The organism is Diaphorobacter oryzae DSM 22780 (genome assembly GCF_059568935.1).
In genome coordinates this window covers 1-56,514 of the sequence record NZ_JCANUL010000002.1, presented here as the reverse complement: position 1 = coordinate 56,514, position 56,514 = coordinate 1, and the positions used below count along the sequence as shown (strand labels likewise).

Genomic DNA, 56,514 nt, shown 5'->3' with positions numbered 1-56,514 from the left:
ACGCGCTGCGCCAGGCCATCAGCTTCGGCATGAACAAGAACATGACCATCCTGATCGCCTGGGCCTCGGGCCTGGAGCAATTCGAGTCGCTGGGTGCCGACCTGTGCGACGGCGTGTACTTCGGCGCCCAGTACTGGCACACGGTGGACACGCCGCTCAACCATGACCTCGTCAAGCGGTCCCAGGCCGCATTCAAGTCCAACCCCAACTACAGCCTGGCCGGTTCGTACATCTGCACCAAGCTGCTGATCGACGCCATCATCAAGGCCGGCACGGTGGACCAGAAGGCCGTCGTCGCAGCGCTGGAGGGCATGAAGTACCAGGGCCTCACGGGCGAGGAAGAGGTGCGCAAGGCCGACCACCAGGTGCTCAAGAACTACTACCTGCTCAAGGGCAAGGCCAAGTCCAAGATGAAGAACAAGGACGACTACGTGGACGTGGTGAGTTCCGGCAAGTCCTTCCTCGCGCCCGAAAAAACCGGCTGCAAGCTGGCCTGACGCCCCCATCCACTGCTGCGCTTCCCGCCCGCCGCCCCGGACCGCCGGAGCGGCGCGGTGTACTGCGCCCCGCGCAGGGCGTGGCCTCTCTCTCCTTCGGACCCTGTATGAGCATCTACCTGCTACAGACCATCAACGGGATCGGCATCGGCATGCTGTATTTCCTGTTGGCCGTGGGCCTGTCCATCGTGTTCGGCCTCTTGCGCTTCGTGAACTTCGCGCACGGTGCCTTCTATCTGCTCGGCGCCTACTTCTGCTACCAGCTGACGCGCTGGGGCCTGAGCTTCTGGCTGTCGCTCGTGGTGGCGCCGCTGGCCGTGGGGGCCATCGGCTGGCTCACCGAAAAGCTCATGCTGCGCCATGTGTATGCCAAGCCGCATGAGTTCCACATCCTCGTCACAGTGGGCCTGGCGCTGGCGGTGCAGGAGCTGGTGATCCTGCAATGGGGCCCGCTGGGCGACAGCGTGGCCGTGCCGGATCTGCTGCAGGGTGTGGTGATGTGGGGCGACTTCGTCTATCCCAAGTACCGGCTGTTCGTGATCGGCTTCACGGCCGTGCTGGCGGTGCTGCTGTGGTGGGTGCTGGAGGGCACGCGCCTGGGCAGCGCGGTGCGTGCGGGCAGCGAGTCGACCGAAATGGTGTCGCTGCTGGGCCTGAACGTGTTCCGCATCTTCAGCCTGGTGTTCGCGCTGGGCGCGGCCACGGCGGCGCTGGCGGGCGTGCTGGCTGCCCCCATCCGGGGCGCCGAGCCCTTCATGGGCATTGAGGCCTTGGGCGTGGCTTTCGTGATCGTGGTCGTTGGCGGCATGGGCAGCTTCGGCGGCGCGCTCGCCGGCGGGCTGCTGATCGGCATCGTTCAGAGCGTGATGAGCACGCTGTGGCCGGAAGGCGCGCGTCTCATGATCTACGTAGCCATGGCCGCCGTGCTGTTGCTGCGCCCCCATGGCCTGCTGGGCCGCAAAGGATGAACACCATGACCAGGCATTCCCATCTTTTTCTCGCGCTGGCCATCGTGGCGGCCATGCCGCTGTGCATGCAGTCGGGCTCGTTGGCCAGCGAAGTGCTGATCTTCGCGCTCGCCGCCATGGGCTGCAACCTGCTGCTGGGCTACACGGGCCTGCTGTCCTTCGGGCAAGGCATCTTCTTCGGCCTAGGCAGCTACACCATCGCCCTGCTGCTCACGCGCTGGCCGCTGCCCATGCCACTGGCTTTGCTCGCCGCCGTGGCCATGGGCGCCGCGGGCGCAGCCATCGTCGGCTGGGTGGCGATTCGCCAGCGCGGCACCTACTTCGTGATGCTGACGCTGGCGTTCGCGCAGATGTTCTACTTTCTGGCCTACACCGCCACCGGGATCACGGGCGGCGACAACGGCCTGCTCGACATTCCGCGCCCGTCACTCACGGCCTGGGGACAAACGCTGTGGCCGCTGGCCTCTCCCTGGCAGTACTACGGCTTCGTGGCCGTGCTGTTCCTGCTGGCGTTCTGGCTGCTGCGTCGCGTGTGCGACTCGGTGTTCGGCCGCACGCTGCTGGCCGTGCGTGACAACGAGGAACGCGCTGCCGCCGTGGGCTACGACCTGCGCCTGCTCAAGCTGCAGGCCTTCGTGATCTCGGGCGCCGTGACCGGCCTGGCCGGTGCCCTGCACGCCATGATGACCGGCATCGCCCCGCTGTCGAATGCCGAGTACCACACCAGCGAAATGATCCTGGTGATGACCGTGATCGGCGGCACCGGCAACCTGCTGGCCTCGGTACTGGGCGCGGCCTTCTACGTGCTGCTGGGCGACTGGCTGTCCACGCTGTGGCCGCGCTGGCTGCTGCTGCTGGGCGTGGTGCTCATGGTCGTCAGCCTGGGCATGCAACGCGGACTGTGGGGCCTGGGCGAGAGCCTGTGGGGCCTGCTGCGGCGCAAACCCACGGATACCCCCGATGCCACCGGCGTACCCGCCGGTGCCCACACCAACGCCAAGGGAGGCCACGCATGAGCGCCGCCACAGCATCCCCCATCCTGCTCGAAGCCCGGGGCGTCGAGAAGCGCTACGACAAGTTCGTTGCCCTGGGCGGCGTGGACCTGAAGGTGCGCGCCAACACCGTGCACTCGGTGATCGGCCCCAACGGCGCGGGCAAGACCACGCTGTTCCACATGCTCACGGGCACCAAGCAGGTGAGCGGTGGGCGCATCGTGTTCGACGGTCACGACGTGACACGCGAACCCGACCACCGCCGCGTGCGCCGCGGCATGGCGCGCTCGTTCCAGGTCACCAGCCTGTTCCCCACCCTGCCCGTGCGCGAGAACCTACGCCTGGCCGCGCAGGGCGTGTCCCCCCTGGTGGCACTGAACTGCTGGCAGGCCCCCGTGGGCCGACGTTCCTGCGCCGACACGGTGGCCGGCGTGCTCGCACGCCTGGGGCTAGAGCGCCATGCCGACACGCCGGTGGGCAACCTGTCACATGGCCAGCAGCGGCGCCTGGAGGTGGGCATGGCGCTGGCCGCCAGGCCCAAGGCCATCTTCCTCGACGAGCCGACCTCGGGCATGGGCATCGATGACCTCGACGAAATGAAGCGGCTGATCCAGGGGCTGAAGGACGAGCACACCGTCGTGCTCATCGAACACAACATGGGCATCGTCATGGACATCTCCGACACCATCACCGTGATGCAGCAGGGCCGCGTGCTGGCCGAGGGCCTGCCCCACGAGATCCGCGGCGACGAGCGCGTGCGCACCGCCTATCTGGGCAACATGATCACCGGAGGCAAGGCATGAACACGCTGCTGTCCGTGGAAAGCATCCACGCCCATTACGGCAAGAGCCATGTGCTGCAGGGCGTCTCGCTACAGATCGGCGACGGCGAGCTGGTCACCCTGCTGGGCCGCAATGGCGCGGGCAAGACCACCACGCTCAAGACCATTGCTGGCGTGATGGCGCCAACGCAGGGGCAGATCCGCTTCGGCGGCAAATCCGTGCACCAGCTCGCCACGCACCATGTGGCGCAGCGCGGTGTCTGTCTGGTGCCCGAGCACCGCGGCATCTTCAAGCTGCTCACGGTGGAGGAGAACCTGATGCTGGGCCAGCGCAAGAAGTCGCCCTGGCAACTGCCCGACATCTACCGCATCTTTCCGCGCCTCAAGGAGCGCCGCACCAACGGTGGCGGCCAGCTTTCGGGCGGAGAGCAACAGATGCTGGCCATTGGCCGGGCGCTCATGAACGCACCGCGCCTGCTCATGCTCGACGAGCCCGTGGAAGGGCTGGCGCCCGTGATCGTCGAGGAGATCGTGGCACAGCTCAAGACCATCAAGGCCGCCGGTGTGGCCATTTTGCTCGTGGAGCAGAACCTGGAGGTCTGCACCCAGCTCGCAGACCGGCACTACATCATCGAACAGGGTTCGATCGTGCACACGGCCACCAACGACGACTTCCTGGCGGACGACGCCGTGAAGGACCGCTACCTCGGCGTAGGCATGGCCTGACGCTCTTTCCTTGCCCAGCCCGCCCCCTTGGCGCCGGCCTGTGCGCCTGAGCGTGACGCGGCCTTGAACCGGAGAATTTCCATGGACCTCACCACCTCCCCCCTTTCCGCTGGCACCGCGGCGCTGCGCATCGACGGCGCACGTCTGTGGCAATCATTGATGGACCTCGCCCACATCGGCGGAACACCCAAGGGCGGCGTGTGCCGTATCGCCCTCACCGACCTGGACCACCAGGGCCGCGACCTCTTCACGCAGTGGGCACGCGAAGCCGGCTGCACCATCCGCGTGGACGCGATCGGCAACATCTTCGCGCGCCGCGCGGGAGCCGATGACAACCTGCCATCCGTGATGACGGGCAGCCACATCGACACCCAGCCCACGGGTGGCAAGTTCGACGGCAACTACGGCGTGATGGCAGGCCTGGAGGTGGTGCGCACGCTCAACGCCGCCGGCGTGCGCACGCGCGCGCCCATCGAGGTGGCCGTATGGACGAACGAGGAGGGTTCGCGCTTCGTGCCGGTGATGATGGGCTCGGGCGTTTTCGCGGGCGCTTTCACGCTGGAGCATGCGCTGGCCCAGCGCGACGCACAGGGCGTGAGTGTGGCCGAGGCCCTGCGCACCATCGGCTACGCGGGCGAAGCCGGTCCGGCCCCTGCCGTAGGCGCCTATTTCGAGGCCCATATCGAACAGGGGCCGGTGCTAGAGAACCACCAGCGCGTGATCGGCGTGGTGCAGGCTGCACTGGGTCAGCGCTGGTACGACGTCACCGTGCAGGGTATGGAGGCCCACGCCGGCCCCACGCCCATGGAGCTGCGGCGCGACGCGCTGCTGGCCGCCAGCCAGCTCGTGACCGAAGTCAACCGCATCGCCATGGACCGCCTGCCGCATGCGCGCGGCACCGTGGGCTCGCTGGAGGTGCACCCCAACTCGCGCAACGTGATTCCGGGCCGCGTGAAACTCAGCGTGGATCTGCGCGCACCCGACGACACCCAGCTGCTGGACATGGATGCGGCGCTGCGCACCGCCTGTGCACGCATTGCCGCCGAGCGCGGCCTTTCCATCAACGTGGAGCAGGTGGTGTACTTCCCGCCGCAGCCGTTCACGCCGCACCTGGTGGAGGCCGTGCGCGCCAACGCCGCCGACCTGGGCTATGGCAGCATGGACGTGGTGAGCGGCGCGGGCCACGACGCCGTCTATGTGGCGCGCGTGGCGCCGGCCGCCATGATCTTCGTGCCCTGCGCCGACGGCATCAGCCACAACGAGATCGAGGACGCAGAGCCGGAGCACCTGGAGGCCGGCTGCAACGTGCTGCTGCGCGCCATGCTGGCCAGCGCCGGGGTGGTGGCATGAAGATCCTGATCGCGCGACTGAACCACGAGACCAATACCTTCTCGCCCGTACCCACGCCCATCGAGGCGTTCTCGCCCACCTACGGCGAAGACGCCTTGCGCGCCAACAAGGGCATGCGCACGGCCATGGCCGCCTTCATCGAACTGGCCGAAGGCCTGGGCGCCACCTTGGTCACGCCCGTGTCGGCCACGGCAAACCCAAGCGGCCCCGTGCACGCAAAGGCCTACGACGAGCTCACGCGCCGCATCGTGGAAGCCGTCCCGGGTTGCGACGCCATCCTGCTCGACCTGCACGGCGCCATGGTGGCCGAGCACACCGACGACGGCGAGGGCGACCTGCTCGCGCGCGTGCGCGCCGCCGCGCCCGGCGTGCCCCTGGGCGTAGCGCTGGACCTGCACGGCAACATCACCGAGAAGATGGTGGGCCATGCCGACGTGATGGTGGGCTTCAAGACCTATCCGCACATCGACATGTACGAGACCGGTGAGCATGTGGGTCGCCTGCTGCTGCAGATGCTGCGCGGCGAGGCGCACTACCGCGTGCGCTGGCACCGCCTGCCGCTCATGAGCCACACACTGCGCAGCACCACGCTCCAGGGCCCCATGCGCGATGCCGTGGAGGCCGCGCGCGGCCTGGAGCGCGGCGGACTGCCCGCCGTGTCGGTGTTCGGCGGCTTCTCGCTGGCCGACATCGAGGCGCCCTGCGTGAGCGTGGTCGCCACCTGCCGCGAGGAAGACTCCGCCGCCCAGGCCGCCGTGGACGGACTGGCTCGGCAGATCTGGGAGCGGCGCGAAGAGTACGTGTACCGCAGCGAGCCGCTGGAAGAATCACTGCGCCGCGCCCAGGCCCTGGCCAACAACGCCACGCGCCCCGTGCTGCTGCTCGACCATGGCGACAACTGCATGTCGGGCGGCACCTGCGACACCATGGACGTGCTGCAGGCCGCGCTGGCGCAGGGGCTCTCGGGCATCGCCATGGGTCCGCTGTGCGACCCCGAGGCCGTGGCGCTGCTCAGCACCGCCGGCGAAGGCGCCGAAGTGGAAATGGAACTGGGCAACAAGGTATCGCTCGAACGCATCGGACTGCACAAGCGCCCCCTGCGCGTGCGCGGCCGGGTCCGCGCCGTGAGCGATGGTGCCTACACCGTCACGGGCCCGATCTACACGGGTCAGCGCTGCCACATGGGGCGGGCGGTGTGCCTCGACATCGGGCCCGCGCAGATCGTGGTGACAGAACAGACGCATGAACCCTGGGATCTGGGCGTATTCCATTGCGTGGGGATGGACCCCACCCGCTTTCGTTTCCTGCTGCTCAAGTCGCGCATGTACTGCCGGCCGGTGTTTGTGCCGCTGTCCCAGGGGCTCGTGGAATGCGACAGCCCCGGGGTGACCACCTCGGACTACGCGCGGTTCCCTTTCACGCGCGTGAGCCGTCCGGTCTACCCGCTGGACAGTCTTTGACATATCTCGCACCAGCCAGGGCCATTGGGCACGCAACGGTCACAACTGTTCCACTCGGGGGCTGGCCGCCAGCCGCACGGCCTACAATCGGCACCCCCTTACACCCTGCTGACGGTGCGCAGAAGCAAGCGATTCGCCCGTCGGCCCTGCCTTCGCTGGAGACGCTTGATGCCTGAGAACACGGCCCCGAATTCCACCGACAAACGCGCCCTGCTGCGCCGCGCCGCGCTTGAGTACCACGAGTTTCCCCAGCCCGGCAAGATCACCATCGCGGCGACCAAGCAGATGGTCAACCAGCACGATCTGGCCCTGGCCTATTCGCCCGGCGTGGCCGCACCCTGCGAGGAAATCGTCAAAGACCCGGCCGCCGCCTTCCGCTACACCGCGCGCGGCAATCTGGTCGGCGTGGTGACCAACGGCACGGCCGTCCTGGGCCTGGGCGACATCGGTGCGCTGGCCGGCAAGCCGGTGATGGAAGGCAAGGGAGTGCTGTTCAAGAAGTTCTCGGGCATCGACGTGTTCGATATCGAGATCGACGAGAAGGACCCGGACAAGCTCATCGAGATCATCGCCTCGCTCGAGCCGACGTTCGGCGGCATCAACCTGGAGGACATCAAGGCCCCCGACTGTTTCTACGTCGAGCGCAAGCTGCGCGAGCGCATGAGCATTCCGGTGTTCCATGACGACCAGCACGGCACGGCCATCGTCGTCGGCGCTGCCATCCTCAACGGGCTGAAGGTGGCCGGCAAGGACATCAAGCAGGTGAAGTTCGTGGTCTCGGGCGCCGGCGCGGCGGCGCTGGCCTGCCTGGGCCTGCTGGTCAAGCTGGGACTGCCGCGCGAGAACGTCTGGGTGACCGACATTGCCGGCATGGTCTACAAGGGCCGTACCGAACTCATGGACGAGGACAAGGCGCAGTTCGCTCAGGACACGCCGCAGCGCACGCTCTCCGAAGCCATCGAGGATGCCGACGTCTTTCTGGGCCTGTCGGCCGGCGGCGTGCTCAAGAAGGACATGGTGCGCAAGATGGCGCCCCGTCCGCTGATCTTCGCCCTGGCCAATCCCAACCCGGAGATCACGCCCGAGGACGTGAAGGCCGTGCGCGACGATGCCATCATCGCTACGGGTCGCACCGACTACCCTAACCAGGTCAACAACGTCCTGTGCTTCCCCTACATCTTCCGCGGCGCACTGGACTGCGGCGCGACGACCATCACCACGGAGATGGAAATCGCCGCCGTCCACGCCATTGCCGAGCTGGCGCAGGCCGAGCAAAGCGAGGTGGTGGCCGCCGCCTATGTGGGTGAGCCGCTGGCCTTCGGCCCCGAATACCTGATCCCCAAGCCGTTCGATCCGCGGCTCATGATGAAGATTGCGCCGGCCGTGGCCCAGGCCGCGGCCGACAGCGGCGTGGCCCTGCGCCCCGTGGCCGACATGGACGCCTACCGCGACCATCTGCAGACCTTCGTCTACGCCTCCGGCACCACCATGAAGCCCATCTTCACGGCGGCCAAGATGGCGACGAAAAAGCGCGTGGCCTACTCCGAGGGCGAAGAGGAGCGCGTGCTGCGCGCGGCGCAGATCGTGGTGGACGAGAAGATTGCCCGCCCCACGCTCATCGGCCGCCCGGCCATCATCGCCCAGCGCATCGAGAAGTTCGGCCTGCGCCTGAAGGAGGGCCAGGACTACGACGTGGTCAACGTGGAGCAGGACCACCGCTACCGCGACTTCTGGCAGACCTACCACCGCATGACGGAGCGCAAGGGCGTCACGGTGCCCATTGCCAAGATCGAGATGCGCCGCCGTCTCACACTGATCGGCACCATGCTGCTGCACAAGGGCGAGGTGGATGGACTGATCTGCGGTACCTGGGGCCATACGGCCCACCACCTGCAGTACATCGACCAGGTGATCGGCAAGCGCGCCGGCGTGAACACCTATGCCTGCATGAACGGCCTGCTGCTGCCCGACCGACAGGTTTTCGTGGTGGACACGCATGTCAACTACGACCCCACCGCCGAACAGCTCGCGGAGATCACCATCATGGCGGCCGGCGAGATGATGCGCTTCGGCATCAAGCCCAAGGCGGCGCTGCTGTCGCACTCCAACTTCGGCTCCAGCAACCAGCCCAGCGCCGTGAAGATGCGCGAGACGCTGGACCTGCTGCGCATCCAGGCCCCTTGGCTGGAGGTGGACGGGGAAATGCACGGCGACGTGGCGCTGGACGGCAAGGCGCGCAGCGCCCTCATGCCCCACAGCACCCTGGCTGGTGATGCCAATCTGCTGGTCATGCCCAACATCGATGCCGCCAACATCTCCTACAACCTGCTGAAGACGGCGGCGGGCGGCAACATCGCCATCGGCCCGGTGCTGCTGGGCGCCGGGGAGCCTGTGCACATCCTCACCGCCAGCGCCACCGTGCGCCGCATCGTCAACATGACCGCACTCACCGTGGCCGACGCCAACGCGGCTCGGTAAGAAGAATCTGTCATAAAAAGCAGACACTATCTATCAAACAGTGTGAACCCACACCGCGTCTGCCCATTTTTTGGGCAGACGCTTGCCTTTTGGGGGGCTTTTTGTCACACTATCGGCTCGAAATTTCGGGTTAACCCGTAGTTTCTGAAAGGTGTAGTGGATGTTGAAGGCTGTCGCCATCCGGGCGTACAAGGCAATTGTGGCGTGCGCTCTGGGTGCTGCGGTCGTGCTTGCACCGGCTTCGGCGTCCGCGCGGCAGGCACCCGACACCCCCGTCTCTTCCTCCATCGCGCTGGCCGAGCTTCCTCCCCAGGGGCGTTCGACCTACGCGCTGATTCGTGAGGGCGGGCCGTTTCCCTACGACAAGGATGGTTCGGTATTCGGCAATCGCGAGCGGCTGCTCCCCCAGAAAAAGCGTGGTTATTACCGTGAATACACCGTGCGGACACCAGGGTTGCGCCATCGTGGCGCGCGGCGCATCGTCTGCGGTGGCGCCCCGCGCACGCCGGATGCCTGCTACTACACCAGCGACCACTACGCGAGTTTTCGAGAAATCAGGGAATGAACTTCGGGCGCCCCTGCGGCCGCAGAGGCCATGATGGGCGCGGCTGAATCGCGTCATCGTTTTTTTGATCCGCAAGCCTCCTCCGGGCCTGCGGGCACTTCTTTTCGTAGACCTCTACAAGAAAGAGCAACGGAGATGGAAACACCACTTCGTAAAGACCAGGAAACTCTCTTGCGCGGTGTGCGTAGCAATATCGTGCAGTCGATTCGCGCCTTCAGGGTGCACGACCTGCAAGACACGGCACGCGCCCTGGGCTACCACTTCCTGTACGCCAACCTGGCGCACGCGCAGTCCAAGCAGGACATCCTGGATCTGATCGCCTCGCAGTTCACCTTCCCGGCGCATTTCGGCAAGAATTTCGACGCGCTGTACGACTGCATGACCGACCCGCTGCACAAGTCGGGCCCCCAGCCTGGCTTCATCGTGGTGCTGGAGCAGATTCCCATCACTGCCAAGTTCGACAAGGAAGCGCGCGAGCAGCTGCTGGACATCTTCCGCGACGCCGCCGACTACTGGAGCGACCGCAAGATCTCGTTCCGCTGCTTCTATTCTTTTCTGTAGCCCGTTCCGCAACCGCTGGCCAGGCGGAACGGGCCGATGAGGCGCAGTGCGGCGCCCCGTCGCAGGCCATAGAGATCGCGATCGATGCCGCGGGCGAATCCATGCCGACGGACAAGCTCGTGGACGTATCGCCCCTGGCGCTGCGCATGAGCAGCCCGTTCAATGCGGGCTACTGGCTCGCCGCCGCCTGACCTGTCCCTTTCCGTCCTCTGGCGGTTGAGCGGGCGCAGCGCCTGCGCCCCTTCTCACACCGGCGCCAGTTCCCGCGCCAGCGCCACGTAGTCAGCCACCGGCACCTCTTCGGCACGGCGCTGGGTGTCGAAGCCGCCGGCATAGCCGCGCCCCTCCAGCCAACGCCCCAGGGCATGGCGCAGCAGCTTGCGGCGCTGGCTGAAGGCCACCTGCACCAATTCCGACAGCAGCGCCACATCCACGGCCGCCGGCGCGGCATGGGGCAGCATGCGCACCACGGCGCTATCCACGCGCGGCGGCGGGTCGAAGCTCTCGGGCGGCACGAACAGCACGTCCTCCATGGCGTAGCGCCACTGCAGCATCACCGACAGCCGGCCATAGGCACCCGTGGCGGGCTCCGCCACCATGCGGTCGATGACCTCCTTTTGCAGCATGAAGTGCTGGTCCTCGATGACCTGCACATGCTCCAACAGATGGAACAGGATGGGCGTGGAGATGTTGTAGGGCAGGTTGCCCGCTACTCTTATTTTAGGAGCATTCAGCGCTTGCGCCACCTGCGCAAAATCCACTTTCAGCACATCGGACTCGATGACATCAAGCTGCCCGTGCTGGCGCAGGCGCGCCGCCAGGTCGCGGTCCAGCTCGATCACCGTGAGCCGGCCCAGGCGCTCGACCAGCGGCTGGGTCAGCGCGGCCAGGCCGGGCCCGATCTCCACCATGGGCTGACCGGCCTTGGGGGCAATGGCGCGCACGATCGCGTCGATGATGCCCGGATCGCTCAGGAAATGCTGGCCGAAACGCTTGCGTGGAATGTGTTTCATGGTTTTGCCACCGGGCCGCCCCAAGGCAAAATGCGGCCCCCTCGGGGGGCAGGGAGCCACATGCAGTGGGCGACCGTGGGGGCCAAATTCATCATTGGGGAGCGTCGCGGTATTCCACATAGGCCCGGGCGCGCGCCTCCTGGATCCAGGTGGCGAAGGCTTCGTCGAGCTTCTTCTCGCGCACGGCGTCGCGCACCATGTCACGCTGCTCGCGCTGCGTGAGCTTGGCCTCGCGGCGCTCCAGCAGCTGGATCAGGTGCACGCCAAAGCGCGACACCACGGGGCGGCTGACCTCGCCGGGGCGCAGCGCAGCGAGCGCCTCCTCGAATTCGGGCACATAGCGCCCAGGCGAGGCCCAGCCCAGGTCGCCGCCCTCCTTGGCGCTGCCATCCTGCGAATATTCGCGCGCCAGCGCGGCGAAATCGGCGCCACGCACGATACGGTCGCGCAGGTCCTCCAGCCGCTCCGCGGCCTGGCGCTCCGTCAGTCCCGCGTTCGTACGCAGCAGGATGTGCCGCGCATGGCTTTGCACGGCCGTCGCGGCCACGCCGCCATAGGTCTTGTCCACCACCTTCAGGATGTGGAAACCTGCCGGAGAGCGCAGCGGGCCGACCACGCTGCCCACGCCGGCCTGCTGCGTGGCGTTCACGAACAGTTCGGGATACCGGTCGGCCGGGCGCAGGCCCAGCAGCCCGCCGTTCGCGCCCTCGGGCGCGTCCGAATATTCGCGCGCCAGCGCACCGAACTCGCCGCCGGCCTGCAGCTTGGCCAGCACCTCCTGCGCACGCACGCCGCGCTGCGTGGCCGCTTCAGGGCTGGCGTTCTCAGGCACCTTCACCAGGATATGGCCCAGGTTGAGCTCCAGCTTGCCGGCCCCGGCGCCCTTTTGCTGGTCGCGCAGATACTGGTCCACCTCCAGGTCGCTCACGCGCACGCGCGATTCCACGTCGCGCTCGCGCACGCGCAGCGCCAGCAACTGGCTGCGCAGCTCCTCGCGGAAGCGCTCCCGGCTGATGCCGTCGGCGGCCAGCCGCCGGTGCATCTCGTCCACGCTCACATTGTTTTGCCGCGCCACCGATTGCTCGGCCTGGTTGACGGCGTAGTCGTCCACCTTGATGCCGGTCTCGCGGGCCAGCTGCACCTGGATCTTCTCCAGGATCAGGCGCTCGAGCACGTCCTTGGCCAGCAGGTCGTGCGGCGGCACGGCGCCGCCCTGGCTGGCCAGCTGCTGCTGCACGCGCTCGGTGCGCTGGCGCACCTCGTTGTTGGTGATGGGCTCGGAGTTCACCACGGCCACGATGTAGTCCGCCTGGCGCGATACCGGGCCCGAGGTGCCGCCCTCCGGCGGGAGCAGCGTGGCCGCCGAGGGCAGGCGCGGCATGCCCGCGCCCGCGGAAGGGCGCAACCCCTGCGCCAGGGCGCCCGTGGGCGCCAGTGGGGCGAGGGCGGTCAGACAGGCCAGGCCCAGGGTCAAAGCACGTTGTTTCATGGCATTGTGGAAATTCATGATGCAAGGCTGCCGCACGGCCGGACCGGTGCGGCGGGATGCGGTCAATCGTAGTTGGTGAAGCGGCTCGGAGTGGTCACGTTTTCGCGCAGGAACTGGTAGCGCGGCACATTCTGCTTCAGGCTGGTGAGCGGGTTGGAGCCCAGCGACAGCCGCGAGAAACCGATGAACTCGATCTGAAACATGAGCCGGGTGTTGGACGTGTTCACGCTGCGCTGCAGGCGCTCGAGCACCACGCGGCCGATCCAGCAGCAGCTCTCGTACTCCAGGCCCACCACGGTGTCCACGAGCTTGCGGTCATGCAGGCTGTAGTTCAGGCGGCCCACGCTGTACCAGCGCCCGCCCGAGGCGGGCTTGTCGCCACGGTCGCCCCACAGGTCGTTGAGCGGCCACTGCCAGCCCATGTCGACCTGCTCGCTGGGCTCGTTGATCAGGCCCGTCACCTTCTGCATGCGGTAGGCCGCGCTCACCGTGCGGTAGTTGCCGGGCGAGTAGCGGGCCCCCACCGTGGTGCGCAGCGAGCGCCCGGTCTTGGGGTTGTACTGCACGGTGGTGTCGAAGCCCCACTGCGGCGTCCAGTTGATGCCCGCGCCCAGCAGCATGTCCGACAGCCGCTCGCTGACCGGCGCGCCGCCGGGCATGGTCACTTGCTGGTCGGAAAAGCGCAGGCGCTGCGCCACGCCGAAGCGCGCGGCCTCGGCGCCCGATGCGGGATCGAGCAGGCGCGTGGTCACACCCAGCGTGAGCAGGTTGTTGTCGGCCAGGCGGTCGTTGCCGCCGAAGGCGTTCTCGGAATAGATCGAGGCGAAGTTGAAGTCGTTCGCCGCCGTGTCGTACACGGGCAGCAGGCGCTGGTCGCGGAACGGCGTGTAGGTGTAGAAGGCGCGCGGCTCCAGCGTCTGCAGGAAGCCGCGGCCGAAGTAATTCGTGTCGCGCTCGAACACCAGCCCGCTGTCCAGGCTGAAGGTCGGCAGCGTGCGGTTGGCTGTGCGCTGGCCGTTGGCCAGCGGGGCGTCGAATTCGTAATGCGTGCTGTGCAGCTGCAGCCGCGGCGTGACGAACCCTGCCGGCGCCAGAAAGGGCCGGCTGATCTGCGCCATGGCATAGCTGCGCTTGGCATTGGGCTGGCCGGTGAACGCGCGGTCGGCCTGGAAGCTGGTGTAGTCCGCCTCGGCGCTGGCGTCGAAGCCGCCGCCCAGTTGCATGGGCTGGTAATGCCAGCGCAGCTGCGGCAGGCGGTCATATGGCGGGATGATGGGCGAGTTCACGTCCTGCAGCGTCTGCCACTTGAGGGTGCGCAGCGTCAGCGCATGCTCGCCGCGCGCCCAGTTCAGCGACGCATCGCCCGGCAGCAGGCGCTGCGTGAGCTGGTCGTTGACGCCGCCGCGGCTGCTGCCGCGCTGCGAGAAGTCGCGCCAGTAGTCGTCGTCGCTCACGCGCTTGATGTCGATCCCCAGGCCCAAGCCGCCCACGGGCGTGTCGAACGCGGCGCGGTGCTTGATGCCGTAGGCCCAGCGATCACGGTCGCGCAGGCGGTCGCTGGGCATGTAGTCGCCGCTCAGCTCGCCGCTGTAGCGCGGCTCCAGGTAGCGGAACTCGCCGCGCAGGGCCACGCCGCGCCGGGACATGAGCATGGGCGTGATGGTGGCGTCGCGGTTGGGCGCGATGTTCCAGTAGTACGGCTGCGCATATTCCAGGCCGCTCACGCTGTCCAGCCCGAGCGTGGGCGGTAGCAGGCCGGACTTGCGCCGGTCCGACAGCGGAAAGGTGATGTGCGGGATCGGCAGCACGGGCACGCCCTTGAACTCCAGCACGCCGTCCTCGGCCGTGCCCACGTCCTCCACCTGGTCCAGGTGGATGCGCTTGGCGCGCAGGATCCAGTCGGGCTGCCACGTGGTTTCGTCGGTGCGTTCGCAGGTGGTGTAGGTGGCGTCGTGCACCAGCGAACGGTCGCGGTCCAGGAAATCCACGCGCGTGGCCTCGCCATGGGCCGAGGTTTCCAGGAAACGGTAGCGCGCGTCGCTGAAAAAACCGATGAAGGCATCCACCTGCAGGTCGAGCTGCGTGCCTTCGTACTGATTGCCCGCACGGTTGATGCGCACATGGCCGCTCGCCTTGGCGCGGTCGTCGGGCATGTCGTATTCCATGCGGTCGGCGTGGATCACCGTGTCGCCGCGGCGCAGCTCGGCATTGCCCTCGATGGTGGCCCGGATGTCCGGCTGGCCCGTGACCCGGTCGCCGCGCACGAACACCGGCAGCTGCTCGCGCAGCCCGTAGGGCAGCACCTCCTGCAGGCGCGGGCTGGGGCGCAACGCGGGGGCGGCCTCGGCCGGACCGCCCGCGGCCTCGCCCGCCTGGGCCAGCACCGCCAGCGGCACGCCGCACAGCATCAGGGCCGCCAGCCGCGCAAGCGTGCGGCGCGGCGGCAGCGGCGCGGTGGCAGCGGATGGCGTCTTGGCGGGCAGGGCGTAAGGCAAGAAGGGGCGGTCCATGGATTGAGACGGTCGGCGGCGCCCGGCGGCGGCGCGGCCCCCCCGGTCCGGGCAGGCCGGGTTTGTAGAATCCGATTATCCATGAGCCACCCCTCTTCCCCTTTCCCGGCCGCGGCCCCCGGCGACGCGAACGCCGTGCACTGGAGCGACCCGGCCCGCCAGGCCGCCTTCGAGGCCTGGCTGGGCCCCGTGGCGGCCGCGCACGGCCTGCTGCCGGCCAGCCTGTGCCCCGCCTCGGCCGATGCCAGCTTTCGCCGCTACCTGCGCCTGCAGGCCCAGGACGGCGGCAGCCGCATTGTCATGGACGCCCCGCCCGACAAGGAGGACTGCCGCCCCTTCGTGCAGGTGCAGCAGCTGCTGGACGCGGCGGGCATGCGCGTGCCGCAGATCCAAGCCTGGGACGAGGCCCACGGCTTCATGCTGCTGAGCGACCTGGGCCAACAGACGGCCATCGAGCGGCTGGACCCGGCCAACCCCCAGGCCGCGCACGCCTGGTACCTGCAGGCCGTGGACCTGCTCATCGACTGGCAGCGCGCCTCGCGCCCCGGCGTGCTGCCGGCCTATGACGAGCCGCTGCTGCGCCGCGAGCTGCAGCTGTTTCCCGACTGGTACATCGCGCGCCACCGCCAGGCCACGCTGACGGACGCCCAGCAGACCACGCTGGCCAAGGCCTTCGACGCCATCGTGGCCCAGAACCTGGCCGCGCCCAGCGTGTACGTGCACCGCGACTTCATGATGCGCAACCTGATGGTGGGTGCCGACGGCCGCCTGGGCGTGCTGGACTTCCAGGACGCCGTGTACGGCCCCGTGACCTACGACATCGCCAGCCTGATGCGCGACGCCTTCATCAGCTGGGACGAGGATTTCGTCATCGACATTACCGTGCGTTACTGGGAGAAGGCCCGCCGCGCGGGCATTCTGGGCGCGGCCAGCGACAGCGGCTGGGGCGCGGACTTCGGCGACTTCTACCGCGCCGTGGACTTCATGGCCCTGCAGCGCCACCTGAAGGTGGCCGGCATCTTCGCCCGCCTGACGCTGCGCGACGGCAAGCCCAAGTACTTGGCAGACGCACCGCGCTTCATCGGCTACATCCGCCAGACGGCCGGCCGCTACCGCGAGCTGTCGCCCCTGCTGCGGCTGGTGGACGAGCTCGAAGGCACGCAGGCCGCCATGGGCTACGCCTTCGGCCGCGTTTAGCTTTTACTAATCAAATTGGCCTCCAGCGCTTATCCATCAAGCGCTGGCAGCTCCTATTTTTGAATCACATGCCCCGCTTTCACTGCCCCCTGCCCCTGGCCCCCGGCGCCCGGCTCGCGCTGCCGCCCACGGCCGCGCGCCATGTGCAGGTGCTGCGCCTGCAGCCGGGCGACGCGATCACTGTGTTCAACGGCGAGGGCGGCGAATGGACCGCCACCGTCACGCGCATGGGCCGCTCCGACGTGGACGTGGAGATCGGCGCACACACCGCCGTCGAGCGCGAGGCCGCCCGCGCCGTGCACCTGGTGGTGGGCATGCCCGCCAACGAGCGCATGGACTGGCTGGTGGAAAAGGCCACCGAACTGGGCGCCGCCAGCATCCAGCCCATCGCCGCGGCGCGCAGCGTGCTCAAGCTGGCGGGCGAGCGCGCCGCCAAGCGCCAGCAGCACTGGCAGGCGATCGCCGTGGCCGCCTGCGAGCAGTGCGGCCGCAACCGCGTGCCGCAGGTCGCCGCCCCCCTGCCGCTGGCCGACTGGCTGCGCCGCCAGCCCGCCGCCGCACAGGCCGAGGGCGCGGCGCGCATGCTGCTGTCGCTGCGGGACGGCAGCCGCCCGCTGCGCGAGGCCGCCGCCCAGGCCGGTGCCGTCTGGGTGCTGCACGGCCCCGAGGGCGGCCTGACCGCGCAGGAGGAAGACGCCGCCCTGGCCCAGGGCTTTGCGCCGGCCAGCCTGGGGGCGCGCGTGCTGCGGGCCGAGACCGCCTCGGTCGCCGCGCTGGCCGTGCTGGGGCTGGTCTGATGCGCGCGCTGCTCCCCGACGACCTGGCGCCGCAGGGCGCCGACGAGGCGCTGGACGGCGGCGTGGGCGCGATCGCGGACTTCTTCCGCGACGCCGATGCCGCGCAGGACGCGCCGCTGCTGTGGCGCCTGTCGCGCCAGCAGCCGCTCACCCAGGCGCTCAGCGGCCTGTTCCACGGCCCGGCGGCGCTGGTGCAGCTGCGCGTGTGGGTGTTTCTGCAGCTGGCCGCCCAGGGCGACGCGCAGCTGCCGCGCGAGCGCATCGACGAGCTCTTCCACGCCCTGCGCCCCGAGGCGCTGGAGACCGTGCTCAAGCGCTTTCGCGACGTGGGCCTGCTGGTCTGGGACGAGAGCCTGCGCAGCTACAGCCTGCCGCCGCTGGCCCAGCACATGGCCGGCCTGCTGGCGCCGCTGACCAGCGAGCTGCCCGAGGACGACGGCGACGGCGGCGAGCTGGCCGCCCTGCTCGGCCAGGTGGTGGGCGCCAACCAGCTCGGCAGCGTGGACGCGGGCCAGGTGCAGATGCTGCACGCGCAGCTGGCGCGCCTGCACGGCGAGTTTTCCGACGCCATCGCCAGCGGCTCGGAGTTCCGCCTGCGCGAGGCGCGCAAGCGCTACGACCGCGCGGCCCAGCTCATCGACCGGGCCTCGGACGCCATCACCGCCATCATCGGCAACAGCCACGGCCACATCCTGCTGGAGCGCGCCGCGCGCGGCCTGGGCCAGGCCCAGTCGCGCCTGCTGGCCATGGCCAGCCAGTTCAACCGAGCGCTGCAGCAGGTGGACCGCCAGCGCGTGACGCTGGGCACCACCGGCATCACCAGCACCGACGTGAAGCGCTGGCTGCAGTCCGCGCCGCTGCTGCACCGGCTGCTGGACGGCGCCGTGGCCCACCCCACGGCCTTTGCCACGCTGGCGCCGCACGAGCTGCTGGACGTGGTGGAGGCCGAGTTCGAGCGCGACCGCCCCCAGCCCGAGCAGGCCGAGGCGCTGCCCGCGGCCCAGAGCGCGCCGGTCGGCACGCTCACCGCCGTGGCCCTGCCGCGCGAGCTGGGCGACCTGAACCGCCTGTTGGCGGACTGGGCCGGCGCGGGCGACCCCGGCGCCCGCACCGTGGCCGAGGCCCTGCTGGGCCCGCGCCCCGGCGCCACGCGCTACGCCCAGCTGGCCTACAAGGCCCAGCTCATGCCCCTGCTGGGCGACCCGCAGGCCGCCGTGCTGCCGGGCCTGACGGGCGAGCTGGCGCGCCAGCCCTGGCGCATCGCCTGGCAGCCCGAGGCCGAGGCGCTGGACCACCACCAGGTGGAGCTGCTCAGCCACGGCCGCCTGGTGCCCGCCGAACAAGACAGCCCCCAGGGCCCCAAGGATTGAAGATACATGGATGACGCCGCCCTGCTGATCGCCGAACTGCTCACGCGCCGCTGGCTGCCGCGCAACCACCCGCGCGTGAAGCGCGCGCTGGTCGATGCCGAACTCTTTGCCCAGGTGGAGCAGCGCCTGGCCCAGTCCGGCCTGCGCTGGATGGACAGCATCTACGCCGACCATGTCAGCGTGGCCCTGCTGCCCGCCGCGCAAAACGGCGTGATGGGCGAGTCCGGCAGCAATGCCAACAACAACCTGGAGCTGCCGCGCGACGCGCAGGCCCTGCTGATCGTGCTGTGGGCGCTCATCGTTTTACCGAAGCGCGAGCGCCAGACCAGCCGCGTGGAGGAGGCCGACGCGGGGCAGAACGACTTCTTTCCCGGCGCCAAGCCCCTGCCCCGGGCCAGCCTGGTCAGCCCCGTGCTGTCATACAAGACGCTGCTGGAGGACTACGGCCCGCAGCTGGGCAAGAAGCTGCGGCTGGACGCCAACCTGAAGCTGCTGGAGCGCCACGGCTTCATCCTGCGCCGCCAGGACGAGATCGCCGAGGGCCCGCTGCTGGACGTGCTGCTGGACTACGACGTGCTGGCCCCGCGCATCCTCGACGGCGCGCTGGCCGACGTGCTGGTGCGCGAGCGCGCGGCCCCGCAGGAATATGAGTCAAATCAGCCTCCAGCGCCCGCCACACAAGCGCAAACAGCTATGAATACGGAAGCACCCCTGGTGCAAGAGGACTGACGCCTTGTTCCACCTGCAGACCCTCGAACTCGTCCACTGGGACTACTGCCAGCGTGTCTCGCTGCCGCTGGACGGATCCATCATCACCATCGCCGGGCCCAACGGCTCGGGCAAGACCACGCTGCTGGACGCCATGCGCACCCTGCTGGGCCTGCGCTGCTCGGCCCCGCGCGACTACCGCACCTACGCGCGCCACGCCGGCGCGCAGACCGCCTGGCTGCGCGCCGTGGTGGACAACCGGCCGCAGGGCCGGCAAAGCTCCAGCCGGCCGTTCGCGCGCCGCCTGCTGTACAGCGACCAGGTCACGCTGGTCTGCCGCATCGACAAGAACGGCGGCGACTGGCAGCGCCGCTACTGTCTGCTGGAGGGCGACATGTCCATCGAGCAGCTGCAGGGCGCGCCCGAGAAGGACCTGGGCTTCATGGGCGTGGAGGCCTGGGGCCGCGTGCTGTCGGCCGCCGGCCTGTCGCCCGCGATCGCGCGCGTGCTCTCGCTGGAGCAGGGCCAGACCGACCGGCTGTGCGAGTTCAGCCCGCGCGAGCTGCTGCGCCTGGTGTTCGACGTGTTCGGCGACCAGCAGGTGCTGGACGCCTACGACCAGGCGCGCGAGCACCAGCAGCAGCTGGCCCGCGAGATGCAGCAGGCCGAGCGCGAGCTGGACCACAGCCGCGCCCAGCTGGCCGAGCTGCACAACCGCGTGACCAGCTACAAGACCTGGCAGCTGCGCCTGGCCGAGCGCGAGCGCCTGGCCACCGAGGTGCTGCCCGTGCTGTCCTGGTGGGGCGAGCGCGAGCAGCTGGCCAAGCAGTCGCGCGAGCTGCGCCGCCACAAGACCCAGCACCGCTCCGCCCTGGCCGAACAGGCCGTGCAGAACAAGCGCCTGCTGCACCTGCTGCATGAGAGCGCGCAGTCCCAGCAGCGGGCCGAGCAGCTGCGCGTGGAGCGCGACGAGGCCCGCACCCGGCTCGACGAGGCCACGCGCCACGAGGCGCCGCTGGAAAAGGTGGCCCAGCGCGAGCAGGAGCTGCTGGCCCTGGTGGACAAGGGCAGCAACGCCGAGGAGCTGCAGGCCCATCTGTCGGCGCTGCAGGCCCAGGAATCGGCCCTGCAGGACGAGCGCGGCCAGCTTGCCCAGCGCCGCAAGCTGGCCGCCGCCCAGCTCGCCGCGCTGGAGGGCCAGAACCTGCCGCCGCTGCCGCCCGAGGTGCTGCGCTTTCGCAAACAGCTGGCCAACGCCGGCATCGGCCACCGCTTCGTGGCCGAGGTCGTGGAGGTGGGGGACGAGCGCTGGCGCGCCGCCATCGAGGGCGTGCTGCGCGGCCACCGCTGGGTGGTGCTGCTGGACAAGGAGAAAGACCTCGCCGAGGCCTGGGAGCTGGGCGAGCGCGAGCGCTACCGCCACTACATCGTCGAGCCGGGTTCGGCGGCCCTCAAGGGCGAGCCGGGCACGCTGCTGGAGCATGTGCAGTTCACCGCCCCCGTGCCGCGCTGGCTGGTGCAGCAGCTGCAAGGCCTGCGCTGCGTGGCCGACCCGCGCGAGGGCAAGAAGCTGGGCGGCACCTGGATCACGCCCCAGGCCTACATGCACGACGGGCGCGGCGCCCGCTCCATGTGGGTGGAGGCCCACGACCACCAGTTCGGCGCCAGCGCCGTGCAGGCCCGCCGCAGCGCCGCCGAACGCGAGCTGGCGCGCATCGACGGCCTGCTGGCACCGGTGCTGGACTCTCTCATGGCCCTCAAGCGCCAGATCACCGACACGCGCCGCGCCCTCGAGGGCCACAGCGCCGCCGAGGAGCTGGCCCGCCGCAGCGACGAGTTCGCCCAGGCGCGCGAAGCCCTGCCCGCCGCCAAGCAGGCCCGCGTGGCCGCCGCCCAGCTGTGGCAGCGCCTGGAGCAGGAGGCCACCCGCGCCCACGACCGCCACCGCGCCTTTTCCGAGGAACACAAGCGGCTGGAGGCCCAGCTGCAGCGCGCCCGCGGCGACAGCGAACGCGCCGCGCAGGAGTGGAGCGCGCGCCGCCGCCAGCAGCTCGGGGCGGTGGCGCGCAGCCAGTCGCAGCGCGGGCAGTTCCCCGCGCGCTGGATCGCACCCGCCGCCGTGGCCGCGCTGGTGGATGAATACATGAACGACACCCAGGCCCGGCTGCGCCTGCACGCCGTGGAGCAGGACCTGGAGCACGGCACCTGGGAGCAGGACGCCACGGTGGAGGAGCGCCACCGCCGCATGGACGTGACCGTGCGCGAACAGGCCATGAGCCTGGACGACCACCAGGTCAAGAACGTCCAGGCCGCCACGGCCGTGCTGAACGCGCGCGAGAGCTACATCGAGGTGCTGCGCAGCACCGTGCGCCGCTACCGCAAGAACATCCAGGAGCTGGGGGCGCTGGCCGGCGTGGAGGTGGCGGCCGACCTGCCGCTGCTGGAAAACGACGACACCGTGCTCGCCCAGGCCGGCCTGAAGGTGCACTTCGCCTTCGACGGCAAGGGCAGCATCGGCATGAACGACGGCGAGGCCTCGGGCGGGCAACAGGTGATCAAGTCGCTGATCCTGCTGGTGGGCCTGCTCAAGGACGAGGAAAGCGGCTCGGGCGGCTTCGTGTTCATCGACGAGCCCTTTGCCCACCTGGACGTGCGCAACATCCAGCTGGTGGGCCATTTCCTGCGCAGCACGCGCGCGCAGTACGTGCTCACCACGCCGATCACGCACAACCTGGAGGTGTTCGAGCCCGCCGAGATCACGCTGGTCACCAGCAAGAAGCCGGCGGGCAGCCGCTGGGCGCCGCCCATCGCGGTGGCCAAGCGGCGCGGCGTGCCGGAGCTGAAGCCGATCACGACCTGAGCGCCCTGTTCAGCGGGCCCGCACGCATACCATTGCCGCCATGACCACCCAATACGAAGCCCTGCGCAGCGCCGCCCTGTACCCCGCCGCCTTTCGCGTGCCTGCGCCGCAGCCGCTGGGCGAGCCGCAGATGACGCCGCGCAAGCCCGGCTTCTTCATCGCCCGCAGCCTGGCCGAAACGCCGGCTGCGCCAGAAGCCCCCGCGGACCCGCCACCCGTGCCCGACGCCGAGTCCGCCCCTCCCGCTCCGGTGCGCCTGCTGGTGCCCGCGCAATGGGGGCTGGTGCCGCACTGGGCCAAGTCGGCGGCCAACGGACAGCTGCGGGCCACCAAGCTGGTCAACGCCAAGTCCGACCTGGTGTCCACCAGCACCGCGTTCCGCGATGCCTGGCTGGCCAATCAGCGCTGCATCGTGCCGATGATGGCCTTCATTGCCGAAGACTGGCGCAGCGGCAAGGCCCGGCCCACCCGGATCGCGCGGGTGGACGGCCAGCCCATGGGCGTGGCCGGGCTGTGGGCGCGCTGGCGCGATACCGACGGCACGGAGCTGCTGAGCTATGCGCTCATCACCGTCAACGCCAATGCGCATGCGCTGATGAACCGCTACCAGGCCCCCGGCAGCGAAAAGAGCATGCCGGCCATCCTGAACGAGGGCGCCTACGACGCCTGGCTGGATGCCAAGGCGGCCAAGGCCAAGGAGTTCCTGCGCGCCTATCCGGCGCAAAAGCTGCTGGCCAACCCGGTGGAGAAGAAGGGCAGCAGGAGCCCAAGCCCGCCGGAGCCTTGAGGGCCAGGAGCCCCCCGTTCCGCCCCTCCGGCCGCCGCTTACGCGCCGGCCCGCACTCCCAGCCACTGCTCCAGCTCGGCCCACACGGGCCCGGCCTCGGCCTCGTTGAAGATCTCGTGGTACAGGCCGTCAAAGCCCCGGGCCCGCACCACCGCCGCCGGCGCCGCCGCGGCAAAGGCGCGGCTGCCCGCGGGGTCGACGATGCGGTCGCCCTCGCCCCACAACAGCAGGGTGGGCACCGTCCATTGCGCCGCGCGTGCCAGCGTGGCGGGGCCCGCGTCGGCGATGAAGCGCGCCAGCCGCGCGCTGATGCGGTCGTGGCAACGCCGGTCGGCCCGGTAGGCGGCGACCACGGCCGCGTCATGCGATAGGTGCTCGGGGTTCAGCCCGTTGCCCACGCGCAGGTGGGGCACCAGCCTGGGCAGCGTGGCCAGCAGCAGTTTTTGCACCGGGTTCATGCAGGTGGCCAGCGCGGGCGAGGACAGCACCAGCGCCTCCACCGGCCGCACGCCGCGCGCCACGAAGTGGGCCGCCACCAGGCCGCCCATGCTGTGGCCCAGCAGCACCAGCGGCTCGCCCGGCCGCATGCGCGCGCGCGTGGCGTCCACCAGATCGGCCAGGTCGACGAGCAGGCGCAGGTCGCTGGTCAGCCCGCCGCGCGGCCCGGCGGAATCGCCATGGCCATAGTGGTCGTAGCCGCGCACGGCGAAGCCCCAGCCGTTCAGGCGCCGCGCCAGCGCCTCGTAGCGGCCCGCATGTTCGCCCAGGCCGTGCACCAGCAGCACGGTGCCGCGCCGCGCGCCCGGCGGCAGCGGCCAGTCCTGCACGGCGAGGTTCTCGCCGTCGCTGGCGGTGAAGGGGCTCAGCGTGGATTCGGGCAGGTCCAGCATGGCGCGGCGGCGTTCAGGCGGCGGGCAGGCTGGCGATCACCTGGGCCACGGCCGCGGTGAGCTTCTTGGCATAGGGCACGTGCAGGAATTCGTTGGGCCCGTGGGCGTTGCTCTTGGGGCCGAGCACGCCGCAGACCATCATCTGCGCCTTGGGAAAGCCCTGGCTCAGCATGTTCATGAGCGGAATGGTGCCGCCCTGGCCGATGTAGCCGCAGGGCGAACCGAAATGTGCCTGGCTGGCGGCGTTCAGGGCGGTCTCGAACCAGGGGTCGATGGCCGGCGCGTTCCAGCCGCTGGCCACGCCGTCGGGCGCGAAGGTGACCTTGGCCTGGTAGGGCGCACCGTCCTCCAGCAGGGCCTTCATCTCCTGCACGCAGGCGGCGGCGTCCACCAGCGGTGGCAGGCGCAGGCTGAGCTTGAAGGCGGTGTAGGGGCGCAGCACGTTGCCCGCGTCCTTCAGCGCCGGGAAGCCCTCGGCGCCGGTGACGCTGAGCGTGGGCTCCCAGGTGCGGCGCACCAGCGCCTGCACCGGGTCGGTGGTGGTGGGCAGGGCGAACACGGTGCTGCCACCGCAGTCGTAGTGCGCCCAGGGAAAGCGCCGGTAGACCTCTTCACCCAGGATGGCGGCCGTGGCGCGCGCCTGGGCCAGGCGGTCGGCGGGCACCTCGCAGTGGAAGCTGGCGGGCAGCAGGCGGCCGGTGGCCGAGTCCTCCAGCCGGTCGAGCACCTGGCGCATGATGCGAAACGACGAGGGCACCAGGCCCGAGGAATCGCCCGAGTGCACGCCCTCGGTCAGGATCTCCACCTTGAGCGTGCCGCTGGCCATGCCGCGCAGGCTGGTGGTGAGCCACAGCTGGTCGTAGTTGCCAGCGCCCGAATCCAGACAGATCACCAGAGCCACGTCGCCCAGGCGACCGCGCAGCGCGTCGATGTAGGGCAGCAGATCGGCGGAGCCGCTTTCCTCGCAGGTTTCGATCAGGCCCACGATGCGCGGGTGCGGCACCTTCTGGCGCTGGAGTTCCTGCACGGCGGCGATGCTGGCGTACACCGCGTAGCCGTCGTCGGCGCCGCCGCGGCCGTAGAGCTTGCCGTCCTCGTACTTCGGCGTCCAGGGGCCGAGGTCGCTGCGCCAGCCCTCGAACTCGGGCTGCTTGTCCAGGTGGCCGTACATCAGCACCGTCTGTGCCGACTGCGCCTGCGTGGCCGCCACCTCGAAGAACAGCACCGGCGTTCGGCCGGGCAGGCGCACGATCTCCAGCCGCAGGCCCGCGACCTTCTGCGCCTCGACCCACTGCGCGGCATTGCGCAGCACGGTCTCCAGGTGGCCCTGCTGCTGCCAGTCGGGCGCGAAGCCCGGCGACTTGGCGGGAATGCGGATGTATTCGGTGAGCTGCTGCAGGATGTCTTCATCCCACGCACGGCCCACGCGCTCCAGTGCGAGCGCGGAGTCGAGAGCGGTGGCGGGCAGGCGGGCGGTCATGGCAGATCCTTTGGCGGGGGCGCAAAAGGGCACAGGATACGCCAGCCCTCATGGCGTCTGCGCCGACCAGGTCTCCGGGTTGTCCCGCAGCAGCGCGGCGCATTCGACGCGGTCGCGCCCCGCCGCCTTGGCGGCGTAAAGCGCCTGGTCGGCCGTGTGGATCAGCATGTCCCAGCCGTCGGCGGGCTCCAGCCGGCCGCCGCAGACGCCGATGCTGACCGTCACCGTGATGGCCCGGCCCTCGTACATGCAAGGCGTCTGCGCCACGGCCTGGCGCATCGACTCGGCCAGCTCCAGGGCGCCGCCCAGCAGGGTGTCCGGCAGCAGCGCCAGGAATTCCTCGCCGCCATAGCGGCCCACCATGTCCTGCGCGCGCAGGCGCGCACGCAGCAGGCCCGCCACGTGGCACAGCACCTGGTCGCCGGCCAGATGGCCGTGGCCGTCATTGACGGCCTTGAAATGGTCGATGTCCAGCATCATCAGCGCATAGGACTCGCGCGTGCGCACGGTGCGCGCCACGTCGCGGTCCAGCGCAGCGATGAGCGAGCGGCGATTGGCCAGGCCGGTGAGCGCATCGTGCGCCGCGACATGGCGGTTGTCCGCGTCGGCGCGGTCCTTGGTCATGAGAATGAAGCCCAGCGACGCCAGGACCACCACCACGAACGCGGCCATGAAGGTGACGGACTGCCCGGCGCTGGCCTGCAGCAGCCCCTGCGCCGGGATGCCGTGCACGGCCACCAGCCCCCCGCGCACCGTCAGCAGCAGCACCTGTGCCACCAGTCCCACCGTGAGCAGGGCCGCGCCGCGCAGCGGCGCGGGCGGGTGCGGCCGCCACAAGGACCACAGCGCCATGCCCAGCTGCAACGGCAGCACCACCCCGGCCGCGATGACGCGCGCGCGGTAGTCGTCGATGAAGACGGCGAACAGCAGCGCCGTGGCGAGCACCGGCAGCGCCATGCGGCGCCATGGCAGCGCCCGCCCCTGAAACTGGTGAACAGCCGCCAGAATGAGTGCGAAGGCCCCCGCCAGCAGCGTGTTGGCCAGCACCACGCTGGCCCAGTCGGACACCTGGCCGCGCAGTCCGTACAGCAGGTAGGTGACGGCATGCAGCACCAGCCCCAGCGCCCACAGGCCTATGCCCTCGCGGCGCTCGGGCCGCACGGCGGCGAACGCCCCCGCCATGGTGACGGATGCCGCCGCTGTCATCAGCAGCATGGTGGGTACGTCAAGGAGCGGCATAGGGTGCAGGAATGCGTGGGGACTGCCTACGGGCCCCGTGCCCGTGGCGGCCAGCATAACCGCGCCGCGCCGCCGCGCGGCACGCGCCGCTCAGGCAGGCTCCAGCGCCACCGGCTCGGCACGCGGGCTCCTTGCGACGACCGCGGGCTCCTGGGGCGCGACGGCCATCAGGGGCACGGCCATTGCCGGGCCCAGCTTGAACACCTGCACCTCGCCGGCCAGGCGCGAGGCCTGCTCGCGCAGGCTGTGCGCGGCGGCGGCCGACTGCTCCACCAGCGCGGCGTTTTGCTGCGTCATCTGGTCAAGCTGACCCACGGCCTGGTTGACCTGGCCAATGCCGCCGGCCTGTTCGTCGGCAGCGGCCGTGATCTCGCCAATGATGTCGCCCACGCGCTGCACGCTGCCCACGATCTCGCCCATGGTGCTGCCCGCGTCCTGCACCAGGCGCGCACCGGACTCCACCTTTTCCACCGAGGCGTGAATGAGCTGCTTGATCTCGCGCGCGGCCTCGGCCGAGCGGCCCGCCAGGCTGCGCACCTCGCCCGCCACCACGGCGAAGCCCCGGCCCTGCTCGCCGGCGCGCGCGGCCTCGACGGCGGCGTTCAGCGCCAGGATGTTGGTCTGGAAGGCGATGCCGTCAATGACGCCGATGATGTCGGCGATCTTGCGCGAGCTCTGGTTGATGTCGCCCATGGTGCTCACCACCTGGCCCACCACCTGGCCGCCGCGCGCGGCCACCTCGGCGGCGGTGCTGGCCAGCTGGTTGGCCTGGCGCGCGGCATCGGCCGACTGGCGCACGGTGGAGGTGAGCTGGTCCATGCTCTGCGCCGTCTGCGCCAGGCTGCTGGCCGTGGCCTCGGTGCGGGCCGACAGGTCCTGGTTGCCGCTGGCGATCTCGACGCTGGCGGTGGTGATGTTGTCCACCGCCGTGCGCACCTGCTGCAGCATCTGGGTGTAGCGCTGGCGCATGCCCTCCACCTCCTGCACCAGCGCGCCGATCTCGTCGCGCCGCGTGGTGCGGAAGGCCTCGGTCAAATCGCCCTGCGCCACCAGCGTGATGGCCTGGGTCAGGTCCTGCAGCGGGCGGCTCACGCCGCGGCGCAGCATGATGAACAGGCCGATGGCCAGCAGCACCACGGCCACGGCCATCAGGCCCCACACCGCCAGCGTGACGCGGCGCTGGCTGGCCATGGCCTCGCCGTCGGGCACCTCGGCCACCACCCACCAGCCGCCGCTGGTCTTGCGCACCAGCGCCCAGGGGTCGGCGGCGCCCGCGCCCAGCACGGGTGCGGCCTGGCGCACGAAACCGTCCGGAGCAGCGGCCAGCGCCTCAAAGAAGGGACGCGCCTGCGGGTAGGCCTCCAGCACGCGCTTGCCGCGCGCCGTGGGGTGGTACACGAACGTGGCCTGGTCCAGCGAGGCGCCGGGGTTGATCACGTAGGTGCCGCCATGCGCGAAGAAGCGGGTCTGCTCCACCTGCTTTTGCAGCATGGCGTGGAACACGCTGATGTCGTTGCCGATGAACAGCAGCGCAATCACTTTGCCCGACGCATCCTTGGTGGGCAGGTAATGCCCCATGTAGGGCTTGCCGCCGACCAGGGTGACGCCGGTGTAGGGTTCGCCCTTGCGCACCGCCGCGTAGGCCGGGTCGTCCTGGGCCAGGGGCGTGCCCTGCTGGCGCACGCCCTGCGCGTCCTTGACCGAGGTGGTGATGCGCACGAAGGTATCGCCCTTGCGCGCGAACACGGTGGCGATGCCGCCGGTCTCGTTGGCGAATCGGTCCACCGAACCATAGTCCTCGTTGACCAGCGCGCCATAGCTGCGCAGCTCGCCCGAGGCCTCGTCGAGCTGCATGGTGGCCTCGAAATAGCGCTGAAAGCCCCGCATGGTGAGCTGTACCAGCTCGCGGTTGGTGTTGTCGGCCGCGTCCAGCGACTGGGCCACGCTCTGCGCGGTGTTGCCCACGCTGTCCACAACCTGGGCGCGGGTGTTGCGCTCGGTCAGCACCGCGATGGCCAGTCCCACCGCCACCAGGACCAGGGCCACCAGCGCAATCGCGGCCAGTGTGACCCGGCGGGCCACAGAACGGTTGGTTGGCGGGGCGGCGGCGGGGCTGGTGGCCATGGGACAGGTCTCCTTGAATGCGTGCGCCCGGCGGCAGCGGCCCGCTGCACCGGTGGTATGCCCTCACTCTACGGCCATAGACTTGTTACATTTATTCACGCATTCCCTTACGCAATCCCGCGTAATGCGCTGCGTACCTGCCGGCCATGGGTGTCCCCGGCGGGACCATAATCGGCATAAAAAAGGCACTTTGCGCTTATCCAGCAAGCGCAATAAGCTATAAATTAAATAGCAATCATCTGCCGCACCAGAAAGCAACCAGGCCCCTGCGGCGCCGCTCAAGAACATCGCCCATGCGCATTGGAGAACTCGCCCGCCGCACCGGCGCCACGCCCAAGGCCATACGCCTGTACGAGGCACGCGGCCTGCTGGGCACCGTGGCGCGCGCGGGCACCTACCGCAGCTACCGCGAGGCCGACGTGGTGCGCGTGCAGCTCATCCGCCTGGCGCTGGGCCTGGGCTTCCGGCTGGCGGAGCTGGGCGCCCTGCCCCACCTGGAGAGCCCCGAGGGCTGGCAGCGTGTGGCCGCCCTGGTGGCCCAGCGTCGCACCGCCGTGGCGCGGGAGCGGGCCCGCCTGGCCGCACTGGACCAGCAGCTGGCGACGCTGGAGGCCGAGCTGTACCGATGCGACACCCTGGCCGCACCGGCCATGGCGGCCCAGGCCTGCGCCGCACCGCTGGCAACCCGCAGCCTCCTTGACCGAACCGCTTGACTCTGCCCCCTGGGGCAAGGTCACGATGGCGCCATCGACACTCTTGGAGGGAGGAATTCCGTGGCGCAACGCATTCTGGTCATCCTGGGCCACCCCGCCGGCGACAGCCTGTGCGCGGGACTGGCCCGCGCCTACGCCGAGGGCGCCCGGCAGGCCGGCGCCGAGGTGCGGCTGCTGGACATCGGCCGGCTGGCCTTCAACCCCTTGCAGCAGGGCTACCGCGGCACGCAGCCGCTGGAGCCCGATCTGCTGGCGGCGCAGGAGCACATCACCTGGGCCCGGCATCTGGTGTGGGTGTATCCGATCTGGTGGGGCGCAATGCCCGCCCTGCTCAAGGGCTTCATCGACCGGGTGTTCCTGCCCGGCTACGCCTTCAAGTACCGCCCGGGCACCTCGCTGTGGGACCGGCTGCTGGCCGGGCGCTCGGCCGAGCTGCTGGTGACCATGGATTCGCCGCCCTGGTACTTCCGCTGGATCACGCACATGCCGGGCCACCACCAGATGAAGAAGGCCATCCTGGAGTTCTGCGGCATCCGGCCGGTGAAGGTGCGCAGCTACGGCCCCGTGCGTTCGGCCCGCCCCGAACAATGCGCGCAGTGGGTGGCGCAGGCCCGCGCGCTGGGCCTGCGCCAGGGCGCGCGCCCCGCGGCGCCTACGGCTGGCGCGCTGTCGCCGGGCCCTGCGCCTTGAAGGCCTGTACGGCCGCGCGCCCCACGGCGGGGTCGTCGGTGAAGAAGCCATCCACGCCCGCACGCAGATAGGCAGCGATCTCCGCCGCGCTGTCGCCGCGCACGGTGCCGTCGCCGTTGGGCGCCTTCTTCAGGCCCGGGGGCAGAAAGGCGTTCTCGGGCCGCAGCGTCCAGATGTGCACGGCCAGGCCGGCGGCGCGTGCGCGCTCCACCAGGCCCGTGGGTTCGCCGGGCAGGCCACCCTTCACGGGCACCACCAGGGTCTTGAACGGGCCGATGGCGTTGGCATAGCCCGCCACCTGCTGCAGGCCTTCGGGTGTGAGCAGGTCGGCATAGCCGCGCGTGTTGGCCGCGCCCTGCGCCACGAAGTCGTAGGGCCGTCCCGAGGCCGCCACCAGTTGCACCAGGCGCACGCTGCTCAGCCTGCGGATGGCCTGCAGGTTGGCCACCTCGAAGGACTGCACGAACACGGGCGCATCCTGGTGGTTCCAGCCGTTTGTCTCCAGCACGGCCAGCAGCGGCGCCTCCAGCGGCAGGCCGATGGACTGGAAATAGCTGGGGTGCTTGGTCTCGGGATAGATGCCGATGGTGCGCCCGGCCTTGGCGCCGGCCGCCTTGGCCAAGTCGATCACCTCCTGCAGCGTGGGCACCTCGAACTGGCCGTTGTAGGCCACGTTGGCCGGGCGCTGGGCCGGAATGCGCTCGCGGGCGCGCAGCGTTTTCAGCTCGGCCAGCGTGAAGTCCTCGGTGAACCAGCCGGTCACCGGCTTGCCGTCGATGGTCTTGGTGGTCTTGCGGTCGGCGAACTCCGGGCGGTCGGCCACATCCGTCGTGGCCTCCTTGAGCGCGCCGTCCGCGCCCACGATGGCGATGGCGTTCTCGTGGCGGGCCACCAGCACGCCGTCCTTGGTAATCACCAGGTCAGGCTCGATGAAGTCGGCGCCGTCGTCGATGGCCTTCTGGTACGCGGCCAGCGTGTGTTCGGGCCGCAGGGCCGAGGCGCCCCGGTGGGCGATGACGGTAGGCGTGGGCGGCCAAGCCTGCGCGGCCACGCCCCCCGAAAAGGCGGCGAGCAGCGCGGCCGCTGCGGTCATGCGGGAAAGTCGGTTCATGCAGTCTCCTTGTCGAGCACCGGACACTACCGCATCCCGCTGACACCGCCATGGCGGGCGACGGGAACGGGCTTACGCCGTCTCGAAGTGGAACACCGCGGTGCCCGCCCGCGCGTTGGGTAGCCAGCGCACCTCGCGCCCGTCCTGCAGGCCGAAGGCATCCAGGATGCGCAGGTGGTTCTTGGTGGCCAGCACCTCGAAGTCCTTGTAGGTGCCGACGCGGATGTTGGGCGTGTCGTACCACTGGTAGGGCAGGCGGCGCGTGACGGGCATGCGCCCGCGCAGGATGGACAGGCGGTTGGGCCAGTGCGCGAAGTTGGGGAAGGCCACCACGCCGGTGCGGCCCACGCGGGCCGTCTCGCGCAGCATCACCTCGGCATTGCGCAGATGCTGCAGCGTGTCGATCTGCAGCACCACGTCGAACGAGTTGTCGTCGAACATGGCCAGGCCCTCGTCGAGGTTGAGCTGGATCACATCCACGCCGCGCTGCACGCAGGCCAGCACGTTGTCGTCGGCGATCTCCACGCCGTAGCCGCTGCAGCCCCGGTGGCGCTGCAGGTAGTCCAGCATGGCGCCGTCGCCGCAGCCCAGGTCGAGCACGCGCGAGCCCGGCGGCACCAGGCGCGCCAGCGCCTGCATGACGGTGTGTTCGGTCATGGCTGCAGCTCCTTTGCAATGCTATTGAAATAAGAGCACATCACGCTCATGTAGCGGGCGTCATCGAGCAAAAAGGCATCATGCCCATGGGGGGCGTCGATCTCCGCGTAGCTCACGCGGCGGCGGTTGTCGAGCAGGGCCTTGACGATCTCGCGGCTGCGCTGGGGCGAAAACCGCCAGTCGGTGGTGAAGCTCACCAGCAGGAAACGCGCGCGGGCCCGCTCCAGCGCGCGCGCGAGGTTGCCGGCATGGGCGCGGGCAGGGTCGAAATAGTCCAGCGCCCGGGTGATCAGCAGATAGGTGTTGGCGTCGAAATAGTCGCTGAACTTGTCGCCCTGGTAGCGCAGGTAGCTCTCGATCTGGAACTCGATGTCCTGGGTGCTGTACTTCAGGTCGATGCCTTCGCGCAACTGCCGGCCAAACTTCTCGTTCATCACGTCGTCGCTCAGATACGTGATGTGGCCGATCATGCGGGCGATGCGCAGGCCGCGCTTGGGGATCGCGCCATGGCGGTAGAAATGCCCGCCGTGGAAGTCCGGGTCGGTCACGATGGCGCGGCGCGCCACCTCGTTGAAGGCGATGTTCTCGGCCGTGAGGTTGGGCGCACTGGCCACCACCACGGCGTGGCGCATGCGGTCGGGGTATTGCAGCGTCCAGCTCAAGGCCTGCATGCCGCCCAGGCTGCCGCCCAGCACGGCCGCCAGTTGCTGGATGCCCAGGCGGTCGAGCAGGCGGGCCTGGGCATTCACCCAGTCCTCCACCGTGACCACGGGGAAATCCGCGCCATAGACCTCGCCCGTGTCCGGGTTGGTGTGCATGGGACCGGTGGAGCCGAAGCATGAGCCCAGGTTGTTGACGCCGATGACGAAGAAGCGGTCGGTGTCCACGCTCTTGCCGGGGCCGATCATGTTGTCCCACCAGCCCTCGCTCCTGTCCTGCCCCGCATAGACGCCCGCCACATGGTGCGAGGCGTTGAGCGCGTGGCACACGAGCACGGCGTTGGAGCGGTCGGCATTGAGCGTGCCGTAGGTCTCGTAGGCCAGCGTGTAGTCGCGGATCGAGGCGCCCGACTGCAGCGGCAGGGCCTCGGGGAAATGCATGGATTGCGGTGTGGCGATGAACGGCATGAAAAAACCCGGCTTCGCCAAAAACGAGGCCGGGTCAGATGCATGCCTGGCGCATGCGTGCCGATCGGTCACGTCTTTAGCTGGATTTGTAAAGCGCCCGCAAGCGGTGCAAATCGGCGCATCTGCGGGCCATTATGCCAAAGGCGTCGCCTCCGGGGCAAACAGCGCCAGCAGCCCCAGCACCAGGAAAATCAGCGCCGAAACCAGGTGCACCACACGGATCGGCACCTTCTTGACCAGGCGATCGCCCAACCACACCACAGGTGCGTTGGCCAGCATCATGCCCAGCGTGGTGCCCGCCACCACCCAGAAGTAGGCGCTGTACTGCGCGGCCAGCATCACGGTGGCGATCTGCGTCTTGTCGCCCATCTCGGCCAGGAAGAAGGCCACCACCGTGGTGCCGAACACACCAAATCGCGGGGCCGTGGCCTCGCCGTCGTCGTCCAGCTTGTCGGGGATCAGCATCCACACGGCCATGGCGATGAAGGACAGCCCCAGCACCCAGCGCAGCGCCTGCGGTCCCAGCAAAGTGGTCACCCACGAACCGACGGCCCCCGCAAGCGCATGGTTGGCCAGCGTCGCGACAAGAATGCCCAGTACGATGGGCCAGGGTTTGCGGAAGCGGGCGGCGAGCACCAGGGACAGCAACTGGGTCTTGTCGCCCATTTCGGCGAGGGCAACGATGGCGGTGGAGATCAGAAAGGCTTCCATGGCGGGAACAATCGCAACGAATTTCCGGCCGGAAGTACATCGGACAGCATTGACCACGCTCCGACTCCGGCCTGATGGATCGGTGCGCGGTCAATGGTCTCGCCCAGTCCGCCATTGCGGCGAACCTCATGCACCATGGGCGCAGCGGCCCAAGTCTGTTGATGCATGCCTCCTCTCGCGCCTCATCGGCGCGGGGCAGGCTACTCCCCATAGACAGCGGGTATTGTATCCGGAGGCCAAGACCGCCCTTTGGCAGCCCCTGCGGTCAGAAAACCCCGTGATTACCCTGGAAAGTGTTGCAGACACGCACTGACGGCCCATGTTGGAGCGCGGGGATGCTTGATAATGGGTACGCCTTTCTGCCTTGCAGAAATGCAGGCTGCGGTGTTTGGTCGGTTTCGCGTCTTTGAAGTCGTCACAGGTTTGTTGATTGCGTCAGGCTCCATCGCATTTCATGTTTTTTCTAGGAGTCCGATCATGGGCAACAAACTCTACGTGGGCAATCTGCCCTATTCCTTCCGCGACCAAGATCTGGAGCAGACCTTCAGCCAGTTCGGCTCCGTGCAGAGCGCCAAGGTCATGATGGAGCGCGACACCGGCCGCTCCAAGGGCTTTGGCTTTGTCGAAATGGGCAGCGATGCCGAAGCCCAGGCCGCCATCCAGGGCGTGCATGGCCAGAACTTCGGTGGCCGTGACCTGGTGGTCAACGAAGCCCGTCCGATGGAACCCCGCCCCCCGCGCAGCGGTGGCGGCTTTGGTGGCGGCGGCTACGGCGGCGGTGGCCGCAGCGGTGGCGGCGGCTACGGCGGTGGCCGTTCCAGCTACTGATTCCGGTCAGGTGAAAAAAGGGGCTGTTTCAGCCCCTTTTTTTTGCAGCAAATCGGCCACATGGCCGGGGGAAACCTCTTGCGTTCCCCCGCAGCTTCTGGCACATAATATTCCAGCGGAGTGATAGCCTCCGCCGAGGTTGCGGTGATCCGTCAGTTTTCGCGCATAGGGCGTCTTTGTGATTCACTGGCTGCGGGTTCGGGACTCCGTCGCTAAATCCAATTGTTTTTGAGGAGTCCCTTAATGGGCAACAAACTGTACGTCGGCAACCTGCCGTACTCGGTGCGCGACCAAGATCTCGAACAGGCTTTCGGCCAGTTTGGTGTGGTGACCAGCGCCAAGGTCATGATGGAGCGCGACACCGGCCGCTCCAAGGGCTTTGGCTTTGTCGAGATGGGCAGCGATGCCGAAGCGCAAGAAGCCATCAACGGCATGAACGGCCAGCCCCTGGGCGGTCGCAGCATTGTCGTGAACGAGGCACGCCCCATGGAGCCCCGTCCCCCGCGCAGCGGCGGCGGCTTTGGCGGTAGCGGCGGCGGCTACGGTGGCCGCAGTGGTGGTGGTGGCGGCGGCGGTGGTGGCTACGGCGGCGGTGGCCGTGGCGAAGGCGGCTTCCGCAGCCCCTATGGCTCCGGCCCACGCGGTGGTGGCGGCGGCGGTGGTGGCCGCGGCGGCTACGGTGGTGGTGGCGGCGGCTACGGCGGCGGTCACAACAGCGGCTACTGATCCCCGGGCGGCTCTACGGCCGCCTTGCCAAAGGCCCCACGGGCCAAGGCTCGAAAAGGCTCCCTCGGGAGCCTTTTTCTTTGCTCAACGGCTCAGGACGCGCGGCCTTGTCCCTGCCGGTGCTTGCGCGGGCGCCCCTCCAGCAGGCGATCAAACCATGCGTTGGGCAGCAGCCGCAGCAGTTTGGCCACCACCCCCATCTGCCAGGGGATCACGCGGTAGCTCGCCCCGGCTTCGATGACCTTGAACGCCCGCTCGGCAAACACCTCGGGGCGCAGCAGGAACGGCATGGCGTAGCGGTTCTCGCGCGTCAGCGGCGTGTCCACATACCCGGGGCAGATCGTCACCACGCGCACGCCGCTGGCGCGCAGCTCGCCGCGCAGGCTTTCGCAGTAGCTGATGACCGCCGCCTTGCTGGCGCAGTAGGCGCCATGGCCCGGCAGACCGCGGATGCCCGCGACGCTGCCTATGCCCACCAGCCGCCCGCTGCCACGCCGCGCCATGGCGGCGACGAAGGGGTGGAAGGTGGCCGCCATGCCCAGGTTGTTGGTGGCAAAGACGCGCGCCATGGCGTCGATGTCGGCGCGCTCGGCGGTGTCCACACCGATGCTGATGCCCGCGTTGGCGATGACCACATCGGGCAGGCCCTGGCGCTCCAGGCAGACCTGCCCCGCGGCGATGATGCTGTCGGGCTGGCTCACATCCGCACTATATATTTCATAGCTATTGACGCCTACCCTGTGGGCGTCAAGCCATGATTTGACTGCAGATTCCCGCCGCGCCACGAGCGCCAACCGCCAGCCGGCGCGGTGGTAGCGCTCGGCCAGCGCCTGGCCGATGCCGCTGGAGGCGCCGGTGATGAAGACCAGGGGGCGGGTGTCCATGGGCTGCGTGGGCATGGCCGCGGGCGCTAGCGCCGGCTGGCCGGCGCCGGCATCAGCGTGCCGCGCACGCGGCCGTGCAGGTTCATGATCTGGTCCAGGTTGTCGTAGTCCATGCCGTCGGCGGTGAAGGTGTCCGCGCCGCGCTTGAGCGTGACCGGCTGGTCCGAACGCACGCGCTCTTCATTCACCCAGGCGTGGAGGAACTCGCCGTGAAATTCCAGCCGCGGCAGCGGCTGGCGTCCGGCGCGCACCACGGGCTCGCGCACGACGACGGCGTTGCCGAAAAGCTGCACCTGCGAGCCATCGCCGTTGCTCACCGCCCGGTTGGCGCTGGCCGTGGTGACGCGCCCCTCGGCGTTCACGGAGCGCATGCGCGCCTGATCGATCTCCAGCGTGTCGGTGTCGGCATAGTGTCGCGCCATCGTGCCCCGCACCTCGCTTTGCAGGCGCCCCGTGGCATCGAAGTTCTTCACGGAGAAGTCGCGCATGTAGTAGTCGGGCTCATGGCTCACCGGGCGCTCCTGTGCGGGCAGTTGCGGCTTGGGCGCATTGCGCACCAGCCACCAGGTGCCCAGCGCCAGCAGCCCCATGAGCAGCACGGGCAGGTAGATGGAGAGGCGCTCCCACGCCTGACGCAGGCGCAGGCTCATTGGGCGTGGGCGGCCAGCAGGCTGGCATAGCGGCCGCTGGCGACGAGCAACAGGTCGCAGAATTCGCGCGCCGCGCCCGCGCCGCCCTGCGCCGCGGTGACATGGTGCGCCACGGCGCGGGCCTCGGCATGGGCCTGTGCCGGCGCGCAGGCCAAGGCCGCGCGCCGCATCACCGGCAGATCGGGCCAGTCGTCGCCCATGGCGGCGGCCTGCGTCCAGCCAAGGCCCAGCTCGCCCAGGATGGCCTCGGCCGCGGGACGCTTGTCCTCGGTGCCGAAACGCACATGCGCCACGCCCAGGGCCTTCAGGCGCAGACGCAGCGCGGGCGAGTCGCGCCCGGTGATGACGGCGGGCGTGATGCCGGCCTGCTGCAGCAGCTTGATGCCGTGGCCGTCGAGCGTGTGAAAGCGCTTGAGCGTCTCCCCCGACTCGGAGAAGTACAGGCCGCCATCGGTGAGTACGCCGTCCACGTCGAAGAAGGCCACGCGCACCTCCTGCGCGCGCAGCAGCAGCGCGGGGTCGAATTGCAGAGCGGGGCGCAGCGGCGCCAAGGCGGTGGATGCGTCCATCAGATCACCTTGGCACGCATCAGGTCGCCGATGTGCACGACGCCCACCAGAATGCCCGCGGCATCCGTGACCAGCACGCTGGTGATGGAATGCTGCTCCATGGCCTGGGCGGCATCGGCCGCCAGGGCGTCGGCGGAGATCGTGCGCGGCCGGGCATGCATGACGTCCTGGGCCCGCAATTCGCGCAGGTCCACGCCGGCCTCGATGCGGCGGCGCAGGTCGCCGTCGGTGAAGATGCCGACCGGGCGGCCGGCCTCGTCCACCACGGCGGAGGCGCCCACGCCCTTGGCGCTCATTTCACGCATCAGCGCGCTGAAACTGGCCTGCGGCGGCACGCGCGGCACCTCGTCGCCCGAGCGCATGACGTCCCGCACATGGGTGAGCAGCCTGCGGCCCAGGGAGCCCCCGGGGTGCGAGCGGGCGAAATCCTCGGGACGGAAGCCGCGCGCATCCAGCAGGGCCACGGCCAGCGCATCGCCCATGGCCAGCTGTACCGTGGTGCTGGTGGTCGGCGCCAGATTGAGCGGGCAGGCCTCGCGCTCGACGCTGCAGTCCAGCACCAGATCGGCATGGCGCGCCAGCGTGGACTGCAGGCCGCCGGTCATGGCAATGAGCGGCACGCCCTGGCGCTTGAGCATGGCCAGCAGCACGGTGATCTCGCTGCTCTCGCCGCTGTTGGAGATGGCCAGCACCAGATCGCCACCGGTCACCATCCCCAGGTCGCCATGGCTGGCTTCGGCCGGATGCACGAAGAAGGACGGCGTGCCGGTGGACGCCAGCGTGGCGGCGATCTTGCGCCCCACATGGCCGCTTTTGCCCATGCCCATGACGACCACGCGGCCCGATGTGGACAGCAGGCATTGCACGGCCTGCACGAAGGTGGCGCCCAGGCGCGCACCCATGCCCTGCAGGGCCGCCGCCTCGATGCCAAAGGTCTCCCGCCCCAGGCGCAGGGCCTGATCGGCATCGAAGGAGGATGAAGCGGCTGCGACTGTAGACATGGACGGATTCTATCGGCCGGCCCGCCGGCGGCTCGGCTAGGATGGAGCATGTCCTCACTGGCCCTCACACTGCTGTATCTGCTGGCCGCGGTGCTGGGGGTGGTGGCCTGCCGCAGCCTGCGGCTGCCGCCCATGATGGGCTATCTGGCGGCGGGCATCCTCATCGGCCCCCACGCCCTGGCGCTGGCGCAGAACTCCGAAGGGGTGCGCCACCTGGGCGAGTTCGGCGTCGTCTTCCTCATGTTCACCATCGGGCTGGAGTTCAACCTGCCCAAGCTGCGCGCCATGCGCCGCCATGTGTTCGGGCTGGGGCTGCTGCAGGTGCTGGCGTCCATGGGCGCCTTCACCGCCGGCCTGCTGCTGCTGTCACGGCTGATGGGCGGCGTGTGGGACATGCCCTGGCAGACGGCGCTGGCGCTGGGCGGCACGCTGACCATGAGCAGCACGGCCATCGTCGTCAAGCTGATGGCCGAACGCGGCGAGCTGGAAAGCGAGCATGGGCGGCGCGTGCTGGGCATCCTGCTGTTCCAGGACCTGGCCGTGGTGCCGCTGCTGGTGCTGATTCCCGCCCTGGGCTCGTCGCCGGACCGCCTGCTGCTGGCCCTGGGCCTGGCGCTGCTGAAGGCCTCGCTGCTGGTGGGCTTGCTGCTGGCGGGCGGGCAGCGCGTGATGCGCTGGTGGCTCACGCTGGTGGCGCGGCGCAAGAGCGACGAGCTGTTCATGCTCAACCTGCTGCTGGTCACGCTGGGGCTGGCCTGGCTCACCGAACTGGCCGGGCTGTCGCTGGCGCTGGGCGCCTTCATCGCCGGCGTGCTGGTGTCCGAGACCGAGTACCGCCACCAGGTGGGAACCGACATCCGCCCCTTCCACGACGTGCTGCTGGGCCTGTTCTTCATCACCGTGGGCATGATGCTGGACTGGCATATCCTGCTGGAGCGCTGGGCCCTGGTGCTGGTGCTGCTGATGGTGCCCCTGCTCCTCAAGACCCTTCTCATCGTGGCGCTGGCGCGTTGGCTGGGAGCGACGACCGGCGTATCGCTGCGCACGGCGCTCTACGTGGCGCAGGCGGGCGAGTTCGGCTTCGTGCTGCTGTCGCTGATGCAGACGCACGGCCTGCTGCAGCCGTCGCTCATGAACCCGGTGCTGGCGGCCATGGTGCTGTCGATGCTGGCCACGCCGTTCCTGATCCAGTACAGCAACCGCATCGTCATGAAGCTCGTGGCCAGCGACTGGCTGCAGCAGTCCCTGCAGGTGACCAGCATCGCCCGCCAGTCCATCAACACCAGCGGGCATGTACTGATCTGCGGCTATGGCCGCTGCGGCCAGAACCTGGCCCGCATGCTGGAACGCGAGGGCATCCCCTACATGGCGCTGGACCTGGACCCCGACCGGGTGCGCCAGGCTGCCGCCGCGGGCGACTCGGTGGTCTTTGGCGACGCCACGCGGCTGCAGGCGCTGAAGGCCGCCGGCCTGGCGCGCGCCGCGGCCGTGGTGGTCACCCATCTCGACGCACCAGCCGCCTTCAAGGTGCTGGCGCATGCACGCGCGCATGCCCCCCATGTTCCCGTGGTGGTGCGCACCCAGGACGACACCCACCTCGACCAACTGCAGGCCGCCGGCGCCACCGAGGTGGTGCCCGAGGCCATCGAGGGCTCGCTGATGCTGGCCAGCCACGCCCTGGCCCTGGTGGGCGTGCCCATGCGCCGCGTGCTGCGGCTGGTGCAGGACCAGCGCGAGGCGCGCTACGGCCTGCTGCGCGGCTACTTCCACGGCACCGACGACGACACGGTTTCCGAACGCGACCAGGAGCGCCTGACCTCAATCACCCTGCCCTCCGGCGCCGCCGCCGTGGGCCAGGGCCCGGCGCAGCTGCCCCTGGACGCCATCGGCGCGCGCCTGGTCAGCGTGCGCCGCACGAACGGCCACACCTCCACCGCCGACGACAGGGCCCCGCTGGCCGCGGGCGACACCCTCGTACTGTCCGGCCACCCCACGGCACTGGGCCTGGCCGAGGAGAAACTGCTGCGCGGCTAGCCGCTGGCCAGGGTGCGGCACCGGCTGATTACACTGAGCGCCCCAGCACCGGCAGGCCCCCGGCCTGCCGAACCAAGAGGCATTCGACCCCCACACATCTTCCCGCGAGAACCCACAGCCTATGTCAGCCCTCAGCGTCAACGACTACCTGCGCCAGCACATCCGCACCGTGCCCGACTGGCCGGCCCCCGGCGTGCAGTTCCGCGACATCACCCCGCTGCTCCAGGACCCCAAGGTGTTCCGCGTCATGATCGACGCCTTCGTGCACCGCTACATGGACCGCGGCCTGCGCCCCGACGTGGTGGCCGGCCTGGACGCGCGCGGCTTCATCCTGGGCGCCGTGGTGGCCTATGAGCTCAATGTGGGCTTCGTGCCGATCCGCAAGAAAGGCAAGCTGCCCTTCACCACGGTCGAAGAAACCTACGAGCTCGAATACGGCAGCGCCACCGTGGAGCTGCATGCCGACGCCGTGAAGCCGGGCGACCGCGTGCTCCTGATCGACGACCTGATCGCCACCGGCGGCACGATGATGGCCGGCAAGAACCTGCTGGAAAAACTCGGCGCCACCGTCATGGAGGGCGCTGCCATCGTGGACCTGCCCGAACTGGGCGGCTCGGCCCGCCTGCGATCGGCCGGGCTGCCGCTCTACACCCTGGTGGATTTCAGCGGCCACTGAGGCGGCGCACAGGCCCGCCGCACGCGCTCAGTTGAGTTCGCCGTACTGCGTCGAGCTCAGGTCCGACGCACGACCACCTTCCTGGCCGGGCATCACGGTGTCCTCGAAACCCGTGTGGGCCGGAGCGGGAGCCTGCGGCAGCAGCGGGCCGCTGCGCGTGGTGACACCCGCCGCAGCCGGCGCCGGCACGGGGCGCACGGCCGCCGCGCTCACCAGGGCCTGCTTGAAGGCCGCCACCTCATCGGCCTCGATGGGCTCGAAGCGCGCCGCGGTGCGGGACGGCGCGGGCGGAGCCGGCGGCACCAGAGGGGCCGGGCGCGAGGACAGCACCGGGGTCTGCGGGCGCGGTGCTGCCACGGACGGCGGCGCCGAGATGATGGGCGAAGCGGGAGGCTGGAACGCAGGCACCTGGGCCGGCACCTGTGCCGCGGCCGGGCGTGGCGGCGCGGCGGTGGCGACCTGGTCGTTGGTGCGCCAGTACACCGCCGTCACCAGAATATCGAAGCGGGCCTTGGCGGCCTGCACGATCTGCGACTCGATCCCCCGCAGACGAGGCATGTCGCCGCCGTATTCCTGCGCCAGGTCCATCATCACCAGGAACTGCGCGCCGCGCTGGTCCAGCGACAGCACCTTGAACTTGTAGCCCGCCGACAGCACGCCGGCACGCACCATGGCATCGCGCACCACGGTGTAGAGCAGCTCGCGGCGCTCCATGCGCTCATTCTTGCGCGCCGCGCCCTGTTCCTGCGACGGCTCCAGCAAGGGCTTGCTGGCACGCCCCTGCGCCGCGGGCGCTGCCGCGCCCGTCAGCGGCGCGGCAGAAGTGGCGGCCTGGCGCGGACGCGGCGCCTGGGGCTTGGATTTGCGGGTGAACCAGCTGAACAACGACATGCCGTGCCTTCTTGGGAAGCGCGTGAAAAACGCTGGCAAGTGTACTGCGCGCCCTGGTCAGTGGCGTGACAACAACAGTGCCGGCACACCACCATCGTGCGCCAGGCCACAGTCCTGTCCGCGGGATGGGCCCCGTCAGGTGGCGGCGACGCGGCGGCGGCGGTTGCCCAGGCGCTTGGCCAGCACCGCGCCCGCGGCCATGGCCAGTTGCAGCGCCACCGCCGGCTGGCGGTTGGAGAGTTCGGAAAAGCGCAGCGCCGGCAGGCTCCACAGCCGGCTGGGCGCGCCCGCCTGCACCGTGGCGCTGCGCGGGCGGTGCGAGAAGAAGGCACCCTCGCCCACCACCGAGCCCGGGCCGACGATGGCCAGCCGCAGCCGCTGCTTCTCATCCTCGAAGTGCACGCTCAGGGAACCACTTTCCACCAAGTACAGCGTGCGGTCGACCGTTCCCTGGGCGAACAGCACCTGACCTGCCGGCATGCTCACGGGCAGCAGATAGGCGGACAGCAGATCCCACTGCTCGGGGCTGAGCACGTTGTTCATGCTGTCGTCCGAGGACGCCTGGCTGATCGCTTGTACCAGCCCGGTCAGGTCGACCTTGGGGGAAGAGGGTGTGGTGATGGCATTCATCGGGCGCGAAAGGTAACGCGGCCGCGTCATCTGCACAAGCACTCATTACCACTCCTTACACATGGCCCGGGGCCGCGGCGGCCCTACTTGCCGATGCAGAAGCTGGAAAAGATGACGCCCAGCAGGTCGTCCGAGCTGAATTCGCCGGTGATGGTGTTGAGCGCGTTCTGCGCCAGGCGCAGCTCCTCGGCCAGCAAGTCCAGCGCCGGGCCGGTGCTTTCCAGCTGGGCCGCCGCCTCCATGAGGTGGGCGTCCACGGCGCGCAGGGCCTCGATGTGGCGCGCGCGGGCGATGTACACCCCTTCCGCGGCGGACTGCCAGCCCGCGATCTGCAGCAACTGGTGCCGCAGCGCGTCCAGCCCCTCGCCCGTGCGGGCGGACAGCCGCACCGCCACGCGGCCGGCATCGTCGGCCGGCGCGGGCGGGGCCGCGGCGTCGGTCTTGTTCCAGACATCGATCACCGGCACGCCCGCGGGCAGCCGGTCGGCCAGGGCGGCGACGATGGCGGCGTCGGCGGCCCGGTAGTCGGGGGCGTCCATGCGCGTGAGGTCGTGCAGGAACAGCACGGCGTCGGCGCCGGCGATCTCGTCCCAGGCGCGCGCGATGCCGATGCGCTCCACCTCGTCCTCGCTCTCGCGCAGGCCCGCCGTGTCGATCACATGCAGGGGCACGCCCTCAATCTGGATGGTCTGCTGCACCTTGTCGCGCGTGGTGCCGGCGATGGGGGTGACGATGGCCAGCTCGGCCCCCGCCAGGGCGTTGAGCAGCGAGCTCTTGCCGGCGTTGGGCTGGCCCGCGATCACCACCTTGATGCCCTCGCGCAGCAGCGCGCCCTGCTGCGCGCGCTGCATCACGGCGGCCAGGGTGTGCTGCAAGTTCGATAGCTGCCCGCGCGCGTCCGCCTTGCGCAGGAAGTCGATTTCTTCTTCGGGAAAGTCGAGCGTGGCCTCGACCAGCATGCGCAGGTGCACCAGGGCATCGCGCAGGCCGTGGATCTCCTGCGAGAACGCGCCCGACAGCGAGCGGCCCGCGCTGCGCGCGGCGGCCTCGGTGCTGGCGTCGATCAGGTCGGCGATGGCCTCGGCCTGGGCCAGGTCGATCTTGTCGTTGAGGAAGGCGCGCTCGGTGAATTCGCCGGGCTCGGCCAGGCGCAGGCGCGCCAGCGCGCCGCCCTGCGCGGCCTCCAGGCAGCGCGCCAGCAGCAGCTGCAGCACCACGGGGCCGCCGTGGGCCTGCAGCTCCAGCACGTCCTCGCCGGTGTAGCTGTGCGGCGCGGGAAAGAACAGGGCCAGGCCCCGGTCAATGGGCTGGCCCGCCGCGTCGGGGAAGGGCAGGTAGTGCGCCTCGCGCGGGCGCAGGCCGCGCCCCAGCAGGGCCTGCACGAAGGGCGCCAGCCCGCGTCCGGACACGCGCACGATGCCCACGGCGCCGCGCCCCGGTGCGGTGGCGATGGCGGCAATGGGATCGTGGTGGCGGGCGAGCATGGCGGATATTTTGCTATAAAAAAAGAAGCTGCCAGCGCTTGATGAAAAATCGATTCAGGCACAAACATGCCTGAATCACTTATCTACCAAGCGCAAGCAGCTATCGTTTTTACTTGATGGTCGTCCAGGCCGGCATCGGGCGGTCGTCCGCGCGGTGCGGGGTCTGCACGTTCTTGCGCATCGCCCAGGGGCGGATCTGGTGGTGCAGCGGCAGGTAGTAGTACTCGTCCTTCACGAGCTTGAGCGCGTCGTTGAGGAGCGCGTCGCGCTTGGGCTGGTCCATCTCGACCTTGATCTGGTTGATCATGGCGTCCAGCTTGGGGTCGCTGAAGCGGCCGCCGTTGTACACGCCGGCGGAGGTCTTGCCGTCCTTGGTGCTCATGAGCGAGTCGAGCGAGTACAGCGCGTCGAACGTGGCCACGCCCCAGCCGAACAGGTAGGCGCTGACGTCGTTGTTCAGCACGCGGGTGACGAACTGGGCCATGGGCGCCGTCTGCAGCTGGGTCTTGACGCCGATGCGCGTCCACATGGCGGTGACGGCCTGGCAGATGGCCTCGTCGTTCACGTAGCGGTCATTGGGGCAGTCGAGCTTGAGCGAAAAGCCGTTGGGATAGCCGGCGTCGGCCAGCAGCTTCTTGGCGGCCTCGACGTCGTACTTGGCGGCGCGCTCGTCGAGCGACTTGCTCCAGCCATGGACCATGGGCGCCACCATGGTGCCCGCGGGCACCGACAGGTTGCGCATAGTGCGGCTGTGCAGGCCGGCGGCGTCGATCGCCTGGTACAGCGCCTGGCGCACGCGCTTGTCCTTGAGCGGGTTCTTGCCGGGCGTGCCGGCGCCGGGCAGCTCGTCGCGGAACTGGTCCAGGCCCAAGTAGATGGTGCGGTTCTCGGCACCCTCGATGAGCTGGATGTCGGGGCTGGCCTTCATGCGCGCCAGGTCCTGCGGCGGGGGATCGACGACGAAGTCCACCTGGCCCGAGATCAGGGCCGCGGAGCGCGTGGCGGCCGACTTGATGGGGGTGAACACCACTTCGTCGATGTTGCCCTTGGGCTTGTCCCACCAGTTCGGGTTCTTCTTGAGCGTGACCTTCACGTCGGGCTGCCAGCCCGCCATGGAGAAGGGGCCGGTGCCGTTGGCGTTGCGCGAGGCGTAGTTCTCTTCCTTGGCGGCGTAGTCCTGCGACTTCACAGAGTTGTGCTTCTCGGCCCAGGCCTTGTTCAGGATGCGCGCCTCGGTCAGCTCACGCAGCAGGATGGGGTTGGGGCCCTTGAGGATCAGGTCCACGGTGTGGTCGTCGACCTTCTTGACCTCCTTGACGCTCTGCACGGCGGTCATCATGTTGGACGGAGGCGTCATGGCGCGGGTGAGCGAGAACACCACGTCGTCGGCCGTGAACGGCGCGCCGTCGTGGAATTTGACGCCCTTGCGCAACTCGAAGCGTACCTGCGTGGGCGACACCTGGGTCCATTTCGTGGCCAGCGCGGGCTCGATCTGGTACTTGGCGTCGTAACGCACCAGGCTCTCGTACACCTGCTGCAGGAAGGCGTGCGTGGTCTGGTGGTTCTGGGCGTGGGGGTCCACGGTGAGGATGTCGTTGGCTCCCGCCCAACGCATGGTCGCCGCATTCACGGTTCCCGCAGCCATGAGCACGGCCGCTCCCAACATGCCCAGTTTGAAGGTTTTACGCTGAATCATCCGCTTGGCTCCTATGTGTTGATGTCATTTACTACCGGATCACGTAGTAGCCAAGCATCGTACCGAAAACAACAACGGCCGCAGAGCGGCCGTCGTCATTCTTTGGCGGGTCCGGCGCGAAAGCGCCGGTGCCATTAGCGGAACTTGGGCAGGTTGAACTGCGGCGGCACGCCCATGCGGGTGTTGATGATCCACTGCTGGGCAATGGACAGGATGTTGTTCGTCAGCCAGTACAGCACCAGGCCGGCCGGGAAGAAGAAGAACATCACGCTGAACATCAGCGGCATGAGCCACATCATCTTGGCCTGCATCGGGTCCGGCGGCGCGGGGTTCAGCGCCGTCTGCAGCAGCGAGCTGGCCGTCATCAGCAGCGGCAGGATGAAGAACGGGTCGGGCGAGGACAGGTCCTTGATCCAGCCGATCCAGGGCGCGTTGCGCATCTCCACGCTGGACAGCAGCACCCAGTACAGCGCGATGAACACCGGGATCTGCACCATGATCGGCAGGCATCCGCCCATGGGGTTCACCTTTTCCTCGCGATAGATGCGCATCATCTCCTGCTGCATCTGCTGCGGCTTGTCCTTGAGGCGCTCGCGCATCTCCATGATGCGCGGATTGATGGCCTTCATCTTCGCCATGGAGGCATAGGCCTTGGCGTTGAGCCAGTAGAACGCGATCTTCAGCAGGAACACCAGGGCCACGATGGACCAGCCCCAGTTGGCGATCACCTTGTGCAGCTGGTCCAGCAGCCAGTACAGCGGCTTGGCCAGGATGGTGAGCCAGCCGTAGTCCTTCACCAGCTCCAGGCCGGGGGCCAGCTTCTCCAACATGGTCTCGATCTGCGGGCCCGCGAACAGGCGCGCGTCGAGGGCCTTGGACTGACCCGGTGCGATCTCGCCCAGCGGCGTGATCATGCCCACCGAGTACAGGTTGGCGTCTACCTTGCGCACGAACAGGTCGCGCTGCAGGCCGTCGGCCAGCAGCCACGCGGTGGCGAAATAGTGCTGCACCATGGCCACGTAGCCGTTAGAGGACGACTTGTCGATCTCGGCCTTGCCGTTCTCGATGTCCTTGAACTCGACCTTGTGGTACTTCTTGGCCTCGGTGTAGACGGCCGGGCCGGTGAAGGTGGAATAGAACGACGACTCGCCCGCCGGCTTGTTGCCGTCGCGCGCCAGCTGCAGGTACAGCTGCGGCGACACGGGGGCCGCGCCGGTGTTGAGCACCTCGTGCTTCACGGCCACCTCATAGCTGCCGCGCTTGAGGGTCCAGGTCTTGACCAGCTTCACGCCGCCCAGGTCCGGCGACTCGAAGCGCACCGCCAGCTCGCTGTCGCCCTCCTTCAGCTCGCGCGGTCCCGGCACCACCGCCATGGGGGTCTTGTGCGTAGGGAAGGCGCCGCCGATCAGGCCCGTCTGCGCCACATAGACGCGGCTGGCGCTCTCGTCCAGCAACAAGAAGGGCTTGGACTTGTCTTCCATCTCCGGGTACTGCAGCAGCTCGCCGTGCACCAGCGAACCACCTTCGCTGTCGAAGCTCAGGCGCAGCACATCGGTGCTCACGGTCACGCGCTCGCGCGGAATGGCCGCCGGCTGGGCCGGCGCGCTCACCGGGGGCTGGGCCGCGGTACCGGGCACGGCGCCGGTGGCCACCGGCACGCTGGATGCACCCGCGGCGGCAGATGCCGGGGCTGCCGGCGCGCTGGTGGTCTGGGCCGGGGGCGTGGGAAAGAAAGTGGCCTGCTTGCCGTTATGGATCTGCCACTTGTCCCACAGCAGAACTATGGAAAAGCCAAAGATCACCCACAGGATGGTGCGGCGGATGTCGTTCATGAAGTCTTCGTAGGTGAGGAAGATGGGGGATCGGAAGGCACGAGCCGCGAGAACAGGCGCATGCTGCGCGGCAGTTCCTGCGGCATGGGGTCGAGCCCGCCCTCGCACCAGGGGTGGCAACGCGCCAGGCGTCGCACGGTGAGATAGCTGCCCGCTGCGGCGCCATGCCGTTCCAGAGCCTGCAGAGCGTACACTGAGCAAGTGGGCTCAAAGCGACAGGCCGATCCGAGCCAGGGGCTTAGCAGCAGCCGGTAGCCCCGGACCAGCCCCATGAGCAGGGCGCGCATCATGGCGCCACTCCCTTGGGCGCGGCGGCCGGCATGCTGCGCCGCTCGGCAGCCGCGAAGAGCTGCTGCAGCTCGGCGCGCACGGCCTGCCGTAGCGCGTCCGACGTGGCGCTGACAAAGTGCTTGCGGTCGAAGCCCGCCCGCAGGCGCACCACATGGGCGGCCGTCGGCATCCGCGGCGCGAAATCGCTGGCCACGGCATAGATCTGGCGCTTGATGGTGTTGCGCGTGACAGCGCGACGCGCCCAGCGCTTGGGCACCATGGCACCCAGCCAAGGCCCCGCACTCCCCTGCGCAACGACAAACAGGGCCCACGACTCCTGCGCTTTCGGCGCGGAGTCGGGCCCTGTGGTCGGCTGCACCCCGGCCTCTGCGCCAGCCGGCAACTGGAGCCGGTGCAGCGCAAAGTGCGCGGTACGGGAGACCGTGCCTCCCGCCAGGGTGGCCTGGAACTGGGGACGGGTTTTCAGCCGGTGCATGCAGGCAGCGTCCCGGCGCGGGAGCAGACCAGGATGCGGCCGAAAGCCGAGCGGCCCGGCCTCAGACGGCCAGACGCTTGCGGCCCTTGGCGCGGCGAGCGTTGATGACGGCGCGGCCGCCGCGCGTCTTCATGCGCACGAGGAAACCGTGGGTACGGGCACGGCGCGTCTTGGAAGGCTGGTAAGTACGTTTCATGTTCAATTCCTTGAAGGTTCAGTTACAGGCGCTGCTTCGATCGGCCGCGCCCGCCGAGCCCGCCACAGTTCACATGAAAGCGGCCGCCCGGGCTTGATCACCCTGAACGCATTCAGGGAAACCGGCAATTATTGCAGGCTCGGCGAAGCCTGGCAATGCCAGGGTTGAAATATGGCGACGGCGCCACGGCCTCGCTGCGCCCCTCCAGATTGTGGATAACTCCTTGACAAGCTAGAATCGCCGGCCTTGCACCGTTCCTCCTATCCACAACAAGAACCACCCGAAATGACCGAGGAACCTCACACTTCCAGCCACGACGACAGCGCCAGCGCAGGCCAGGGTCTGTGGCAGGCCTGCGTCGAACAGCTGGCGCAGGATTTGCCCGAGCAGCAGTTCAATACCTGGATCAAGCCCCTGGTGGCCCAGGTCTCCGCGGACTTCTCCAAGGTCACCCTGCTGGTGGCCAACCGCTTCAAGCTCGACTGGATCCGTGCCCAGTACGCGGGGCGGATTTCCGCCTTGCTGGAGGGTCTGTACGGCCAGCCTGTCACCCTGGAGTTAGCGCTTGCTCAGCGGGAATCCGTTGTACGCACTTACGTTCGCCCGGTTTCTTCCGAACCCCAGACACCTACGGAAAGCCCCAGCCCGGCGGCGGCCGACGAGGCGCCCACCGGCGTCTTTCGCACCCGGCTCAATCCCGCGCTGACCTTCGAGACCCTGGTCGAGGGCACGGCCAACCGCATGGCGCGCTCGGCCGCCATGCATGTGGCGGGCTCGCCCGGCCATCTGTACAACCCGCTGTTCATCTATGGCGGCGTGGGCCTGGGCAAGACCCACCTGATGCATGCCGTGGGCAACAAGCTGCTGCAGGACAAGCCCGACGCCAAAGTTCTCTACATCCACGCCGAGCAGTTCGTGTCGGATGTGGTCAAGTCCTACCAGCGCCGCACCTTCGACGAGTTCAAGGAACGCTACCACTCGCTCGACCTGCTGCTAATTGATGACGTGCAGTTCTTCGCCAACAAGGACCGCACGCAGGAAGAATTCTTCAACGCCTTCGAGGCCCTGCTGGCCAAGAAGAGCCACATCGTGATGACGTCGGACACCTATCCCAAGGGTCTGACGAACATCCACGACCGCCTGGTGTCGCGCTTCGACTCCGGCCTGACGGTGGCATTGGAACCCCCCGAGCTGGAGATGCGCGTGGCCATCCTGATCAACAAGGCCCGCGCCGAAAGCGCCGACATGCCCGAGGAAGTGGCCTTCTTCGTGGCCAAGAACGTGCGCTCCAACGTGCGCGAGCTGGAAGGCGCGCTGCGCAAGATCCTGGCGTATTCGCGTTTCAACCAGAAGGAAGTCTCGATCCAGCTGGCGCGCGAGGCGCTGCGCGACCTGCTCTCCATCCAGAACCGCCAGATCAGCGTGGAGAACATCCAGAAGACCGTGGCCGACTACTACAAGATCAAGGTCGCGGACATGTATAGCAAGAAGCGCCCCGCGTCGATCGCCCGTCCGCGCCAGATCGCCATGTACCTGGCCAAGGAGCTGACGCAAAAGAGCCTGCCCGAGATCGGCGAGCTGTTCGGCGGGCGCGACCACACCACGGTGCTGCACGCGGTGCGCAAGATTGCCGGCGAGCGCCAGCAGCTGACCGAGCTGAACCAGCAGCTGCATGTGCTGGAACAGACGCTCAAGGGGTGACGGCCCCATGGAGCGAAAAGGCCTGCCGCGCGCTAAAGCACGCCCGTTCGCGGGCAAAATGGCGCGTTGGACGGCCAGAGAGGGGGCATTGCCCGTGCCGCCGTCTGTGCACCCATCCCAAAACCACCAAAGGTTGACGACATGATTGTCCTGAAGGCCACACAAGACAAGGTTCTCGCCGTTCTGCAATCGGTGTCCGGCATCGTCGAGCGCCGGCATACGCTGCCCATCCTGGCCAATGTGCTGATCCGCAAGACCGGCAACGCGCTGCAGCTCACCACCAGCGACCTGGAGATCCAGATCCGCACCACGGCCGAACTGGGCGGCGACACGGGCGACTTCACCACCACCGTGGGTGCGCGCAAGCTCATCGACATCTTGAAGACCATGCCGTCCGACCAGACGGTGAGCCTGGAGTCGAGCCAGTCCAAGCTGATCCTCAAGGGCGGCAAGAGCCGCTTCACGCTGCAGAGCCTGCCGGCCGAGGACTTTCCGCTGGTGCAGGAGTCGGCGGCGTTCGGCCCGGCCTTCAGCGTGCCGCAGAAGGTGCTCAAGGACCTGATGGGCCAGGTGTCGTTCGCCATGGCGGTGCAGGACATCCGCTACTACCTGAACGGCATCCTGTTCGTGGCCGAGGGCAACACCCTGAGCCTGGTGGCCACCGACGGCCACCGCCTGGCCTTCGCCAGCGCCACGCTCGACGTGGAGGTGCCCAAGCAGGAGGTGATCCTGCCGCGCAAGACCGTGCTGGAGCTGCAGCGCCTGCTGTCGGATGCCGACGGCGCCATCGAGATGCAGTTCGCCAACAACCAGGCCAAGTTCAGCTTCGGCGGCATGGAGTTCGTCACCAAGCTGGTGGAGGGCAAGTTCCCCGACTACAACCGCGTGATCCCCAAGAGCCACCACAACGGCGTGACCCTGGGCCGCGCCCCGCTGCTGGCCAGCCTGCAGCGCACGGCCATCATGACCAGCGACAAGTTCAAGGGCGTGCGTCTGAACCTGGAGCCCGGCCTGCTGCGCGTGGCGTCCAGCAACGCCGAGCAGGAAGAAGCCGTGGACGAGCTCGACATCGACTACGGCGGCGACACCATCGAGATCGGCTTCAACGTCACCTACCTCATCGACGCCCTGGCCAACATGGGCCAGGACATGGTGAAGATCGAGCTGGCCGACGGCAACAGCTCCGCGCTGATGACCATTCCCGACAACGACCGCTTCAAGTACGTCGTGATGCCGATGCGCATTTGATTGCTACTATTTTTATAGCTGCTTGCGCTTTATCTACGGGCGCTAGCGGCCAATTTGACCCTATATCGCCATCGGCACGCCGTGCCGATGCGCCTGGACCGAAGGCAGCCCTTTCATGACCGCAGAGCACCAGCAGCCCGCATCCGACGAGCCCATCACCGCCCCCACCGACCAGCCCACGGCATCGGTCGCCGGCAGCGACGGCTACGGCGAAGGCGCCATCCAGATCCTGGAGGGCCTGGAGGCCGTGCGCAAGCGCCCGGGCATGTACATCGGCGACACCAGCGACGGCACGGGCCTGCACCACCTGGTGTTCGAGGTGGTGGACAACTCCATCGACGAGGCCCTGGCCGGCCACTGCGACGACATCGTCGTCACCATCCACACCGACAACTCGATCAGCGTCACCGACAACGGCCGCGGCATTCCCACCCGCGTGAAGATGGACGACAAGCATGAGCCCAAGCGCTCGGCCGCCGAGATCGCGCTGACCGAACTGCACGCCGGCGGCAAGTTCAACCAGAACAGCTACAAGGTCTCGGGCGGCCTGCACGGCGTGGGCGTGTCCTGCGTGAACGCGCTGTCCAAGAAGCTGCGCCTGACGGTGCGCCGCGACGGCCAGACCCACCAGCTCGAGTTCTCCAAGGGCGTGGTGCAAAACCGCCTCATCGAGACGGTGGACGGCTTCGAGGTCTCGCCCATGAAGGTCGTCGGCCCCACGGAAAAGCGCGGCACTGAGGTGCGCTTTCTGCCCGACACCGAGATCTTCAAGGAGAACCACGACTTCCACTACGAGATCCTGGCCAAGCGCCTGCGCGAGCTGTCCTTCCTGAACAACGGCGTGCGCATCCGCCTCATTGACGAGCGCACGGGCAAGGAAGACGACTTCTCGGGCGCCGGCGGCGTCAAGGGCTTCGTGGAGTTCATCAACGGCACCAAGAAGGTGCTGCACCCCACGGCCTTCCACGCCACGGGTACGCGCCCGGCCGAAACCTACGGCGGCATTCCCGGCACCGAGATCGGCGTGGAAGTCTCCATGCAGTGGAACGACGGCTACAACGAGCAGGTACTGTGCTTCACCAACAACATCCCGCAGCGTGACGGCGGCACCCACCTGACCGGCCTGCGCGCCGCCATGACGCGCGTGATCGGCAAGTACATCGAGCAAAACGAGCTGGCCAAGAAGGCCAAGGTCGAGGTCAGCGGCGACGACATGCGCGAAGGCCTGTGCGCCGTGCTGTCCGTGAAGGTGCCCGAGCCCAAGTTCAGCAGCCAGACCAAGGACAAGCTGGTGTCGAGCGAGGTGCGCGCGCCGGTCGAGGACATCGTCGCCAAGACGCTCACCGAATACCTCGAAGAAAAGCCAAACGACGCCAAGATCCTGTGCGGCAAGATCATCGAAGCCGCCCGCGCCCGCGAGGCCGCCCGCAAGGCCCGCGAAATGACGCGCCGCAAGGGCGTGCTGGACGGCATGGGCCTGCCCGGCAAGCTGGCCGACTGCCAGGAGAAAGACCCCGCGCTGTGCGAGATCTACCTGGTGGAGGGTGACTCCGCCGGCGGCTCTGCCAAGCAGGGCCGCGATCGCAAGTTCCAGGCCATCCTGCCGCTGCGCGGCAAGATCCTGAACGTGGAAAAGGCGCGCTACGAAAAGCTGCTGTCCAGCAACGAAATCGTCACCCTGATCACCGCCCTGGGCACCGGCATCGGCAAGGCTGGCGCCGACAGCGGCAAGAGCGGCGCCGACGACTTCGACGTGGCCAAGCTGCGCTACCACCGCATCATCATCATGACCGACGCGGACGTGGACGGCGCCCACATCCGCACGCTGCTGCTCACCTTCTTCTACCGCCAGATGCCCGAGCTGGTGGAGCGCGGCCACATCTACATCGCCCAGCCGCCGCTGTACAAGGTCAAGAACGGCAAGGAAGAGCTGTACCTGAAGGACGCCGCGGCGCTGGACACCTTCCTGCTGCGCGTGGCCCTGAACCACGCCAGCATCACCACCGGCGGCGACCAGCCCCGCACGCTGACCGGCGAAGAGCTGGGCACGCTGGCGCTCACGCACCAGCACGCCGAGCAGGTCATCCACCGCCTGTCCGCCTTCATGGACGCCGAGGCGCTGCGCGCCGTGGCCGACGGCGTTGCCTTCAACCTTGACACCCTGCAGGACGCCCAGGCCAGCGCCGTCCAACTGCAGGCCAAGCTGCGCGAGCTCAACACCAACGGCGTGCCCGCCGACGTGGCCGGCGAGATCGACCCGCGCACCGACAAGCCCATCCTGCGCATCAGCCGCCACCACCACGGCAACATCAAGAGCAGCATCATCACGCAGGACTTTGTGGCCGGCGACGACTACGCCGCCCTGACCGAGGCCGCCCACAGCTTCCGCGGCCTGATCCAGGAAGGCGCCAAGGTCATGCGCGGCGAGGGCGACAAGCAAAAGGAAGAGAAGGTCAGCGACTTCCGCCAGGCCATGCAATGGCTCATCCGCGAAGCCGAACGCACCACCAGCCGCCAGCGCTACAAGGGCCTGGGCGAGATGAACCCCGAGCAGCTGTGGGAAACGACGATGGACCCCGAAGTGCGCCGCCTGCTGCGCGTGCAGATCGACGACGCCATCGAAGCCGACCGCGTGTTCACCATGCTGATGGGCGATGAGGTGGAGCCGCGGCGGGACTTCATCGAGACCAATGCGCTGCGGGCGGGGAATATTGACGTTTGATGTTGTAGGTTCTCATTGATCTTGCAAATATTCTCAGTACTTGCAAATAGCGCTAAGCAAAACGCCTAATCATGTTGGGCGTTTTTTAGCTAGATCCACGAAAGAACCCCACGTCCCACCCAGGAGTACCCTCATCCTGAGCGCGAATTCAACGCCCGCGCCCTGGCGCAATAAATCCGCCTGCTTCAACAACGTGAGCACAGCGTTCGGTAGTTGGGCTCCAGTGGATTCAGGCACATGCCGCCAACACGGCCACTTTGCCGACACCGGCACAGCGTGCTCAGCAGGAGATAGCCCCAGCATCGTCAGGGCTATTTTTTCGATTTTCCGTACGCAGGCTCGGCCGACGCGCTTGCATGCAGGGCTACTAGCCCAACGTTGTTGGAATCTCAATGGGGCAAGCTCAGCAGATCATTGCGCATACGACCTACGCTGAAGGCTCTGGATGCCGCCGTTAAGGCGGCTAAAAATAGACGCATGGCATTCTGGGGCGCGAGGGGCCTAATCGAGGAAGGCCGCTATCCCAGTGCTAAGGGGGTATTGGCGCGCGCTGGTCTGAACACAACCAGGATAGATCGTCAGTTCTGCATCGAGGTGATCGCATGCTCCACTGCCAGCCACAAGATCAGTCCCCCAGCCGTACAAACGTCACATTGAACTCCTTGCTCTGCCGATGCTGTTGCATGCGGTTGGCGAAGCTGAAGACGTCGTTCATCTCGCAGCGTTGAAACACGTCCAGTCCACGGCTGAGCACGATCTTCCAGCCATGGTCGGTAGTGATGTCGCGGTCATGTTTAGTCCCTGAGGTGTCGTACGCCCAAGAGAACTGAATCCCAATGGATGAACAGGCCGAAGCCATCTTCTGGAAGTTCTCGGTCTGGCGGTCACCGTTGAACTCGTCTTCCACGGTCACTACATGAACCGCAACCTCGTCCTCAGGCGTTGATACTCGGCTGATGGTCTCCAGCAGCTCCATCAGGTTTCGCTGTTGGTGGAACATTCGCAGATACGGGTCGGTCACGATGATCCGCTTCGCGCCTGCTAAGTACGCGCCGAACAGCTTGTCGAACACTACCCCACGCTGATTCTCCTGGAACACCAAGTGCTGCTCTTTCAGCGTGCCAGCGACCGATGCGTCACTCCCTACCGGAACGCTAGTCCTCAATGGCGTAGGCGCTGCTGATGGCGTGGCTGCGATTCGCGTTGTCGTATCAAGCACTGGCGACGTATCGGCAGAAGCCTCAGTCGCAACGCGCTGGTGGTAGGCCGCTGGGTACTCCTCCTCCTCCAGCGTCGCCACGGGATGCTCTTTGCCCTGCTGATCGAAGTAGGTGAAGCGAACGGCCGGATATGTCGAGTCAATCCGTAGCAACTGATCCTTGACCCGTTTCCTGCCCTCGACCGCAGCCCGCAGCAGTGCTTCGATCTCCTCCGCGCTCGCCTCCCCGTGGGGGTAGATCACCTTCATCAACCCCGAGAAGGTCTTGTTGATGCCATCGCGGTCGCGTGTCGAGATGTCATCAGACAGCCTGAAGTGCGCCTTGTACCGATCAGAGGAATCGTGATTGCGAAGCGCCCGCAAGATCTCCGCCAGGTAGTCCACGACGAAGCCATAGCCGCTGGAGAACATCTCTCCCCGAATCACGTCCACCTCCCAGCCCGGGATATAGCTATGGATACGGTCCAGGAAGGCCGAATCATGGAACTTCTCTGGCAATGGATCGAACAGGTCCGAATGCTTGAGCATGTACGGCACCGTGTGGTCCGTGTTGCCCACGAACACCATGCTGGCCTCGGCGCCCAGCGTTTCCACGCCGCGCGAGAACGACTTGTTCGCCATGTAGTTCTTCATGATGTCCACCAGCGCCTTGTCCACGCGCTTCTGCTTGCCGGCGAACTCGTCAAAGGCGACCACATCCCAATAGCCCACCAGGCCCAGCTTCCCCGTACCGTTGTGACCGAACAGCTTGGGTACGGTTACCTCACCACCGGAGATCAGAATGCCGTGTGGCGAGAACTCCGAGAAGATGTGTGTGTTGATTTCCACGCAGAAATGACCCACTGACCCCCAGGATTTCCATCTAAATCTGACCCACGTACTAACCCTAGCCTGCTGCTTTGCTGAGCAG

Annotated in this window: 49 protein-coding genes and 1 riboswitch (1 of these 50 only partly in view); of the genes, 25 read left to right on the top strand and 24 right to left on the bottom strand. The window is 68.3% G+C overall.

Translation table 11 applies throughout. From position 1 onward, the window contains the following. From BP68_RS03545 to BP68_RS03500, 10 genes are all read left to right on the top strand, one after another. A protein-coding gene (locus BP68_RS03545; RefSeq protein WP_496369191.1) for an ABC transporter substrate-binding protein crosses the window boundary here: on the top strand, window positions 1-497 show its end. It extends 709 nt beyond the left edge of the window; only the last 497 of its 1,206 coding nucleotides appear in the window; its start codon lies beyond the left edge, outside the window; it ends in the stop codon at window positions 495-497. 107 nt (window positions 498-604) lie between these two features. Further along, window positions 605-1,465 (top strand): branched-chain amino acid ABC transporter permease, encoded by an 861-nt coding sequence (locus tag BP68_RS03540; RefSeq protein ID WP_496369189.1) that lies wholly within the window; start codon window positions 605-607, stop codon window positions 1,463-1,465. Window positions 1,466-1,470: 5 nt separating this feature from the next. Continuing rightward, the gene (locus tag BP68_RS03535; RefSeq protein WP_496369187.1) at window positions 1,471-2,481 is read left to right on the top strand and encodes a branched-chain amino acid ABC transporter permease; all 1,011 of its coding nucleotides are present in this window, start codon (window positions 1,471-1,473) and stop codon (window positions 2,479-2,481) included. Beyond that, window positions 2,478-3,260, top strand: coding sequence for an ABC transporter ATP-binding protein (locus BP68_RS03530; protein ID WP_496369185.1), 783 nt, complete (start codon window positions 2,478-2,480; stop codon window positions 3,258-3,260). The genes BP68_RS03535 and BP68_RS03530 overlap by 4 nt, the downstream gene beginning before the upstream one ends. Further along, window positions 3,257-3,964, top strand: a complete 708-nt coding sequence (locus BP68_RS03525) for an ABC transporter ATP-binding protein (protein ID WP_496369183.1) — start codon at window positions 3,257-3,259, stop codon at window positions 3,962-3,964. The genes BP68_RS03530 and BP68_RS03525 overlap by 4 nt, the downstream gene beginning before the upstream one ends. Window positions 3,965-4,045: 81 nt before the next feature. Further along, entirely contained in the window at window positions 4,046-5,314 is a 1,269-nt protein-coding gene (locus tag BP68_RS03520; RefSeq protein WP_496369181.1) for a Zn-dependent hydrolase, read from the top strand. Beyond that, entirely contained in the window at window positions 5,311-6,774 is a 1,464-nt protein-coding gene (locus tag BP68_RS03515) for a M81 family metallopeptidase (RefSeq protein ID WP_496369179.1), read from the top strand. Before BP68_RS03520 ends, BP68_RS03515 begins: the two co-directional genes overlap by 4 nt. 168 nt (window positions 6,775-6,942) lie before the next feature. After that, on the top strand, window positions 6,943-9,252 hold the full coding sequence (locus tag BP68_RS03510) for an NADP-dependent malic enzyme (protein ID WP_496369177.1): 2,310 nt from the start codon (window positions 6,943-6,945) through the stop codon (window positions 9,250-9,252). A 160-nt stretch (window positions 9,253-9,412) separates the two neighbouring features. Beyond that, a complete protein-coding gene (locus BP68_RS03505; protein ID WP_496369175.1) occupies window positions 9,413-9,817 on the top strand; it encodes a guanyl-specific ribonuclease in 405 nt (134 codons plus the stop codon). A 135-nt stretch (window positions 9,818-9,952) separates the two neighbouring features. Beyond that, the gene (locus BP68_RS03500) at window positions 9,953-10,378 is read left to right on the top strand and encodes a barstar family protein (RefSeq protein ID WP_496369173.1); all 426 of its coding nucleotides are present in this window, start codon (window positions 9,953-9,955) and stop codon (window positions 10,376-10,378) included. A gap of 245 nt (window positions 10,379-10,623) precedes the next feature. On the opposite strand, the gene rsmA is transcribed toward BP68_RS03500, so the two are convergent. From rsmA to BP68_RS03485, 3 genes are all read right to left on the bottom strand, one after another. Further along, window positions 10,624-11,391, bottom strand: coding sequence for a 16S rRNA (adenine(1518)-N(6)/adenine(1519)-N(6))-dimethyltransferase RsmA (rsmA, locus tag BP68_RS03495; protein WP_496369171.1), 768 nt, complete (start codon window positions 11,389-11,391; stop codon window positions 10,624-10,626). A gap of 91 nt (window positions 11,392-11,482) precedes the next feature. Next, entirely contained in the window at window positions 11,483-12,880 is a 1,398-nt protein-coding gene (locus BP68_RS03490) for a peptidylprolyl isomerase (RefSeq protein WP_496369169.1), read from the bottom strand. 62 nt (window positions 12,881-12,942) lie between these two features. After that, window positions 12,943-15,390 (bottom strand): LPS-assembly protein LptD, encoded by a 2,448-nt coding sequence (locus BP68_RS03485; protein ID WP_496369167.1) that lies wholly within the window; start codon window positions 15,388-15,390, stop codon window positions 12,943-12,945. A gap of 81 nt (window positions 15,391-15,471) precedes the next feature. On the opposite strand from BP68_RS03485, the gene BP68_RS03480 reads away from it, so the two are divergent. The 6 genes from BP68_RS03480 to BP68_RS03455 all read left to right on the top strand — a co-directional run bounded on the left by BP68_RS03480 (window position 15,472) and on the right by BP68_RS03455 (window position 23,109). Continuing rightward, window positions 15,472-16,587, top strand: coding sequence for an aminoglycoside phosphotransferase family protein (locus BP68_RS03480; RefSeq protein WP_496369165.1), 1,116 nt, complete (start codon window positions 15,472-15,474; stop codon window positions 16,585-16,587). Window positions 16,588-16,655: 68 nt separating this feature from the next. After that, on the top strand, window positions 16,656-17,384 hold the full coding sequence (locus BP68_RS03475) for a 16S rRNA (uracil(1498)-N(3))-methyltransferase (protein WP_496369163.1): 729 nt from the start codon (window positions 16,656-16,658) through the stop codon (window positions 17,382-17,384). Beyond that, entirely contained in the window at window positions 17,384-18,754 is a 1,371-nt protein-coding gene (locus tag BP68_RS03470) for a hypothetical protein (protein WP_496369161.1), read from the top strand. The genes BP68_RS03475 and BP68_RS03470 overlap by 1 nt, the downstream gene beginning before the upstream one ends. A gap of 6 nt (window positions 18,755-18,760) precedes the next feature. Continuing rightward, a complete protein-coding gene (locus BP68_RS03465; RefSeq protein ID WP_496369159.1) occupies window positions 18,761-19,483 on the top strand; it encodes a hypothetical protein in 723 nt (240 codons plus the stop codon). A gap of 4 nt (window positions 19,484-19,487) precedes the next feature. Beyond that, a complete protein-coding gene (locus BP68_RS03460) occupies window positions 19,488-22,322 on the top strand; it encodes an ATP-binding protein (protein ID WP_496369157.1) in 2,835 nt (944 codons plus the stop codon). Window positions 22,323-22,362: 40 nt separating this feature from the next. Further along, window positions 22,363-23,109: an SOS response-associated peptidase gene (locus BP68_RS03455; protein WP_496369155.1), complete on the top strand. Its 747-nt coding sequence runs from the start codon at window positions 22,363-22,365 to the stop codon at window positions 23,107-23,109. A gap of 38 nt (window positions 23,110-23,147) precedes the next feature. Here the strand turns inward: BP68_RS03455 and BP68_RS03450 are convergent, their stop codons facing one another. The 4 genes from BP68_RS03450 to BP68_RS03435 all read right to left on the bottom strand — a co-directional run bounded on the left by BP68_RS03450 (window position 23,148) and on the right by BP68_RS03435 (window position 28,842). Beyond that, a complete protein-coding gene (locus tag BP68_RS03450; protein ID WP_496369153.1) occupies window positions 23,148-23,999 on the bottom strand; it encodes an alpha/beta hydrolase in 852 nt (283 codons plus the stop codon). 13 nt (window positions 24,000-24,012) lie between these two features. Next, the gene (locus tag BP68_RS03445; RefSeq protein WP_496369151.1) at window positions 24,013-25,479 is read right to left on the bottom strand and encodes a M20 family metallopeptidase; all 1,467 of its coding nucleotides are present in this window, start codon (window positions 25,477-25,479) and stop codon (window positions 24,013-24,015) included. 48 nt (window positions 25,480-25,527) lie between these two features. Next, complete coding sequence (locus BP68_RS03440; RefSeq protein WP_496369149.1) at window positions 25,528-26,718, bottom strand: GGDEF domain-containing protein; 1,191 nt, start codon at window positions 26,716-26,718, stop codon at window positions 25,528-25,530. Window positions 26,719-26,808: 90 nt separating this feature from the next. Further along, a complete protein-coding gene (locus BP68_RS03435) occupies window positions 26,809-28,842 on the bottom strand; it encodes a methyl-accepting chemotaxis protein (RefSeq protein WP_496369147.1) in 2,034 nt (677 codons plus the stop codon). 293 nt (window positions 28,843-29,135) lie between these two features. On the opposite strand from BP68_RS03435, the gene BP68_RS03430 reads away from it, so the two are divergent. Together BP68_RS03430 and BP68_RS03425 are read left to right on the top strand one after the other, a co-directional pair. Beyond that, window positions 29,136-29,555 carry a MerR family transcriptional regulator gene (locus tag BP68_RS03430; RefSeq protein WP_496369145.1) on the top strand — a complete coding sequence of 140 codons (420 nt, stop codon included), beginning with the start codon at window positions 29,136-29,138 and terminating at the stop codon, window positions 29,553-29,555. 60 nt (window positions 29,556-29,615) lie between these two features. Further along, window positions 29,616-30,245, top strand: coding sequence for an NAD(P)H-dependent oxidoreductase (locus tag BP68_RS03425; protein ID WP_496369143.1), 630 nt, complete (start codon window positions 29,616-29,618; stop codon window positions 30,243-30,245). On the opposite strand, the gene BP68_RS03420 is transcribed toward BP68_RS03425, so the two are convergent. The 4 genes from BP68_RS03420 to BP68_RS03405 all read right to left on the bottom strand — a co-directional run bounded on the left by BP68_RS03420 (window position 30,208) and on the right by BP68_RS03405 (window position 33,851). Beyond that, window positions 30,208-31,356, bottom strand: coding sequence for a glycerophosphodiester phosphodiesterase (locus tag BP68_RS03420; RefSeq protein WP_496369141.1), 1,149 nt, complete (start codon window positions 31,354-31,356; stop codon window positions 30,208-30,210). The genes BP68_RS03425 and BP68_RS03420 overlap by 38 nt on opposite strands. 72 nt (window positions 31,357-31,428) lie before the next feature. Further along, window positions 31,429-32,013 carry a methionine biosynthesis protein MetW gene (gene metW, locus BP68_RS03415; RefSeq protein WP_496369139.1) on the bottom strand — a complete coding sequence of 195 codons (585 nt, stop codon included), beginning with the start codon at window positions 32,011-32,013 and terminating at the stop codon, window positions 31,429-31,431. Further along, entirely contained in the window at window positions 32,010-33,140 is a 1,131-nt protein-coding gene (gene metX, locus BP68_RS03410) for a homoserine O-succinyltransferase MetX (protein WP_496369137.1), read from the bottom strand. The genes metW and metX overlap by 4 nt, the downstream gene beginning before the upstream one ends. Window positions 33,141-33,272: 132 nt before the next feature. Beyond that, the gene (locus BP68_RS03405; RefSeq protein ID WP_496369135.1) at window positions 33,273-33,851 is read right to left on the bottom strand and encodes a TMEM165/GDT1 family protein; all 579 of its coding nucleotides are present in this window, start codon (window positions 33,849-33,851) and stop codon (window positions 33,273-33,275) included. Window positions 33,852-33,956: 105 nt separating this feature from the next. Further along, window positions 33,957-34,072: riboswitch (yybP-ykoY riboswitch) on the bottom strand. A 256-nt stretch (window positions 34,073-34,328) separates the two neighbouring features. On the opposite strand from BP68_RS03405, the gene rbp (BP68_RS03400) reads away from it, so the two are divergent. After that, a complete protein-coding gene (gene rbp, locus BP68_RS03400) occupies window positions 34,329-34,679 on the top strand; it encodes an RNA-binding regulator (protein WP_496369133.1) in 351 nt (116 codons plus the stop codon). A 243-nt stretch (window positions 34,680-34,922) separates the two neighbouring features. Further along, entirely contained in the window at window positions 34,923-35,405 is a 483-nt protein-coding gene (gene rbp / locus BP68_RS03395) for an RNA-binding regulator (RefSeq protein ID WP_496369131.1), read from the top strand. A gap of 92 nt (window positions 35,406-35,497) precedes the next feature. Here the strand turns inward: rbp (BP68_RS03395) and BP68_RS03390 are convergent, their stop codons facing one another. The 4 genes from BP68_RS03390 to BP68_RS03375 are packed head-to-tail and all read right to left on the bottom strand — an operon-like array spanning window position 35,498 to window position 38,509. After that, window positions 35,498-36,289 carry an SDR family oxidoreductase gene (locus tag BP68_RS03390; RefSeq protein WP_496369129.1) on the bottom strand — a complete coding sequence of 264 codons (792 nt, stop codon included), beginning with the start codon at window positions 36,287-36,289 and terminating at the stop codon, window positions 35,498-35,500. A gap of 26 nt (window positions 36,290-36,315) precedes the next feature. Beyond that, window positions 36,316-36,939 (bottom strand): LPS export ABC transporter periplasmic protein LptC, encoded by a 624-nt coding sequence (gene lptC / locus BP68_RS03385; RefSeq protein WP_496369127.1) that lies wholly within the window; start codon window positions 36,937-36,939, stop codon window positions 36,316-36,318. Then, window positions 36,936-37,508 (bottom strand): KdsC family phosphatase, encoded by a 573-nt coding sequence (locus BP68_RS03380; RefSeq protein ID WP_496369125.1) that lies wholly within the window; start codon window positions 37,506-37,508, stop codon window positions 36,936-36,938. Before BP68_RS03380 ends, lptC begins: the two co-directional genes overlap by 4 nt. After that, window positions 37,508-38,509, bottom strand: a complete 1,002-nt coding sequence (locus BP68_RS03375) for a KpsF/GutQ family sugar-phosphate isomerase (RefSeq protein WP_496369123.1) — start codon at window positions 38,507-38,509, stop codon at window positions 37,508-37,510. The genes BP68_RS03380 and BP68_RS03375 overlap by 1 nt, the downstream gene beginning before the upstream one ends. Before the next feature lie 48 nt (window positions 38,510-38,557). Between BP68_RS03375 and BP68_RS03370 the strand changes: the two genes are divergently transcribed. Further along, a complete protein-coding gene (locus BP68_RS03370) occupies window positions 38,558-40,543 on the top strand; it encodes a monovalent cation:proton antiporter-2 (CPA2) family protein (protein ID WP_496369121.1) in 1,986 nt (661 codons plus the stop codon). A 121-nt stretch (window positions 40,544-40,664) separates the two neighbouring features. After that, window positions 40,665-41,219 carry an adenine phosphoribosyltransferase gene (locus BP68_RS03365; RefSeq protein ID WP_496369119.1) on the top strand — a complete coding sequence of 185 codons (555 nt, stop codon included), beginning with the start codon at window positions 40,665-40,667 and terminating at the stop codon, window positions 41,217-41,219. Window positions 41,220-41,246: 27 nt separating this feature from the next. Here the strand turns inward: BP68_RS03365 and BP68_RS03360 are convergent, their stop codons facing one another. From BP68_RS03360 to rpmH, 8 genes are all read right to left on the bottom strand, one after another. After that, window positions 41,247-42,110, bottom strand: a complete 864-nt coding sequence (locus tag BP68_RS03360; RefSeq protein ID WP_496369117.1) for a hypothetical protein — start codon at window positions 42,108-42,110, stop codon at window positions 41,247-41,249. A gap of 135 nt (window positions 42,111-42,245) precedes the next feature. After that, window positions 42,246-42,740 carry a Crp/Fnr family transcriptional regulator gene (locus BP68_RS03355; protein WP_496369115.1) on the bottom strand — a complete coding sequence of 165 codons (495 nt, stop codon included), beginning with the start codon at window positions 42,738-42,740 and terminating at the stop codon, window positions 42,246-42,248. 83 nt (window positions 42,741-42,823) lie between these two features. Next, on the bottom strand, window positions 42,824-44,224 hold the full coding sequence (gene mnmE / locus BP68_RS03350) for a tRNA uridine-5-carboxymethylaminomethyl(34) synthesis GTPase MnmE (protein ID WP_496369113.1): 1,401 nt from the start codon (window positions 44,222-44,224) through the stop codon (window positions 42,824-42,826). A gap of 109 nt (window positions 44,225-44,333) precedes the next feature. Further along, window positions 44,334-45,920 carry an ABC transporter substrate-binding protein gene (locus BP68_RS03345; protein WP_496369111.1) on the bottom strand — a complete coding sequence of 529 codons (1,587 nt, stop codon included), beginning with the start codon at window positions 45,918-45,920 and terminating at the stop codon, window positions 44,334-44,336. Between the two features lie 134 nt (window positions 45,921-46,054). Beyond that, window positions 46,055-47,752 (bottom strand): membrane protein insertase YidC, encoded by a 1,698-nt coding sequence (gene yidC, locus BP68_RS03340; protein WP_496369109.1) that lies wholly within the window; start codon window positions 47,750-47,752, stop codon window positions 46,055-46,057. Next, window positions 47,749-48,042 (bottom strand): membrane protein insertion efficiency factor YidD, encoded by a 294-nt coding sequence (gene yidD, locus BP68_RS03335; protein ID WP_496369107.1) that lies wholly within the window; start codon window positions 48,040-48,042, stop codon window positions 47,749-47,751. The genes yidC and yidD overlap by 4 nt, the downstream gene beginning before the upstream one ends. Further along, a complete protein-coding gene (locus tag BP68_RS03330) occupies window positions 48,039-48,518 on the bottom strand; it encodes a ribonuclease P protein component (protein WP_496369105.1) in 480 nt (159 codons plus the stop codon). Before BP68_RS03330 ends, yidD begins: the two co-directional genes overlap by 4 nt. 61 nt (window positions 48,519-48,579) lie before the next feature. Next, window positions 48,580-48,714, bottom strand: a complete 135-nt coding sequence (gene rpmH / locus BP68_RS03325) for a 50S ribosomal protein L34 (RefSeq protein ID WP_005798102.1) — start codon at window positions 48,712-48,714, stop codon at window positions 48,580-48,582. A gap of 285 nt (window positions 48,715-48,999) precedes the next feature. Here rpmH and dnaA point away from each other — a divergent pair, with 285 nt between their 5' ends. The 3 genes from dnaA to gyrB all read left to right on the top strand — a co-directional run bounded on the left by dnaA (window position 49,000) and on the right by gyrB (window position 54,385). Next, a complete protein-coding gene (gene dnaA, locus BP68_RS03320; RefSeq protein ID WP_496369096.1) occupies window positions 49,000-50,415 on the top strand; it encodes a chromosomal replication initiator protein DnaA in 1,416 nt (471 codons plus the stop codon). Between the two features lie 141 nt (window positions 50,416-50,556). Then, window positions 50,557-51,663 carry a DNA polymerase III subunit beta gene (gene dnaN / locus BP68_RS03315; RefSeq protein WP_496369094.1) on the top strand — a complete coding sequence of 369 codons (1,107 nt, stop codon included), beginning with the start codon at window positions 50,557-50,559 and terminating at the stop codon, window positions 51,661-51,663. Between the two features lie 115 nt (window positions 51,664-51,778). After that, window positions 51,779-54,385 carry a DNA topoisomerase (ATP-hydrolyzing) subunit B gene (gene gyrB, locus BP68_RS03310; RefSeq protein WP_496369092.1) on the top strand — a complete coding sequence of 869 codons (2,607 nt, stop codon included), beginning with the start codon at window positions 51,779-51,781 and terminating at the stop codon, window positions 54,383-54,385. A 625-nt stretch (window positions 54,386-55,010) separates the two neighbouring features. Here the strand turns inward: gyrB and BP68_RS03305 are convergent. Continuing rightward, a complete protein-coding gene (locus BP68_RS03305; protein ID WP_496369090.1) occupies window positions 55,011-56,432 on the bottom strand; it encodes a BREX system Lon protease-like protein BrxL in 1,422 nt (473 codons plus the stop codon). Window positions 56,433-56,514: the final 82 nt, after the last annotated feature.

Excerpts from the sequence above, each read along its gene's own strand:
- BP68_RS03345 (WP_496369111.1), bottom strand. The coding sequence starts at position 45,920 with ATGATTCAGCGTAAAACCTTCAAACTGGGCATGTTGGGAGCGGCCGTG.
- BP68_RS03390 (WP_496369129.1), bottom strand. The coding sequence starts at position 36,289 with ATGGACACCCGCCCCCTGGTCTTCATCACCGGCGCCTCCAGCGGCATC.
- BP68_RS03450 (WP_496369153.1), bottom strand. The coding sequence starts at position 23,999 with ATGCTGGACCTGCCCGAATCCACGCTGAGCCCCTTCACCGCCAGCGAC.
- BP68_RS03455 (WP_496369155.1), top strand. The coding sequence starts at position 22,363 with ATGACCACCCAATACGAAGCCCTGCGCAGCGCCGCCCTGTACCCCGCC.
- rbp (WP_496369131.1), top strand. The coding sequence starts at position 34,923 with ATGGGCAACAAACTGTACGTCGGCAACCTGCCGTACTCGGTGCGCGAC.
- BP68_RS03330 (WP_496369105.1), bottom strand. The coding sequence starts at position 48,518 with ATGCACCGGCTGAAAACCCGTCCCCAGTTCCAGGCCACCCTGGCGGGA.
- BP68_RS03380 (WP_496369125.1), bottom strand. The coding sequence starts at position 37,508 with ATGGACGCATCCACCGCCTTGGCGCCGCTGCGCCCCGCTCTGCAATTC.
- BP68_RS03445 (WP_496369151.1), bottom strand. The coding sequence starts at position 25,479 with ATGACCGCCCGCCTGCCCGCCACCGCTCTCGACTCCGCGCTCGCACTG.
- BP68_RS03510 (WP_496369177.1), top strand. The coding sequence starts at position 6,943 with ATGCCTGAGAACACGGCCCCGAATTCCACCGACAAACGCGCCCTGCTG.
- BP68_RS03530 (WP_496369185.1), top strand. The coding sequence starts at position 2,478 with ATGAGCGCCGCCACAGCATCCCCCATCCTGCTCGAAGCCCGGGGCGTC.
- BP68_RS03520 (WP_496369181.1), top strand. The coding sequence starts at position 4,046 with ATGGACCTCACCACCTCCCCCCTTTCCGCTGGCACCGCGGCGCTGCGC.
- BP68_RS03355 (WP_496369115.1), bottom strand. The coding sequence starts at position 42,740 with ATGAATGCCATCACCACACCCTCTTCCCCCAAGGTCGACCTGACCGGG.
- BP68_RS03365 (WP_496369119.1), top strand. The coding sequence starts at position 40,665 with ATGTCAGCCCTCAGCGTCAACGACTACCTGCGCCAGCACATCCGCACC.
- BP68_RS03420 (WP_496369141.1), bottom strand. The coding sequence starts at position 31,356 with ATGAACCGACTTTCCCGCATGACCGCAGCGGCCGCGCTGCTCGCCGCC.
- BP68_RS03540 (WP_496369189.1), top strand. The coding sequence starts at position 605 with ATGAGCATCTACCTGCTACAGACCATCAACGGGATCGGCATCGGCATG.
- rsmA (WP_496369171.1), bottom strand. The coding sequence starts at position 11,391 with ATGAAACACATTCCACGCAAGCGTTTCGGCCAGCATTTCCTGAGCGAT.
- yidD (WP_496369107.1), bottom strand. The coding sequence starts at position 48,042 with ATGATGCGCGCCCTGCTCATGGGGCTGGTCCGGGGCTACCGGCTGCTG.
- BP68_RS03525 (WP_496369183.1), top strand. The coding sequence starts at position 3,257 with ATGAACACGCTGCTGTCCGTGGAAAGCATCCACGCCCATTACGGCAAG.
- BP68_RS03485 (WP_496369167.1), bottom strand. The coding sequence starts at position 15,390 with ATGGACCGCCCCTTCTTGCCTTACGCCCTGCCCGCCAAGACGCCATCC.
- BP68_RS03370 (WP_496369121.1), top strand. The coding sequence starts at position 38,558 with ATGTCCTCACTGGCCCTCACACTGCTGTATCTGCTGGCCGCGGTGCTG.
- BP68_RS03515 (WP_496369179.1), top strand. The coding sequence starts at position 5,311 with ATGAAGATCCTGATCGCGCGACTGAACCACGAGACCAATACCTTCTCG.
- lptC (WP_496369127.1), bottom strand. The coding sequence starts at position 36,939 with ATGAGCCTGCGCCTGCGTCAGGCGTGGGAGCGCCTCTCCATCTACCTG.
- rbp (WP_496369133.1), top strand. The coding sequence starts at position 34,329 with ATGGGCAACAAACTCTACGTGGGCAATCTGCCCTATTCCTTCCGCGAC.
- BP68_RS03505 (WP_496369175.1), top strand. The coding sequence starts at position 9,413 with ATGTTGAAGGCTGTCGCCATCCGGGCGTACAAGGCAATTGTGGCGTGC.
- BP68_RS03440 (WP_496369149.1), bottom strand. The coding sequence starts at position 26,718 with ATGCCGCTCCTTGACGTACCCACCATGCTGCTGATGACAGCGGCGGCA.
- BP68_RS03435 (WP_496369147.1), bottom strand. The coding sequence starts at position 28,842 with ATGGCCACCAGCCCCGCCGCCGCCCCGCCAACCAACCGTTCTGTGGCC.
- BP68_RS03430 (WP_496369145.1), top strand. The coding sequence starts at position 29,136 with ATGCGCATTGGAGAACTCGCCCGCCGCACCGGCGCCACGCCCAAGGCC.
- mnmE (WP_496369113.1), bottom strand. The coding sequence starts at position 44,224 with ATGCTCGCCCGCCACCACGATCCCATTGCCGCCATCGCCACCGCACCG.
- metX (WP_496369137.1), bottom strand. The coding sequence starts at position 33,140 with ATGCCGTTCATCGCCACACCGCAATCCATGCATTTCCCCGAGGCCCTG.
- dnaA (WP_496369096.1), top strand. The coding sequence starts at position 49,000 with ATGACCGAGGAACCTCACACTTCCAGCCACGACGACAGCGCCAGCGCA.
- BP68_RS03490 (WP_496369169.1), bottom strand. The coding sequence starts at position 12,880 with ATGAAACAACGTGCTTTGACCCTGGGCCTGGCCTGTCTGACCGCCCTC.
- BP68_RS03405 (WP_496369135.1), bottom strand. The coding sequence starts at position 33,851 with ATGGAAGCCTTTCTGATCTCCACCGCCATCGTTGCCCTCGCCGAAATG.
- BP68_RS03470 (WP_496369161.1), top strand. The coding sequence starts at position 17,384 with ATGCGCGCGCTGCTCCCCGACGACCTGGCGCCGCAGGGCGCCGACGAG.
- BP68_RS03475 (WP_496369163.1), top strand. The coding sequence starts at position 16,656 with ATGCCCCGCTTTCACTGCCCCCTGCCCCTGGCCCCCGGCGCCCGGCTC.
- yidC (WP_496369109.1), bottom strand. The coding sequence starts at position 47,752 with ATGAACGACATCCGCCGCACCATCCTGTGGGTGATCTTTGGCTTTTCC.
- BP68_RS03360 (WP_496369117.1), bottom strand. The coding sequence starts at position 42,110 with ATGTCGTTGTTCAGCTGGTTCACCCGCAAATCCAAGCCCCAGGCGCCG.
- BP68_RS03375 (WP_496369123.1), bottom strand. The coding sequence starts at position 38,509 with ATGTCTACAGTCGCAGCCGCTTCATCCTCCTTCGATGCCGATCAGGCC.
- dnaN (WP_496369094.1), top strand. The coding sequence starts at position 50,557 with ATGATTGTCCTGAAGGCCACACAAGACAAGGTTCTCGCCGTTCTGCAA.
- BP68_RS03465 (WP_496369159.1), top strand. The coding sequence starts at position 18,761 with ATGGATGACGCCGCCCTGCTGATCGCCGAACTGCTCACGCGCCGCTGG.
- BP68_RS03480 (WP_496369165.1), top strand. The coding sequence starts at position 15,472 with ATGAGCCACCCCTCTTCCCCTTTCCCGGCCGCGGCCCCCGGCGACGCG.
- rpmH (WP_005798102.1), bottom strand. The coding sequence starts at position 48,714 with ATGAAACGTACTTACCAGCCTTCCAAGACGCGCCGTGCCCGTACCCAC.
- metW (WP_496369139.1), bottom strand. The coding sequence starts at position 32,013 with ATGACCGAACACACCGTCATGCAGGCGCTGGCGCGCCTGGTGCCGCCG.
- BP68_RS03535 (WP_496369187.1), top strand. The coding sequence starts at position 1,471 with ATGACCAGGCATTCCCATCTTTTTCTCGCGCTGGCCATCGTGGCGGCC.
- gyrB (WP_496369092.1), top strand. The coding sequence starts at position 51,779 with ATGACCGCAGAGCACCAGCAGCCCGCATCCGACGAGCCCATCACCGCC.
- BP68_RS03500 (WP_496369173.1), top strand. The coding sequence starts at position 9,953 with ATGGAAACACCACTTCGTAAAGACCAGGAAACTCTCTTGCGCGGTGTG.